At 63.7% G+C, this 56,054-nt stretch carries 54 protein-coding genes and 4 tRNA genes (2 of these 58 cut by a window edge); 15 read left to right on the forward strand and 43 right to left on the reverse strand.

The genetic code is table 11. The features are described 5' to 3' along the window. The 5 genes from carB to gloB all read right to left on the reverse strand — a co-directional run. Window positions 1-693 carry the beginning of a carbamoyl-phosphate synthase large subunit gene (gene carB / locus NCS67_RS08790; RefSeq protein WP_008342048.1) on the reverse strand. The gene continues 2,562 nt to the left of window position 1, outside the view, so 693 of the gene's 3,255 nt are visible here — the first part of the coding sequence; its start codon is at window positions 691-693; its stop codon lies off the left edge, out of view. Window positions 694-726: 33 nt separating this feature from the next. Then, window positions 727-1,869, reverse strand: coding sequence for a glutamine-hydrolyzing carbamoyl-phosphate synthase small subunit (carA, locus tag NCS67_RS08795; RefSeq protein WP_034473546.1), 1,143 nt, complete (start codon window positions 1,867-1,869; stop codon window positions 727-729). A gap of 338 nt (window positions 1,870-2,207) precedes the next feature. After that, a complete protein-coding gene (locus NCS67_RS08800; RefSeq protein ID WP_250434947.1) occupies window positions 2,208-3,452 on the reverse strand; it encodes an MFS transporter in 1,245 nt (414 codons plus the stop codon). Window positions 3,453-3,566: 114 nt separating this feature from the next. Continuing rightward, complete coding sequence (locus tag NCS67_RS08805; protein WP_033537087.1) at window positions 3,567-5,213, reverse strand: transglycosylase SLT domain-containing protein; 1,647 nt, start codon at window positions 5,211-5,213, stop codon at window positions 3,567-3,569. Between the two features lie 164 nt (window positions 5,214-5,377). Further along, entirely contained in the window at window positions 5,378-6,229 is an 852-nt protein-coding gene (gene gloB, locus NCS67_RS08810) for a hydroxyacylglutathione hydrolase (RefSeq protein ID WP_250434948.1), read from the reverse strand. An 18-nt stretch (window positions 6,230-6,247) separates the two neighbouring features. On the opposite strand from gloB, the gene NCS67_RS08815 reads away from it, so the two are divergent. The 4 genes from NCS67_RS08815 to NCS67_RS08830 all read left to right on the forward strand — a co-directional run bounded on the left by NCS67_RS08815 (window position 6,248) and on the right by NCS67_RS08830 (window position 8,443). Further along, entirely contained in the window at window positions 6,248-7,081 is an 834-nt protein-coding gene (locus tag NCS67_RS08815; protein WP_008342053.1) for a class I SAM-dependent methyltransferase, read from the forward strand. Further along, window positions 7,081-7,542 (forward strand): ribonuclease HI, encoded by a 462-nt coding sequence (gene rnhA / locus NCS67_RS08820; protein WP_008342054.1) that lies wholly within the window; start codon window positions 7,081-7,083, stop codon window positions 7,540-7,542. The genes NCS67_RS08815 and rnhA overlap by 1 nt, the downstream gene beginning before the upstream one ends. A gap of 19 nt (window positions 7,543-7,561) precedes the next feature. Next, complete coding sequence (gene dnaQ, locus NCS67_RS08825) at window positions 7,562-8,299, forward strand: DNA polymerase III subunit epsilon (RefSeq protein ID WP_250434949.1); 738 nt, start codon at window positions 7,562-7,564, stop codon at window positions 8,297-8,299. 69 nt (window positions 8,300-8,368) lie between these two features. Beyond that, a tRNA-Val gene (locus NCS67_RS08830) sits at window positions 8,369-8,443 on the forward strand. A gap of 93 nt (window positions 8,444-8,536) precedes the next feature. Here NCS67_RS08830 and NCS67_RS08835 read toward each other — a convergent pair. From NCS67_RS08835 to NCS67_RS08845, 3 genes are all read right to left on the reverse strand, one after another. Then, window positions 8,537-9,010, reverse strand: coding sequence for a DUF2214 family protein (locus tag NCS67_RS08835; RefSeq protein ID WP_250434950.1), 474 nt, complete (start codon window positions 9,008-9,010; stop codon window positions 8,537-8,539). A 51-nt stretch (window positions 9,011-9,061) separates the two neighbouring features. Then, window positions 9,062-9,889: a hypothetical protein gene (locus NCS67_RS08840; protein WP_008342060.1), complete on the reverse strand. Its 828-nt coding sequence runs from the start codon at window positions 9,887-9,889 to the stop codon at window positions 9,062-9,064. Between the two features lie 221 nt (window positions 9,890-10,110). Next, window positions 10,111-11,175, reverse strand: coding sequence for a glycosyltransferase family 4 protein (locus NCS67_RS08845; RefSeq protein WP_008342061.1), 1,065 nt, complete (start codon window positions 11,173-11,175; stop codon window positions 10,111-10,113). 833 nt (window positions 11,176-12,008) lie between these two features. Between NCS67_RS08845 and NCS67_RS08850 the strand changes: the two genes are divergently transcribed. Further along, window positions 12,009-13,889: an ABC transporter ATP-binding protein gene (locus tag NCS67_RS08850; protein WP_235366332.1), complete on the forward strand. Its 1,881-nt coding sequence runs from the start codon at window positions 12,009-12,011 to the stop codon at window positions 13,887-13,889. Window positions 13,890-13,938: 49 nt separating this feature from the next. On the opposite strand, the gene otsA is transcribed toward NCS67_RS08850, so the two are convergent. Beyond that, window positions 13,939-15,318 carry an alpha,alpha-trehalose-phosphate synthase (UDP-forming) gene (gene otsA, locus NCS67_RS08855; RefSeq protein ID WP_008342063.1) on the reverse strand — a complete coding sequence of 460 codons (1,380 nt, stop codon included), beginning with the start codon at window positions 15,316-15,318 and terminating at the stop codon, window positions 13,939-13,941. Continuing rightward, entirely contained in the window at window positions 15,315-16,067 is a 753-nt protein-coding gene (gene otsB, locus NCS67_RS08860; protein ID WP_008342064.1) for a trehalose-phosphatase, read from the reverse strand. The genes otsA and otsB overlap by 4 nt, the downstream gene beginning before the upstream one ends. 264 nt (window positions 16,068-16,331) lie before the next feature. Here otsB and NCS67_RS08865 point away from each other — a divergent pair, with 264 nt between their 5' ends. Together NCS67_RS08865 and NCS67_RS08870 are read left to right on the forward strand one after the other, a co-directional pair. Beyond that, complete coding sequence (locus tag NCS67_RS08865; protein WP_175980488.1) at window positions 16,332-16,946, forward strand: SCO family protein; 615 nt, start codon at window positions 16,332-16,334, stop codon at window positions 16,944-16,946. 2 nt (window positions 16,947-16,948) lie between these two features. Beyond that, window positions 16,949-17,815, forward strand: a complete 867-nt coding sequence (locus NCS67_RS08870; protein WP_250434951.1) for a cytochrome c oxidase assembly protein — start codon at window positions 16,949-16,951, stop codon at window positions 17,813-17,815. Here the strand turns inward: NCS67_RS08870 and NCS67_RS08875 are convergent. The 6 genes from NCS67_RS08875 to uvrC all read right to left on the reverse strand — a co-directional run bounded on the left by NCS67_RS08875 (window position 17,810) and on the right by uvrC (window position 21,705). Then, window positions 17,810-18,304: a GNAT family N-acetyltransferase gene (locus NCS67_RS08875; RefSeq protein WP_008342069.1), complete on the reverse strand. Its 495-nt coding sequence runs from the start codon at window positions 18,302-18,304 to the stop codon at window positions 17,810-17,812. The genes NCS67_RS08870 and NCS67_RS08875 overlap by 6 nt on opposite strands. 114 nt (window positions 18,305-18,418) lie before the next feature. Next, window positions 18,419-18,492: transfer RNA gene (locus NCS67_RS08880), tRNA-Cys, on the reverse strand. Window positions 18,493-18,569: 77 nt separating this feature from the next. Further along, window positions 18,570-18,645: transfer RNA gene (locus NCS67_RS08885), tRNA-Gly, on the reverse strand. Window positions 18,646-18,732: 87 nt separating this feature from the next. Then, a tRNA-Gly gene (locus NCS67_RS08890) sits at window positions 18,733-18,808 on the reverse strand. A gap of 154 nt (window positions 18,809-18,962) precedes the next feature. Next, window positions 18,963-19,559: a CDP-diacylglycerol--glycerol-3-phosphate 3-phosphatidyltransferase gene (gene pgsA, locus NCS67_RS08895; RefSeq protein ID WP_008342071.1), complete on the reverse strand. Its 597-nt coding sequence runs from the start codon at window positions 19,557-19,559 to the stop codon at window positions 18,963-18,965. A gap of 109 nt (window positions 19,560-19,668) precedes the next feature. Next, window positions 19,669-21,705: an excinuclease ABC subunit UvrC gene (gene uvrC / locus NCS67_RS08900; RefSeq protein WP_008342073.1), complete on the reverse strand. Its 2,037-nt coding sequence runs from the start codon at window positions 21,703-21,705 to the stop codon at window positions 19,669-19,671. Window positions 21,706-21,806: 101 nt separating this feature from the next. Between uvrC and earP the strand changes: the two genes are divergently transcribed. From earP to NCS67_RS08920, 4 genes are all read left to right on the forward strand, one after another. Continuing rightward, window positions 21,807-22,964, forward strand: a complete 1,158-nt coding sequence (gene earP / locus NCS67_RS08905; RefSeq protein ID WP_250434952.1) for an elongation factor P maturation arginine rhamnosyltransferase EarP — start codon at window positions 21,807-21,809, stop codon at window positions 22,962-22,964. A gap of 267 nt (window positions 22,965-23,231) precedes the next feature. Then, a complete protein-coding gene (gene efp, locus NCS67_RS08910) occupies window positions 23,232-23,789 on the forward strand; it encodes an elongation factor P (protein ID WP_008342076.1) in 558 nt (185 codons plus the stop codon). 265 nt (window positions 23,790-24,054) lie between these two features. Continuing rightward, the gene (locus NCS67_RS08915) at window positions 24,055-24,405 is read left to right on the forward strand and encodes a BON domain-containing protein (protein WP_250434994.1); all 351 of its coding nucleotides are present in this window, start codon (window positions 24,055-24,057) and stop codon (window positions 24,403-24,405) included. A gap of 160 nt (window positions 24,406-24,565) precedes the next feature. After that, window positions 24,566-25,963 (forward strand): sigma-54-dependent transcriptional regulator, encoded by a 1,398-nt coding sequence (locus NCS67_RS08920; protein ID WP_008342079.1) that lies wholly within the window; start codon window positions 24,566-24,568, stop codon window positions 25,961-25,963. A gap of 47 nt (window positions 25,964-26,010) precedes the next feature. Here NCS67_RS08920 and nagZ read toward each other — a convergent pair whose 3' ends face one another. The 22 genes from nagZ to NCS67_RS09030 all read right to left on the reverse strand — a co-directional run bounded on the left by nagZ (window position 26,011) and on the right by NCS67_RS09030 (window position 45,912). After that, window positions 26,011-27,039, reverse strand: a complete 1,029-nt coding sequence (gene nagZ / locus NCS67_RS08925) for a beta-N-acetylhexosaminidase (RefSeq protein ID WP_008342081.1) — start codon at window positions 27,037-27,039, stop codon at window positions 26,011-26,013. Window positions 27,040-27,076: 37 nt separating this feature from the next. Next, on the reverse strand, window positions 27,077-27,493 hold the full coding sequence (acpS, locus tag NCS67_RS08930) for a holo-ACP synthase (protein WP_250434953.1): 417 nt from the start codon (window positions 27,491-27,493) through the stop codon (window positions 27,077-27,079). An 11-nt stretch (window positions 27,494-27,504) separates the two neighbouring features. Beyond that, on the reverse strand, window positions 27,505-28,278 hold the full coding sequence (gene pdxJ / locus NCS67_RS08935; protein WP_175980375.1) for a pyridoxine 5'-phosphate synthase: 774 nt from the start codon (window positions 28,276-28,278) through the stop codon (window positions 27,505-27,507). Further along, a complete protein-coding gene (gene recO / locus NCS67_RS08940; RefSeq protein WP_250434955.1) occupies window positions 28,275-29,156 on the reverse strand; it encodes a DNA repair protein RecO in 882 nt (293 codons plus the stop codon). Before recO ends, pdxJ begins: the two co-directional genes overlap by 4 nt. Before the next feature lie 3 nt (window positions 29,157-29,159). Continuing rightward, window positions 29,160-30,059 (reverse strand): GTPase Era, encoded by a 900-nt coding sequence (gene era / locus NCS67_RS08945; protein ID WP_008342088.1) that lies wholly within the window; start codon window positions 30,057-30,059, stop codon window positions 29,160-29,162. Between the two features lie 60 nt (window positions 30,060-30,119). Then, a complete protein-coding gene (gene rnc / locus NCS67_RS08950; RefSeq protein WP_033537089.1) occupies window positions 30,120-31,232 on the reverse strand; it encodes a ribonuclease III in 1,113 nt (370 codons plus the stop codon). 163 nt (window positions 31,233-31,395) lie between these two features. Then, entirely contained in the window at window positions 31,396-32,289 is an 894-nt protein-coding gene (gene lepB, locus NCS67_RS08955; protein ID WP_008342091.1) for a signal peptidase I, read from the reverse strand. A 45-nt stretch (window positions 32,290-32,334) separates the two neighbouring features. Beyond that, window positions 32,335-34,125 carry a translation elongation factor 4 gene (lepA, locus tag NCS67_RS08960; RefSeq protein ID WP_008342093.1) on the reverse strand — a complete coding sequence of 597 codons (1,791 nt, stop codon included), beginning with the start codon at window positions 34,123-34,125 and terminating at the stop codon, window positions 32,335-32,337. A 135-nt stretch (window positions 34,126-34,260) separates the two neighbouring features. After that, a complete protein-coding gene (locus NCS67_RS08965; RefSeq protein ID WP_008342094.1) occupies window positions 34,261-34,521 on the reverse strand; it encodes a glutaredoxin family protein in 261 nt (86 codons plus the stop codon). 5 nt (window positions 34,522-34,526) lie between these two features. Next, the gene (locus tag NCS67_RS08970) at window positions 34,527-36,062 is read right to left on the reverse strand and encodes a DegQ family serine endoprotease (RefSeq protein WP_034473529.1); all 1,536 of its coding nucleotides are present in this window, start codon (window positions 36,060-36,062) and stop codon (window positions 34,527-34,529) included. A 22-nt stretch (window positions 36,063-36,084) separates the two neighbouring features. Further along, entirely contained in the window at window positions 36,085-37,128 is a 1,044-nt protein-coding gene (locus NCS67_RS08975; protein WP_008342097.1) for a MucB/RseB C-terminal domain-containing protein, read from the reverse strand. Window positions 37,129-37,132: 4 nt separating this feature from the next. Next, window positions 37,133-37,771 (reverse strand): sigma-E factor negative regulatory protein, encoded by a 639-nt coding sequence (locus tag NCS67_RS08980; RefSeq protein ID WP_008342099.1) that lies wholly within the window; start codon window positions 37,769-37,771, stop codon window positions 37,133-37,135. Window positions 37,772-37,852: 81 nt separating this feature from the next. Then, entirely contained in the window at window positions 37,853-38,452 is a 600-nt protein-coding gene (rpoE, locus tag NCS67_RS08985) for an RNA polymerase sigma factor RpoE (RefSeq protein ID WP_008342103.1), read from the reverse strand. A 96-nt stretch (window positions 38,453-38,548) separates the two neighbouring features. After that, window positions 38,549-39,004 carry a protein YgfX gene (locus NCS67_RS08990; RefSeq protein WP_008342105.1) on the reverse strand — a complete coding sequence of 152 codons (456 nt, stop codon included), beginning with the start codon at window positions 39,002-39,004 and terminating at the stop codon, window positions 38,549-38,551. Window positions 39,005-39,035: 31 nt separating this feature from the next. Further along, a complete protein-coding gene (gene fabF / locus NCS67_RS08995) occupies window positions 39,036-40,274 on the reverse strand; it encodes a beta-ketoacyl-ACP synthase II (protein WP_008342106.1) in 1,239 nt (412 codons plus the stop codon). Between the two features lie 143 nt (window positions 40,275-40,417). After that, window positions 40,418-40,657, reverse strand: a complete 240-nt coding sequence (acpP, locus tag NCS67_RS09000) for an acyl carrier protein (protein WP_004197638.1) — start codon at window positions 40,655-40,657, stop codon at window positions 40,418-40,420. A 250-nt stretch (window positions 40,658-40,907) separates the two neighbouring features. Beyond that, window positions 40,908-41,648, reverse strand: coding sequence for a 3-oxoacyl-ACP reductase FabG (gene fabG / locus NCS67_RS09005; RefSeq protein ID WP_034473531.1), 741 nt, complete (start codon window positions 41,646-41,648; stop codon window positions 40,908-40,910). A gap of 11 nt (window positions 41,649-41,659) precedes the next feature. Beyond that, the gene (gene fabD / locus NCS67_RS09010; RefSeq protein ID WP_034473532.1) at window positions 41,660-42,592 is read right to left on the reverse strand and encodes an ACP S-malonyltransferase; all 933 of its coding nucleotides are present in this window, start codon (window positions 42,590-42,592) and stop codon (window positions 41,660-41,662) included. A gap of 121 nt (window positions 42,593-42,713) precedes the next feature. Further along, window positions 42,714-43,703 carry a beta-ketoacyl-ACP synthase III gene (locus tag NCS67_RS09015; RefSeq protein ID WP_008342249.1) on the reverse strand — a complete coding sequence of 330 codons (990 nt, stop codon included), beginning with the start codon at window positions 43,701-43,703 and terminating at the stop codon, window positions 42,714-42,716. After that, window positions 43,703-44,854 (reverse strand): phosphate acyltransferase PlsX, encoded by a 1,152-nt coding sequence (plsX, locus tag NCS67_RS09020; RefSeq protein WP_250434957.1) that lies wholly within the window; start codon window positions 44,852-44,854, stop codon window positions 43,703-43,705. Before plsX ends, NCS67_RS09015 begins: the two co-directional genes overlap by 1 nt. A 138-nt stretch (window positions 44,855-44,992) precedes the next feature. After that, complete coding sequence (rpmF, locus tag NCS67_RS09025; RefSeq protein WP_008342254.1) at window positions 44,993-45,172, reverse strand: 50S ribosomal protein L32; 180 nt, start codon at window positions 45,170-45,172, stop codon at window positions 44,993-44,995. A 119-nt stretch (window positions 45,173-45,291) separates the two neighbouring features. Then, window positions 45,292-45,912 carry a DUF177 domain-containing protein gene (locus NCS67_RS09030; RefSeq protein WP_034473538.1) on the reverse strand — a complete coding sequence of 207 codons (621 nt, stop codon included), beginning with the start codon at window positions 45,910-45,912 and terminating at the stop codon, window positions 45,292-45,294. A gap of 322 nt (window positions 45,913-46,234) precedes the next feature. On the opposite strand from NCS67_RS09030, the gene NCS67_RS09035 reads away from it, so the two are divergent. Both NCS67_RS09035 and NCS67_RS09040 read left to right on the forward strand, forming a co-directional pair. After that, on the forward strand, window positions 46,235-46,852 hold the full coding sequence (locus tag NCS67_RS09035; RefSeq protein WP_250434959.1) for a Maf-like protein: 618 nt from the start codon (window positions 46,235-46,237) through the stop codon (window positions 46,850-46,852). Beyond that, window positions 46,849-47,568, forward strand: coding sequence for an SAM-dependent methyltransferase (locus tag NCS67_RS09040; protein WP_008342260.1), 720 nt, complete (start codon window positions 46,849-46,851; stop codon window positions 47,566-47,568). Before NCS67_RS09035 ends, NCS67_RS09040 begins: the two co-directional genes overlap by 4 nt. A gap of 3 nt (window positions 47,569-47,571) precedes the next feature. Here the strand turns inward: NCS67_RS09040 and NCS67_RS09045 are convergent, their stop codons facing one another. The 5 genes from NCS67_RS09045 to NCS67_RS09065 are packed head-to-tail and all read right to left on the reverse strand — an operon-like array spanning window position 47,572 to window position 50,991. Next, entirely contained in the window at window positions 47,572-48,534 is a 963-nt protein-coding gene (locus tag NCS67_RS09045; RefSeq protein WP_008342262.1) for a S49 family peptidase, read from the reverse strand. Between the two features lie 25 nt (window positions 48,535-48,559). Then, window positions 48,560-48,934 carry a Rieske (2Fe-2S) protein gene (locus NCS67_RS09050; RefSeq protein ID WP_008342264.1) on the reverse strand — a complete coding sequence of 125 codons (375 nt, stop codon included), beginning with the start codon at window positions 48,932-48,934 and terminating at the stop codon, window positions 48,560-48,562. After that, on the reverse strand, window positions 48,931-49,590 hold the full coding sequence (locus NCS67_RS09055) for an HAD-IA family hydrolase (RefSeq protein WP_008342265.1): 660 nt from the start codon (window positions 49,588-49,590) through the stop codon (window positions 48,931-48,933). Before NCS67_RS09055 ends, NCS67_RS09050 begins: the two co-directional genes overlap by 4 nt. Beyond that, window positions 49,591-50,589: an RluA family pseudouridine synthase gene (locus NCS67_RS09060; protein ID WP_034473545.1), complete on the reverse strand. Its 999-nt coding sequence runs from the start codon at window positions 50,587-50,589 to the stop codon at window positions 49,591-49,593. A 45-nt stretch (window positions 50,590-50,634) separates the two neighbouring features. After that, a complete protein-coding gene (locus NCS67_RS09065; protein WP_144403826.1) occupies window positions 50,635-50,991 on the reverse strand; it encodes a hypothetical protein in 357 nt (118 codons plus the stop codon). Between the two features lie 495 nt (window positions 50,992-51,486). Between NCS67_RS09065 and NCS67_RS09070 the strand changes: the two genes are divergently transcribed. Together NCS67_RS09070 and moaA are read left to right on the forward strand one after the other, a co-directional pair. Further along, entirely contained in the window at window positions 51,487-54,765 is a 3,279-nt protein-coding gene (locus tag NCS67_RS09070) for an Rne/Rng family ribonuclease (protein ID WP_250434961.1), read from the forward strand. 214 nt (window positions 54,766-54,979) lie between these two features. After that, a protein-coding gene (moaA, locus tag NCS67_RS09075; protein ID WP_250434962.1) for a GTP 3',8-cyclase MoaA crosses the window boundary here: on the forward strand, window positions 54,980-56,054 show its 5' portion. The gene runs 32 nt beyond the window's last position; 1,075 of the gene's 1,107 nt are visible here — the first part of the coding sequence; it begins with the start codon at window positions 54,980-54,982; its stop codon lies beyond the right edge, outside the window.

Consider the following 56,054-nt stretch of genomic DNA (forward strand, 5'->3'; position numbering starts at 1 on the left):
TTTATCGCGGACGACTTCCATCTCGTACTCTTTCCAGCCGAGCAGCGATTCTTCGATGAGCAGCTCGCGCGTCGGCGAGAGATCTAGACCGCGACGGCAAATCTCTTCGAACTCTTCCTTGTTGTACGCGATGCCGCCGCCCGAGCCGCCCAGCGTGAACGACGGACGAATCACGGTCGGATAGCCGCCGCTGCCGGTCGCTTCGGCGATCTGCTGCTGCACGGCGAGCGCTTCTTCCATCGAATGCGCGATGCCCGACTTGGCCGAACCGAGGCCGATCTTCGTCATCGCGTCCTTGAACTTCTGGCGGTCTTCCGCCTTGTCGATCGCTTCCGGCGACGCACCGATCAGCTCGACCTTGTACTTTTCCAGCACGCCGTGATGGAACAGGTCGAGCGCGCAGTTGAGCGCGGTCTGTCCGCCCATGGTCGGCAGGATCGCGTCCGGGCGCTCTTTCGCGATGATGCGTTCGACCACTTCCCACGAAATCGGCTCGATATACGTGACGTCGGCCGTGTTCGGATCCGTCATGATCGTCGCCGGATTGCTGTTGACGAGGATGACCTTGTAGCCTTCCTCACGCAGCGCCTTGCATGCTTGCGCGCCCGAATAATCGAACTCGCACGCCTGGCCGATGATGATCGGACCCGCGCCGATGATGAGGATGCTCTTGATGTCTGTGCGCTTCGGCATAACTGTGCTCTGTATATTTGCGATGTTCTGTTCTTAGGCTGCGACCTTCTGTGCTTCCATCAGCTTGATGAAGCGGTCGAACAGATACGCGATGTCGTGCGGGCCGGGCGACGCTTCCGGATGGCCCTGGAAGCAGAAGGCGGGCTTGTCGGTGAGCGCGAAGCCTTGCAGCGTGCCGTCGAAAAGCGAGACGTGCGTGACTTTCGCGTTGGCGGGCAGCGTCGACGCATCGACCGCGAAACCGTGGTTCTGCGACGTGATGACCACGCGGCCGTCGTCCATGTCCTTCACCGGATGGTTCGCGCCGTGGTGGCCGGTCTTCATCTTCATCGTCTTCGCGCCGACGGCGAGACCCATGATCTGATGGCCGAGGCAGATGCCGAACGTCGGAATGCCGCGCTCGATGAATTCCCTGGTGGCCGCGATGGCGTAATCGCACGGCTCCGGATCGCCGGGGCCGTTCGACAGGAAGATGCCGTCCGGATTGAGCGCGAGCGCATCGGCGGCGGTCGATTTCGCGGGCAGCACGGTCACGTGGCAACCGCGCTCCGCCAGCATGCGCAGGATGTTGTACTTCACGCCATAGTCGAACGCGACGACGCGAAACTTCGGCGCTTCCTGCTTGCCGTAGCCGCTGCCCAGACGCCATTCGGTCTGCGTCCATTCGTAGGGCTGGTCCGTCGACACGACCTTCGCGAGGTCCATGCCCGCGAGGCCCGGGAACGAGCGTGCGAGCTCGAGCGCTTTCGCTTCGTCATCGGAACCGGCGAGAATGCAGCCGTTCTGCGCGCCCTTCTCGCGCAGGATACGCGTGAGCTTGCGCGTGTCGATGCCGGCGATCGCGACGACGCCTTGCGCCTTGAGATAGTCGGAGAGCGTCTGCTCGGAACGGAAGTTGGATGCGAGCACCGGCAGGTCGCGAATGATGAGGCCGGCGGCATGGACTTTGGTGGCTTCGACGTCTTCGGCGTTCACGCCGTAGTTGCCGATGTGCGGATAGGTCAGCGTGACGATCTGGCGGGCATAGCTCGGATCGGTCAGGATTTCCTGATAACCGGTGATGGCGGTGTTGAACACCACTTCGCCGATCGTCGAACCGGGCGCGCCGATCGATTGACCACGAAAGACCGTGCCGTCGGCAAGTGCGAGAAGTGCGGGGGAAAATGACGGCAACACGGGAAGCTCCTTGGGGAACACCCTGTTACCGACCTGTCTGTCCGAAATTCAGGCTTGGCTTCCCGTCGCTCGAAGAACGAGGGGTTTCCTTCGCGCAGTGTGGCGGCGGCTCGCGAGGCGCGCGTCGCGGTTCGGTTCAGCTCGCTTGCATGGGGCAAACGCAGTGACGAAGCAGGCGACTGGCGGCGTGCGGCGCGCGCCGACTGGCGCAGCGAACGACGGTGTGTGGGAGGTAGGCGCTAGGGTGCGGGTTGATGTGCTCAAACCTTCGAATTATAGCGTTAAATTGACACATCTGCCAAATTTGGGAGCGCTCTGCTTGCCTCCCGCCGCCCCGATCACGACGCCGCGTTTTCCACTTCCGCCTCGCGTTCGTGCAGCGCGCGGCCCGGCAACATGTACCAGATCGCGCTCGCCACTTGCAGCGCAATCAGTGCCGCCCACACCGAAATATGCGCCGATGCCGGATAGCGCCCCGCTTCCGCAGGCCAAAGCGACAACATAGTGCCGACCCCGACCTGAAAGCCGAAGATCAGCAGGAAGATGACGAGCGTGAGCGTCGTATTCACGCGTCCCGCCATGTGCGACGGGAAATACTTCGCCGCGACCGCATAACTCAGGATGCCCGTGCCGCCGAATACGCCATACGCGGCGATGAGCGTCGCGGGCGGCAGCGGCACGCGCAGCACCATGAGCAACTGCGTGGCGACGAAAAGCACCATGCCCGCGCCGCAGAACGCGTACACCGACACGCCGCGCCGCTCCAGACTGCGCGCCGCCGCGCCGAAGCCCACCGAGCCGAACATCATCGCGAAACCGAGCACGGAGACGATCGCCGACGAATGCGCGGGCGTGAGATTCATCACGTCGATGAGATAGGGACGGATCCAGAGCGACTGCATCGCGAAGAAGACGCCCTGCGTGACGACCGGAAACGACGCGATCTTCCAGAACGCGGCGCTTCTCATGATGTGCCACGTGCCCTTGAACTGCGTGACGATGTCCGCCTGATGATGCGTATCCGCCTTGCGCGGCGCGAAGAGCGCAATCGCCGCCGCGACGACGAGCGTGAACACCGCGAGCCCGAAGCACACCTGACGCCACGTTGCGAATTGCAGCAGCGCCGACAGCGGCGATCCGACGACGACGCCGCCCAATCCGCCGACGGCCATCGTGAATCCGTTGATGAGCGGCAGGCGCCAGATCGGGAAATGCTGCGCCGACGCCTTGAACGCCGCCGCCAGACACACCGACACGCCCACGCCGATGAGCAGGCGCCCGGCCATCAGCCCTGCCAGGCTATTCGATGCCCCAAACACGCCAATGCCCGCCGCGGCGAACACGAGCATGCCGGCCGTCACACGCGCCGGCCCGAAGTGATCGAGCAGTACGCCGACAGGAATCTGCGCGGCAGCGAAGCCGATGAAGTACAGCGCCGTCAGCAGGCCGAGATCGGCGGCCGACAAGCCGAGTTCGTGCGTGATGAGCGGCGCGAAGCCGAGATTGACGCCGCGGAACACGTACGAGACGAAGTAGCCGGCGGCAAAGAGGATGAAAACGCGGAGACGAACGGTGGACGACATATGAAACGGACGCTTCATCGATTCTTTCGGATCGACAGTTTAGCGGCGTCCGCAAAAGAACACGCCGTCACCTTGGTGACGGCGTGGGTTATCGCGCCGGCAAAACCGAGTGCGTTATTTCTTCTTGCTGCTCTTCGACGTGGCAGCCGGCTTCGCGGTCTTGGCCGCGGCAGCAGGCTTTGCAGCATGCGATGCCGAAGAAGACGACACCTTCGTTACCTTCCCCGACGTATGGGCACTCGTCTTGCCGCCGCGCGATGTCTTCGGCTCAGGTACGCGCGTGCCGATCTTCGACACGCCGCCCGATGAACGGCTCGACGCCGCCACCGTCTCCACACGCGCCGGACCCGGCTCGGCCGGAACCGGTCGGCCATACGGCACATGCAGCACGACCACCTGCCCCGGCATGAACATGTCTCCGCGCGTGCGGTTCCATGCGCGCAACTGTGCCGGCGAAACGTTGTAGCGGTCTGCCAGCGTGCCGATCGACTGCTTGCGGCGCACGCGGATGACGAGCCGGCGCGTGTCGGGCACGTCGCGCTCGATTGCGAGCATCGCATTGGCCGCGACGTCGGCGCTGATGTCTTCGTCGTCATCGTCCGTGCGGGGCACGACGATCGTCGAGCCCGGCTTGAGGCGCATGCCCGCCGGAATGCGGTTGACGGACATCAGCGTGTCAGCGTCCACGCCGATTTTTTCGGCGATCGCCGCCGGACGCGCGCGCTCGGTGACGGTGTACGTCGTCCACGACGACAACGCGCCCGAGTACGACGATAGGTTGCGCTGAAACGAAGCAGCGTTATCGAACGGCAGCAGAATCTGCGGATTGGTCGCGCCGAGAATCACCGGCTTCGAGAACGACGGATTCAGCGAGCGAAATTCTTCCACGCTCATGCCGGCAAGCTTCGCGGCCATCGTCACGTCGATGTCGCGCGCGGTCGTGACCGTCACGAAATACGGGTGATTCGGGATGTCCGGCAACGTGAGACCGTACATCTGCGGATTGCTCACGATGTTCTTCACGGCCTGCAGCTTCGGCACGTAGTTGCGCGTCTCGTTGGGCATGCGCAGGCTTTCGTAGTCGGTCGGCAAGCCCGCCGCTTCGTTGCGCGCGATCGCGCGCTGCACGTTGCCCTCGCCCCAGTTGTATGCGGCGAGCGCGAGATGCCAGTCGCCGAACATGTCGTGCAGACGCGAAAGGTAGTCGAGCGCGGCAGACGTCGACGCGAGCACGTCGCGGCGCTCGTCCTGCCACATGTTCTGCTTGAGGTTGTAATCGCGGCCGGTGCCCGGCATGAACTGCCACATGCCCGCGGCCTTCGCGACCGATAGCGCCTGCGGGCTGTAAGCCGATTCGATGAACGGCAGGAGCGCGAGCTCGGTCGGCATATGCCGCTGCTCGAGTTCCTCGACGATGTGATACAGATACTTCTGCGAGCGCGTGGTCATGCGCTCGACGTAATCCGGGCGTTGCGCGTACCAGTTGACCTGCATGTCGACGAGGTCGCTTTGCAGATCGGGAATCTGGAAGCCGCCGCGGATGCGGTTCCAGAGATCGGACGAACCCGCGAGCGAAGTCACGGGCGTCTTGTCGACGTTAATGGTTTCCTTGGCTGCTGCGGTGCGGCGAATCGTGTCGGCGACTTGTTGCGGCGAAGCGTTGGAGTTGGCTGTTGCTGTAATTGGATCTGACGCCGTAGGTCCTTGGCTCGCGCACGCGGCGAGCATCAGGACGGACAGCGCGCTAAGGGTTAGTCGCATGGAGAACGTCTCTGCTTCCAAAAGATGATGCTTGGAAATTTGCAGCCGATAGTACGGAACAGCACTTAAGACGTCAATAAGAATGCGCGCAAAACCCCTGCAAAATCCTGCATCTAACGTCGATTCCAACGTTTCGGTTGAAGTTAGCCCCAAATAGGTTCGGGTTAGCGGAACTTATCCTTCCAGCCGCGCATCATTCGAAACGCTTCGAGCCGGTCCGAAACGGGCGCGCCGAATTGCGACGCAAGCGTTGCGTGGATCGCCGGGACGTCCGCACGCAGGAACGGATTCACCGTTTTTTCGTGGCCGATGGTCGTCGGCAAAGTCGGCTTGCCGGCGGCGCGCAACGCCTGCGCGTCCTCGCTCCAGCGCAGCAGCGCGGTGTTGTCCGGCTCGCACGCGCGTGCGAACTTGATGTTCGACAGCGTGTACTCGTGCGCGCAGTGAACCTGGGTGTTGTCCGGCAGCGCGGCGAGCGCGTCGAGCGAACTGAGCATCTGCTGCGGCGTGCCTTCGAAAAGACGGCCGCAGCCGCTCGCGAAAAGCGTGTCGCCGCAGAAAAGATGCGGCGTGCCGTTCGGATCGCCCGCCTGGAAATAGGCGATGTGTCCGGCCGTGTGACCCGGCACGTCGATCACGGAGAGTTCGAGCGCCGGCTTGTCGATGCGCACCCTGTCGCCGCCGGTGACGCGCTGCGTCAGATGCTCGATGCGCTCGCCAGCCGGGCCGTAGACGGAAATCCCACCCTCTGCCGTTCGGCTATCGATGAGTGCTTTCACGCCGCCGACGTGGTCGTGGTGATGGTGCGTGAGTAAAATAGCGGTCAGCCGCCAACCACGTTTGGCCAGATAGGCCTCGACGGGCGCGGCGTCGCCGGGGTCGATCACGACCGCATCGCGCGAGTCCGACACGAGCCAGATGTAGTTGTCCTCGAATGCCGGGACCGGCACGTATTCGAGTGCATCGAGTGCATCCTGGGCAGGCGATTTCTTGGCAAGCGAATTCATGGCGATCATCTATGCGGCAATCCGAACATGTCTGACCGATCGATTATAGACTGGCCCACCTGGACGAGCTCGGCGCCCGGGCGCTACGTGCTCGAATGGGAGCAGGCGCAGCTCGATCACGTCGTGTCCGACATCTTCGGCTATCACGCGCTGCAGCTCGGCATGCCGCAGCTCGACGCGCTGCGCGAAAATCGCATGACCGGGCGCGCGCTCGTGCTCGACGCCGAAAGCGCATCGAGCGCACCGTACACGCCGCCGCGCGCGACGACGCCCGGCGTGAGCGCGCTTCCCGCGGCGAGCGCGCCCGACGGCCGCAGCACCGTGTGGTGCGATCTGCTCGACCTGCCTTTCGAAGCGCAGAGCGTCGATTTGCTCGTGCTGCCGCACACACTCGAATTCTCGCCCGATCCGCACCGCCTGCTGCGCGAAGCCGAGCGCGTGCTGGTGCCCGAAGGCCAGTTGATCATCCTCGGCTTCAATTCGCTGAGTTTGTGGGGCGCGCGGCAGTCGCTCGGCAAGGTCGCGGGACGGCCGTTCGTGCCATCGGCGCACGAGATGATCGCGTTCACGCGCATCAAGGACTGGATCAAGCTGCTCGGATTCGACCTTGAACGCGGGCGCTTCGGCTGCTATCGTCCGCCGCTTGTCACGGACAAATGGCTGCAACGCTATCAATTCATGGAAGCCGCCGGCGATCGCTGGTGGCCCATCTTCGGCGCGGCGTACATGATCACGGCGGTCAAACGCGTGCGCGGCATGCGCGTCATCGGTCCGCGCAAGCTCAAAAAACCCGCGCTCGCGCCTGGCCTCGCTCCGGTCGCCGCTCCGCACACGCGCAACGAGACTCGCAAAGAGCATTGATGACTCAAGAATCCGCATCGAACAAGGTAATCGACATCTACACGGACGGCGCCTGCAAAGGCAATCCGGGACCCGGCGGCTGGGGCGCGCTGCTGCGTTTCGGCTCGCTGGAGAAGGAGCTGTTCGGCGGCGAAGCCGCGACCACCAACAACCGCATGGAACTGATGGCCGTGATCTCCGCGCTCGAGGCGTTGAAACGTCCGTGTCACGCGATCATCCACACCGATTCGCAATACGTGCAGAAAGGCATCAGCGAATGGATTCACGGCTGGAAGAAAAAGAACTGGATGACGGCCGCGAAGACGCCCGTCAAGAACGCCGATCTATGGAAACGCCTCGACGAACTCGTCGCGCGGCATGAGATCGAATGGCGCTGGGTCAAGGGCCACGCCGGACATCCCGAAAACGAACGCGCCGATGCGCTCGCCAATCGCGGCGTGACATCGCTTGCGGACAACTGAACGAAACGCACGCCAACTTATGCGCCAACTGATACTGGACACCGAAACCACCGGCCTGAACGCGAGGACGGGCGACCGGATCATTGAAATCGGCTGCGTCGAGCTGGTCAACCGCCGGCTGACGGGCAACAACCTGCACCTCTACGTGAACCCGGAGCGCGACAGCGATCCCGGCGCGCTCGCCGTGCACGGCCTCACCACCGAATTCCTGAGCGACAAGCCGAAGTTCGCGGAGATCGCCGCGCAACTTCGCGACTTCATCGCGGGCGCGGAGTTGATCATCCACAACGCGCCCTTCGACGTCGGCTTTCTCGATATGGAATTCGCGCTGCTCGGGCTGCCGAAAATCGCCGAGACGTGCGCGGGCGTGATCGACTCGCTCGCGCAAGCCAAGCAGATGTTCCCCGGCAAGCGCAACTCGCTGGATGCGCTGTGCGATCGTTTCGGCATCAGCAACGCGCATCGCACGCTGCATGGCGCGCTGCTCGACTCGGAGCTGCTCGCCGAGGTCTATCTCGCGATGACGCGCGGCCAGGAAAGCCTCGTGATCGACATGCTCGGCGATCAGCCCGCGTCGGGCTCCGTTTCGACGTCGCGCATCGCGTTCGACGATCTCGATCTGCCGGTTATCGCCGCGAGCGCCGACGAACTCGCCGCGCACGAAGCCCTGCTGAACGATCTCGACAAGGCGATGAAAGGCACGAGCGTCTGGCGCACGGAACCGGCTCCCGCCGAAGGAGAAGCCGTTCCTGCGTAATTTTTTCGAATTTGCTTAACGAAGCACTAGACGAAACCAAAAACGCCTGACATAATCTCGTCTCTCTTCGGGTGGTTAGCTCAGCGGTAGAGCACTGCCTTCACACGGCAGGGGTCACTGGTTCGATCCCAGTACTACCCACCAGAATTCTGGTGTTGGTAAAGACAAGCACCGAAGATCAAAAGGCCCAAGTCTCACGACTTGGGCCTTTTTCATTTTCAGCCGGTGAAACGGGCATCACGACGCCCACACGCCGCGCGCCATGCCGCTCGCGGCGATCACCATCAACATGACGAGTCCGGCTTCGAGATCGCTCAGCCATGCGAAGCGTCGCGCCCGCGTGAGATCGATCGGCCCGCCCTGCGCGAGCGCGATGCGCCAGCGGATCAGCGTGAGCATCGGTGAGACTTCGATCAGCAAAATCACGACGAGCGCCGTCATCTTCAGATGGAAAAGCGGCTCGTGCAGATAGAACGCGCCGCCCTTTTCGAATCCGCCGAACGCGCGCGTCACGCCCGTGACGATCAGCACGATCGCCGTGACGCCCCACACGGAATCCGAACGAAAGACGTCACGCAGGCGCAGTTCGTTCGCCTGAATGGATTCCGCGGGATCGAGACGCCGCAACGCGCGGGCGCGCGCGAGCACCGAGCCGAGCGCGAAACCGAAAGCAAGAAGATGAAGCGCGGCCAGCAACCAACGTATCAGCATCCTTTCCTCCCTGAAGAGACAGGAACGACGTGTACGGCAATTTCGGCTAGATCAGACCTGACGCAGCGTCGCATCGAGCGCGCGCGCCGCGTTGCGGTCGCCTTCGCTCGCGAGCGGCGCGCGGAACACGGTGGTGCGATTGTGCCCGGCCGCGGCCGGCGAGTCCCACAACAATTCGACTTTCGGCCGGCGCGCGAACAGGCCGTGCCGCACTTCCCCGCTCGCGCGGATAGCAGGCGCGGCGGGCTCGGTCGCCGGCGCGAGCATGCTCGTCGACGGCGACGTCTCCGCCGGCTCCGGCCATTTCACCGACAGCTCGCGCGCGTCGTACTGGCCGAGCTTGCGGCTTTCCGCCCATACGACGGCGGTACGCGTGACGGGATCGAGCGAGAGCGCATAGCGCCCGATCGCGAAGCGCCGCGCCGCGATATTCGTGCGCCAGAGCGCGCGCGGACGGCAGATCCACATGACGATGGCATAAAGCGCCGGCCCGACGAGCAGCCAGCCGTTGGTCTCGGCGAGCGCCTGCGTGAAGCGCCGCCATCCGGAACTCCAGACGAACGCGCCGACGGAAAACATCGCGAAGCCGAAAGCCAGCAGCGCAATGAAGCGCAACGCCTGCCGCAGCCATTGCGGCAGCGGATGCAGCGGCCGCTCCGTGCGCGCCTTCGCGCCCGGCAGCACGATCAGAAGAAAGATCAGGACGAGGTTCACGCACGCCCACGGCGACGACGTCATCGCGCGCAGCGAGGACAGATAGCCCATCTCGGACATCGAGAACGCCCAGCGCGCCGCGAGCACCAGCCCGATGGCGCGCAATGCGAACACAGTGCCGGCGCCCGGCGCCGGGTTCGCGCTGATTTGCTTGGGTCTCGCCAAAAGAAACGCTCCTGTCCACGTGCGATGCATGCCGCTCCGCGCATCGCGAAGCCCGGTCATTATAGGGAGATTACGGATGTCGTCAGAGGTTTCACATCCGCAGCGCGGTCTGTCGCGCGAAAGGCATGCCTGAATGTGCTATTACGACAACGCCCCGCGTGCCTTGAGGCACGCGGGGCGTCGTTTTTCAACTCATGCCGCGGCGAAGCGGCAAGACTTGCTTAGCTCGCGTTGACTTCGCGCAGAACCGTGCGGCGCTTCTGGCGCAGCAGTTCTTCATACACGTTGACGTAGTTCGCGGCCATGACCTTCGACGAGAAACGCTGCTCGAACGCGGCGCGAACCTTTTCGCGGGGCAGTTGATCCAGGCGCTTCACGGCGGCAATCGCCGAAAGTTCATCTTCGACGACGAAGCCCGACACGCCGTTCTCGATCACTTCCGGCACCGAGCCGCGGTTGAACGCGATCACCGGCGTACCGCAGGCCATTGCTTCGATCATCACGAGGCCGAAGGGCTCCGGCCAGTCGATCGGGAACAGCAGCGCGTGGGCGTTGCCGAGGAACTCGGTCTTCTCCGCTTCGCTGATTTCGCCGATGTACTCGACGTGCGGCAGCGCGAAGAGCGGCTTGATCTCTTCTTCGTAGTAGGCGCGGTCGGCCTTGTCGAGCTTCGCCGCGATCTTGATCTTCATGCCCGCCGCCTGCGCGATGCGGATCGCGCGGTCGACGCGCTTTTCCGGCGAGATGCGGCCGAGGAACGCGAGATAGCCGGGCTTGACGTTCGGGATCGGCTTCAACAGGTTTTCCGGCAGACCGTGATACACCGTCGAGAGCCAGTGCGCCTGCGGCAGCGGCTGACGCTGGTTGTCCGAGATCGAGATGACCGGCACGTCGTTGAACGTGTTGAAGATCGGCTGCAGTTCGGGCAGATCGAGACGGCCGTGCATCGTCGTCAGGAACGGCACCGGCTGGCGCGCGAACAGCGAGAACGGGTAATAGTCGATGTGGAAATGCAGCACGTCGAACTCGTCGGCGCGGCGGCGGACTTCTTCGAGCAGCAGCATATGCGGCGCCATCGTGTCGCGGATCGTCGGGTCGAGGCGCAGCGCCTGCGGCCAGAACGCCTCGAGCTTCGCGGACGTCTGCGAATCGCCGCTCGCGAAGAGCGTGACGTCGTGTCCAGCATCCACGAGTGCCTCGGTCAGATAAGACACCACGCGTTCCGTGCCGCCATACAGCTTCGGCGGAACAGCCTCGTGGAGGGGCGCGATTTGAGCGATTCGCATGTCGTGAAACTCCTAATAAAGAATCAGGCAAGTACTGCTGTCATGTTGACGTTGGAAAGCGAATCGCTCGGCTCGGGCGAAGCTTTCCGCGGCGCGGCGGCCGCGGCGCAAAGGCTGATGCTCGAGTGAAAAAGCGGGGTCGCTGATCACCGGTTCGTCGCGCAGGCGATTCGATCTAGCAATTGCGGTTCCATATCTCAAAATCGCCGCGCGCCAGCAATTAACGCGTATCTGCTGCGGCGGTTGACGCGAACTTGCAAAAACCTGTCGATGGCCTAAGGGCAAACCCGGATCGGATTATGGAGTTTTTTCCAGAGCGGCGCCGGCAGTCATTTCAACTTATTTACCTTGTTACAAGGGGGATACACTTTGCAAACCACTGTTTATTAAGGTTGTTCTACATTTGAGCACGGGCTTTGACGATGCCCGGGCGGCAGCACGCACTCCGCGCCGTCTGACCCGCTGCGTAGGCCGGATTGCGGCATCGGTTCCGTTATCGGGCGCGACACGTGCTTTTGTGTTCGCTGGCGCGATTGGCGCAGATCCTTCAGACGAGCGTTCCATCGCAAAAAGTCGTGCAATGTGCTTACAATGCGCGCCCATGCCGTCAGCCGCGCTCGGCGGCCGAAAGGCTGAGGCGACGCCCGATTTTTGCCGTGGATGATGTTCGGATGGCCACACGCGCCGAGCGTCACATGCCCGAAGTCGCGATGCCGCAGCGCGATACTGGCTACAATCCAGTGATGGAGACGGCGCAGCGTCGCCTCGCTTGACGTCAGTCGCGCCGGATCGGGCGACGCATCGCATGCCGGCAGTCGCATCTCGTACCGCGCATGGCACTGCCCGAAGGCGCAACACACGCTCAACCGCTCTACGACCAAAAAAGACCATTGGACCAACTCACCGTTTCCCAGCGTAACGCGCACAACGCGAAGCTTTCGAGCTACGCGCATCGGCCGCTCGCGTTCCTGATGCGCTACATCCGCCGTCACCCCGTCGCGCATGCCATCGTGCTCTTCAGCGTGTTCGCCGCGGTGGGTTGCGCCCTCGCCTCGCAGTACGCGATCAAGCATCTGATCGACGTCCTCGGACAAGGCCGCGGGCATCCCGGCCCGCTGTGGGGCGCGTTCATGATCCTGGTCGGGCTGATCGCCGCCGACAACCTGCTGTGGCGGGTCGGCGGCTGGGTCGGCGCGCACGTCTTCGTGATCGTTACCGGCGACTTGCGCAAGGACCTCTTCTCGTATCTGTCCGGCCACTCGCCGACGTACTTCTCCGAGAAGCAGCCAGGCATGCTCGCGAGCCGGATCACGGCGACGTCGAACGCGATCTACACCTCCGAGAACGTGATGGCGTGGAACGTCCTGCCGCCGTGCATCGCGGTGCTGGGCGCGATCGTGATGATCGTCTCCGTCAATCCGCTGATGGCGGCCGGTCTCATGACCGCATCGCTGATCCTCGCGCTGATCCTGTACCGGCTCGCGAAGCGCGGCTCGGCGCGGCATCACAGTTTCGCGTCGAAGGCGGCGTCGGTGGATGGCGAGCTCGTCGACGTGATCGGCAACATGGCGCTCGTGCGCGCGTTCGGCATGACGTTCCGCGAGCAGAAGCGTTTCGGCTCGACCGTCAAGGCCGAAATGGTCGCGCGTCAGCAGAGTCTGCTGTACCTCGAAAAGCTGCGCCTGTTCCACGCGGTCGTCACGGCGATCCTTTCCGCAGGCCTGCTCGGCTGGGCGCTGTGGCTGTGGTCGCAAGGCCGCGCGACGTCGGGCGATATCGTGCTCGTCAGCTCGCTCGGTTTCACGATCCTGCACGGCACGCGCGACTTGGCCGTGGCGCTCGTCGATGTGACGCAACACGTCGCGCGTCTCGCCGAAGCCGTACAGACGCTGCTGGAGCCGCACGGCATGCCGGACCGCTCGGACGCGACGGAACTCGTGCCGCAAGGCGGGCGCGTCGATTTCGAGGGCGTGACGTTCGCCTATCCGCGCCGCCGTCCGATTCTCGACAATTTTTATCTGCATATCGAGCCGGGACAGCGCGTCGGGCTGATCGGCAAGTCGGGCGCGGGCAAATCGACCGTGCTCGCGCTGCTGCAACGCTTCTACGAGCCGCAAAAGGGCAGCATCAAGATCGACGGCCAGGATATCAGCGCGATCACGCAGGACAGCCTGCGCCACGCGATCGCGCTCGTGCCGCAGGATATTTCGCTGTTCCATCGCACCGTGTTCGAGAACATCGCGTACGGACGTCCGGATGCGAGCCGCGAGGAAGTGCTCGCCGCCGCCCGCGAGGCGCGCTGCACGGACTTCATCGAGGCGATGCCGGAAGGATTCGACACGATCGTCGGCGACCGCGGCGTGAAGCTGTCGGGCGGTCAACGTCAGCGCATCGCGATCGCGCGCGCGATTCTGAAGAACGCGCCGATTCTGCTGCTCGACGAAGCGACGTCGGCGCTCGACAGCGCATCGGAAGAAGCGATTCAGCAGGCGCTCGACCGGCTGATGGTCGGCCGCACCGTGATCGCGATCGCGCACCGTCTGTCGACGCTGCAGAATTTCGACCGCATCATCGTGATGAGCGCGGGCAAGGTCATCGACGACGGCCCGCCGCAAGAATTGCGCGAGCGGCCGGGGCTGTATCGCGAGTTGCTGGCGAAGCAGCACGGCAAGGTGCCGTCGATCGTCGCGACGCCGCACAAGCAGCCGGCGTAAGCGTCATCAAGCAAAAAGGCCGCGTTTTCCGCAAGGAACGCGGCCTTTTTCACGTCTTGAGGTCGCGCAGAAAGTTGTCGCGCCACACCGAGACATTGTTGTCGCGCAATTGCGCCATCATCTCTTCGTAGCGCGCTTTTCGCTCGTTCAAAGGCATGCTGAGCGCGATGGCGAGTGCATCGGCCATGCCATCGATATCGAGCGGATTGACGATGAGCGCGGCCGTCAGCTCGCGCGCCGCGCCCGCGAATTGCGACAGCACGAGCACGCCGGGATCGTCCGGATTCTGCGCCGACACATATTCCTTCGCGACGAGATTCATGCCGTCGCGCAACGGCGTGACGAGACCCACGTGCGCCTCGCGGAACAGCGCGGCGAGCACCGGCCGCTCGTACTGACGATGGATATAGCGAATCGGCGTCCAGTCGAGTTCGGCGTATCGGCCGTTGATGCGGCCCGATTCCGCTTCGAGCTGCAAGCGGATGTCGCGATAGGCATCGACATCGGAGCGGGTCGGCGGCGCGATCTGCAGGAACGACACGTTGTTGCGCTGCTGCGGATCGTGTTCGATCAGCCGCTCGAACGCGCGAAAACGCTCGACGAGCCCTTTCGAATAATCGAGACGATCGACGCTCATCACGAGCTTGCGATGATGCAGCGTCGACTTGACGATTTCCACGTCGCGTCCGCGCTCGCCGTCTTTCGCGAGCGCGGCGATTTCATCCGGATAGACGCCGATCGGATACGCCGCCGCACGCAGCGTCTGACCGAACGCGCGAATCGCGACCGGCTTCGCGCCGTCGCGCTGCAACGCGCCGCCCGCTTCTGTTTCGATGTAATCGCAGAACGCGCGCAGGTCCGGCTCCGTCTGAAAACCGAGCAAATCGAACGCGCACAGCGCCTCGACCAGTTCGCGATGACGCGGCACGCTCAACAGAATCTGCGACGCCGGAAACGGAATGTGCAGAAAGAAGCCGATGCGATTCTTCACGCCCAATGCGCGCAGCGCCTGCGCGAACGGAATCAGGTGATAGTCGTGCACCCAGATCACGTCGTCGGGCTTGAGCAGCGGCGCGAGCTGCGCCGCGAGCCAGCGATTCACGCGGCAATAGCCGTCGTATTCGTGCCGGTCGAACTCGATCAGGTCCGGCCGATAGTGAAACGCGGGCCAGAGCGTCGCATTCGAGAAGCCGCGATAGTACTGGTCGTAATCGCGCCGCACGAGTCCTATGGTCGCGAACGTCACCGGTCCGTGCTCTTCGAGCTTGATGTCGTCAGGTGCGGACGTGAGCACGTCCCCGCTCCAGCCGAACCACATGCCGCCGGTTTCCTTGAGCGCGTCGTAGACGCCGACCGCAAGCCCGCCCGCCGCGGGCCCGCCTTCGGAAATCGGCGCGACGCGATTCGAAACGATGATCAGCCGGCTCACGCGTGCTTCCCCGCCGTGCCCGCGATTACTTGCAGCCAGTCGAGCAGCAACTCGACCGATTCGATGCGCGCGCGCGCAACCGTATCGCCGGGGCCGACCTTGATCGACAGGCCATCGAACTCGTTCACGACCGCGAAACCTTTTTCATCGGTGAGATCGTCGCCGATAAACACCGGCTTGCGCCCCGTGAACGGCGGCTCGCCCATGTACGCGCGCACCGCGCGGCCCTTGTCGACGTCCTTCGGCTTGATCTCGTAGACCATCTTGCCCGGCTGCAGCACGTAGGCATCGGCATATTCCGCGACGAGCTTTTGCGTCGCCGCGCGCGCCGCCGGCTCGCGGTCGGGCGCATTGCGGTAATGCAGCGCGAGCGCCGCGCCCTTGATTTCGAGCAGCATGCCCGGATTCGCGCTGACGACTTTCTCGAGCGCGTGCTCCATGCGCAGGAGCCGCTCGTCGTTGAAGCCGATGCGCTGCACATCGCCGTTCGAATCGCGCCGTTCCGCGCCGTGCATGCCCGCGACGGGCAGATCGTCCATCTGCAGGAACGAATCGATATTGTCGATGCCGCGCCCCGATACGACCGCGACCGCGCCGTTGGTCGCGCGTCTCAACGCGGCGAGGATGTCGGGCACCGAGCGCGGCACGAAGATGCCATCGGGCGTCGAGGCGAGTTCGACGAGCGTGCCGTCGAAATCGAAGAAAAAGGCGGTCTCGGCAAGAGACAGGGAATCGGGAAGAATTTGCATCGATCTTTGGCCTGTGGTTTGCCTGTGATGTGGCGCGCGGTCCGTTTTGGACGACGCAATGCGTGCGAATCTTACCGCGCGAATGCTTTCAATTCAGAAAGCTCCGAACTTTCAGCTTTCGACGTGCGGCCTTTCAGCGCGCTTGAACCATGCGGCAAATCGTCTCAAAAATAGTCCGATAGCGACATGATGCGCTGGAGACGCGTGAAAGGCGTGTATTTTGCGACGAAGTTCAAATCGAATCATCCTGCAACGCCATTCCCGATGCACGCTTCGTTCCTCGAATTTCCCGCGCGGCGCCTCGTCGCCCTTCTCTCGCTGTGCGCCCTCGCCGCCTGTTCGAAGCCCGCCGAGCCGTGGCATCTGACGGATGTATCGGGCCATCTGCCGGATCTCGATTTCTCGCTCATCGACGATGGCGGCGCGAGCGTCACCGGACGATCCTTCGCCGGGAAGACGACGCTCGTCTACTTCGGCTACACGCATTGCCCCGATGTCTGCCCGGAAACGATGGCGCGCCTGATGCAAGTGCTGCAACGCGTTGGGCCGGATGCGGACGAGACGCGCATCGTCTTCGTTTCGGTCGACCCGGCGCGCGACACGCCCGCGCTTTTGCGCTCCTACGTGCGCGCCTTCGACGACAAACACGCGGTCGGCCTGACCGGCACGGATCGCGCGATCGAGAAAGTCGCGCAGCGTTATCGCGTCGCGTATCAGATGGAAAAGCGCGATCCGGACGGCGCGTATGAAGTCACGCACAGTTCGGCCGTCTATATCTTCGATGCCGCCGGTCACGCGCGCCTGCTCGCGACCGATCACGATTCGATCGACGCCATCGCGGCCGATCTGAAGCGCGTGATCCACGCAAAGGACGCCTGACGATGAGCACGCTGCTTTACTGGCTCGATCCGTGGGAGCCGTCGCCGACGGTCGTGATCGCGGTGCTCGTCGCGGGGATTCTGTTCGCGCGCGGGGCGCGGCATGCGCGCGTGTCGGTGTCGCGGCGCATCGCGTTCTGGTTCGGCCTCGTCGCGCTTTACGTGGCGCTGCACACGCGGCTCGATTACTTCTTCGAGCACGAATTCTTCATGCATCGATTGCAGCATCTCGTGCTGCATCATCTCGGTCCGTTTCTGATCGCGCTGTCGTATCCGGGCGCGGCGCTGCGTGCGGGCATTCCGTTCGGATGGCGGCAGCGCTGGTTGCGTCCGGCCGCGCAAACGCGCATTGCGCGCGTCTTTTGCGATGTCGTGTTCAATCCCGTGATCGCCGTCGCGCTGTTCGTCGGGCTGATCTATTTCTGGCTGCTGTCGCCGATCCACTTCAAGGCGATGCTCGATTACCGGCTCTATCGCGTAATGAACTGGAGCATGGTGATCGACGGCCTGTTGTTCTGGTGGCTCATTCTCGACCCGCGGCCCGCGCCGCCCGCGCGCCTCGCGCCCGGCAGACGGATTCTCGTCGTGATCGCCGCGATTCCGCCGCAGATCATTCTCGGCGCGTACATCTTCTTCACGCCGCACGAGCTGTATCCGATCTATTCGATTTGCGGCCGCGCGTTCACCTGGATCACGCCGATGCGCGATCAGCAGATCGGCGGCCTGTTGCTGTGGATTCCCGGATCGATGATGAGCGTGATCGGCGCGCTGATTGCGCTGCGTCACTGGCTGCGGCTGTCGGCGCGCTCGCGGCTCATCAAGGAACGCAGCGTCGCGATCGCGGCGCCCGTCAACGTCAGCGCGTCATGAAGGAAAACCAGGACGGCGCATCCAGACGTGCGGAATGCCGTCTTCGTCATGCACACCCGACGACGGCACGAAGCCGAACGCGCCGTAGAAGCGCTGCAAGTGCGCCTGTGCGTGAAGGCTGACCGGCTGATCGGGCCATTGCTTCAGGATCTGCTCGAGCGCGCGTTCGAGCATCGCGTTGCCGAGCTTCAGGCCGCGAAACTTCGCGGTCGTCAGCACGCGGCCGATGCGCACGTCCTTCTCGCCCTCGTCCGGATGACCCGGCAACAGCACGCGCAGATAACCCGCGAGCGCCGGGCGCTTCTCGCCTTCGCCATATGCGAGAAGATGCCACGCGTCGACATCGAGGCCGTCGATATCGCCATACACGCAATTCTGCTCGACGACGAACACGGCGCTACGGGCCGCGAGCATGTCGTAGACCTCGGTCGTCGACAGATCGTCGAAGCGCTTCCAGCGCCATTCGAGTTGGGAGAGTGAGTCGGTCATTGGAGTAGGTGTGGCAGAAACGTTGCAATTATGCCGTGCCGCCACGGGACGCAGAATCGGTGGCTACCGGCGTTCCGAAAAAGAAAAAGCCCTGACGGATCAGGGCTTTTCAAGTGGAGGCGCGGACCGGAGTCGAACCGGTCTAAACGGCTTTGCAGGCCGCTGCATAACCGCTTTGCTACCGCGCCACAAGCGGTTCTGGTGCCACCGGCAATTGACCGGCTGAGCCACCAAACAAAAAGGGAAGCTTGGCTTCCCCTTTGACTGGAGCGGGAGACGAGTCTCGAACTCGCGACCTCAACCTTGGCAAGGTTGCGCTCTACCAACTGAGCTACTCCCGCAATATCCTGCGATACAACTACTGCCGGTACTGCTGCCGCGTTGCGCTTTGCCAATTCAGCGCCGACGACCTCAGAACCTTCAAAATCTGGAGCGGGAGACGAGTCTCGAACTCGCGACCTCAACCTTGGCAAGGTTGCGCTCTACCAACTGAGCTACTCCCGCGTGTTACTGCTTTCTTTTACTCTTGCTTCGCTTGCTGCGTCGCGTCGTGCATCAGAGAAACGAGATTATGTAGAAGCCAAAGAAGGCTGTCAACTGTTTTGTGAGAGGATTTTTTCGCTTCGACGCAATTTTTGCAATGAGCGCCTTTTCCGCCTCAAAGCATGCCGCCGCGCTCGCGAATCTGCGGCCACGCGAGCTTCATGTAGTAGAGCATCGACCAGACGGTGAGGAACGCGGCGACGTAGATGAGCCACAGGCCCCACACGCGCGTGTCGATGATCCATTGCGTGCCGGCGATCTTCAGCGGCCCGTAGAACAGCAGCATCGGGATCGCGACCATCTGGCACACGGTCTTGAACTTGCCGAGCTGATTCACCGCGACGCTCTTCGATGCGCCGATCTGCGCCATCCATTCGCGCAGCGCGGAAATCGTGATTTCCCGTCCAACGATGATGAGCGCGATCACCGCATTGAGCCGCGACAGTTGCACGAGCACGAGCAGCGCGGCGGTGACCATCAGCTTGTCGGCAACGGGATCGAGGAACGCGCCGAACGACGACGTCTGATTGAGCTTGCGCGCGAGAAAGCCGTCGAACCAATCGGTGAGTGCGGCGAGCACGAAGATGACCATCCCGAGCAGGTTGCGATGCTCCGGGCTCATCATCATGTCCGGCAGATAGAACACGCCCACGACGAGCGGAATCAGCACGATTCGCAGCCACGTCAGGAAGATCGGTAGATTGAACGGCATGGGCGAAAGCGGTTGAGGGACATGTAAGGAAGCCGCCATTGTGCCGCGTCGATCCGGCGCTCACAAGGCGGCGCACCGCTGTGGCGCGCCGCGCGGCCGGCTTTGCGGCTCAATGCAACTGACGATAAATCTGCTGCGCGAGCGCGAGCGAAATGCCTTCGACGCTCGCCAGGTCCTCGACGCTCGCCGCCTGCACGCCGCGCAATCCGCCAAAACGCGACAGGAGCCGCTGACGCCGTTTCGCGCCGACGCCTTCCAGTTCCTCCAGCCGCGAAGTCTGGCGCGCCTTTGCCCGCTTCGCGCGCATCCCGGTGATGGCGAAGCGGTGCGCCTCGTCGCGGATCTGCGCGACGAGCATCAGCGCCGCGCTTTCCTTGCCGAGTTCGAGCGCGGCGCGGCCGTCGGCGAACACGAGCGTCTCCAGGCCGACCTTGCGCCCTTCTCCTTTCGCTACGCCTACCAGCATGCCGTGATCCAGACCGAGCTCGGAGAACACCTGCCGCGCGATTTCCACCTGGCCCTTGCCGCCGTCGATCAGCACGATGTTCGGCAGCGTGCCGCCCGCCGCGACCGGTTCGGCGCCATCGGGCGTGACGTTGGGATCGGCGGCGTCGTCGGGTTGCAGGGTCGCGGCTTCATCGTTGGCGTTCGCGGCGGCCTGCGCGACCATCTTCTCGTATCGGCGCGTGAGCACCTGCCGCATCGCGGCGTAATCGTCGCCCGGCGTGATGCCGGTGATGTTGTAGCGCCGGTATTCGCCCGACTGCATCTTGTGATGGTGATACACGACGCACGATGCCTGCGTCGCCTCGCCCATCGTATGGCTGATGTCGAAGCACTCGATGCGCAGTTGCGCGAGATCGTCCATCTCCATGGACAGCGTGTCCGCGAGCGCGCGCGTGCGCGCCTGCTGCGAACCCTGTTCCGACAATAGGCGCGCGAGTGCGAGCTTGGCGTTGTTCTCGGCCATCGAGAGCCACGCGCGCTTTTGCCCTTGCGGCTGACGCAGCAGCGTGACCTTGTGCCCCGCCTGCTCGATCAGCAGATCGACGAGCTCGCGGCTCGACGGCGCATGACTCACGACGAGCACCGGCGGCACGCGATTGCCGATGTAATGCTGCGCCATGAAGGCTTCCAGCACTTCGGATTCCAGCGAGCTTTCGCGTGGCTCTTCGGACTCGGTTTCGGTTTCCGTTTCGGTGGGCGCATCTACCGTTTCGTTGGCATCCGCAAGCTCGTCTTCGTCGCCGAGCGCCATCGCGCTTTCGACGTGCGCCGGGAAATACGCCTTGTCGCCCAGATGCCGGCCGCCGCGCACCATCGCGAGATTCACGCATACCTTGCCCCCGAGCGCGACGACCGCGAGGATATCGACATCGCTCTCGCCACCGACTTCGATCGCCTGCTGATGCAGCACGGTCGACAGCGAGCTCATCTGATTGCGCACCGCCGCGGCCTGTTCGAACTTGAGATCCGCGGCAAACGCGTGCATCTTCTGCTCGAGCTCCTTCATCACCTCGCCCTGACGCCCGAGCAAAAAGCGCGACGCATTCGACACGTCGCGCGCGTAATCCTCTTCGTTGATCAAGCCGGTGCACGGCGCGGTGCAGCGCCCGATCTGATGCAGCAAACACGGCCGCGTGCGGTTGTTGAACACCGAGTCCTCGCAGGTGCGCAACTGGAAGACGCGCTGCAGGATCTGGATGCTCTCGCGCACCGCCCACGCGCTCGGAAACGGGCCGAAATACTGGTTCTTCTTGTCGACCGCGCCGCGGTAATACGCCATGCGCGGAAACTTGTGGCCGGTGAGCTTGAGAAACGGATACGACTTGTCGTCGCGAAAAAGGATGTTGTAGCGCGGCGCGAGCGCCTTGATCAGATTGTTTTCGAGCAGCAGCGCTTCGGCTTCCGAGCGCGTGACGGTCGTCTCGATCTTGCGGATGCGCGTGACCATCATCGCGATGCGCGGCGAATGCAGCGTCTTCGTGAAGTAGCTCGACACGCGTTTCTTCAGATTGCGCGCCTTGCCGACGTAGAGCACGTTGCCGTCGCCGTCGTAGTAGCGGTACACGCCGGGCAGATGCGGCAATTGCGCGAGCGTCGTTTTCGGGTCGAAATCCGGTTGGAGGGCGTCGGTGTCAGTCATGCAGCAAGGGGACGAAAGGCATCGGCACGACGGTGAGCCGTGCCTGGAGCGTTATCTTAGAATCGCCAGTTTAGAACATTAAACCGCGCGCCTTCGTCCTCATGACTACGCTTGCCGCCAATCAGGAACTCGCCTGCGACATCTTCTGCGCGGTCGTCGACAATTTCGGCGACATCGGCGTGTGCTGGCGTCTCGCGCGGCAGTTGCACGCGGAGCACGGCTGGCGCGTGCGTCTTTTCGTCGACGATCTGACGGTCTTTCACGCGCTCTGCCCCGACGTCGATGCGACGCTGCCGCGCCAGGAGGCGATGGGCATCGCGATCGAGCACTGGCGCGAGCCTGCGCATGCGGGCGACACGCTTGCCATCGCCGATGTCGTGATCGAGGCGTTCGCGTGCGAATTGCCGCATGCGTACATCGCCGCGATGGCACGCCGCGATCCGAAGCCGGTCTGGATCAATCTCGAATATCTGAGCGGCGAGGATTGGGTCGCCGATTTCCACATGCGCCCGTCGCCGCATCCGCGCTATCCGCTCGACAAGAGCTTCTTCTTTCCCGGGCTCGGCAAGGGCACGGGCGGCGTGCTGAAGGAACGCGATCTCGACGCGCGCCGCGAGCGCTACGATGCGAACGCGTGGTGGCGCGAGCGCGTCGGGATCGAGCGGCCGGGCGGCGAACATACGGTCGTGTCGCTGTTCGCATATGAGAATCCGGCTGTCGACGCGCTCCTCGCGCAATGGCGCGACGGCGATGCGCCCGTCGTGCTGCTCGTTCCCGAAGGCCGCATCTCGGGCGCGGTCGCACGCTTTTTCGACGTGCCGAACTTCATCGCCGGCACGACGGCGCGCGCCGGCGCGCTGGAGGCGCACGCGCTCGGCTTCGTCGAGCAAACGCGTTTCGACGAACTGCTCTGGGCCGCCGACATCAACTTCGTGCGCGGCGAGGATTCGTTCGTGCGCGCGCAATGGGCGATGAAGCCCTTCGTCTGGCACATCTACCCGCAAGCCGACGACGCCCATCTGCCCAAGCTCGACGCCGCGCTCGCGCATTACACGCGCACGCTCGATCCGTCCGCGCGCGAGGCGGCCGCACGCTTCTGGCACGCGTGGAATGGCGTGGGCGTTCCCGACTGGGCGGACTTTTGGGCGCATCGGCGAGAATGGGAGCGCCGCGCCGTGAAGTGGGCGAAGGAACTCGCGGGCATCGGCGATCTGGCCGGCAATCTCGCCGCGCATGTGGCCTCGCGAATCAGCAGATGAAACTCGCGCTGACGCGTTTCAGGAGCGCCAATCGACTGGCCAAACAAGCAAAAAGTCAGTTAAAATAAGCGGTTATCCGAGGAAGCAAGGCGCAGTTCGTCCAGTTTTGCGCCGCGAAGATCAAGCCATTTGCTCAAGCCGTTCGCGGCAGATCCCTCGTTAGCCCGAACACTCGCACGGCGGCGGCATAAAACCGAGGCACCGCCGCCGCCGGATCGATTCATTTCAGGCATTCAAGCCAAATCCATTCGTACAGGACCCAGTTTTATGAAGACCGCACAAGAACTCCGCGTCGGCAACGTCGTCATGATCGGCAACGATGCCATGGTCGTGCAGCGCGCCGAGTACAACAAGTCGGGCCGCAACGCCGCGGTCGTGAAGATGAAGTTCAAGAACCTGCTGACAGCAGCGGGCATGGAAACCGTCTACAAGGCTGACGACAAGTTCGACGTCGTCGTGCTCGATCGCAAGGAAGTGACGTACTCGTACTTCGCCGATCCGATGTACGTCTTCATGGACGCCGACTACAACCAGTTCGAAGTCGAAGCCGAAATGATGGGCGACGCGCTCAACTACCTCGAAGACGGCATGGCGTGCGAAGTCGTGTTCTACAACGAAAAGGCCATCTCGGTCGAACTGCCGACCACGCTGGTTCGGGAGATCGTCTACACGGAACCGGCCGTCAAGGGCGATACGTCGTCGGGCAAGGTGCTGAAGACCGCCAAGCTGAACACCGGCTTCGAACTGCAAGTGCCGCTCTTCTGCAACATCGGCGACAAGATCGAAATCGACACCCGCACGAATGAATATCGCAGCCGCGCGTAAGCCTTACACCGCTGCGTCGTAAGCCGAACGGCCGGTGCAGCGCACCGCCCGATCGGTCCAAAAAAGCGCCCCATCGCGGGCGCTTTTTCTTTTGCATGAATTTTTTGACAATTTCAGGCAAACTTTACCGGTCGCGCCCCGACACGCTCCACCGCCGATTCCCCCAGCCGCCCGCGCTGGCCCCGCGTGCGCGACGCACATCGGAAAAATTAACTGCCTGGCACGGTTTCTGCTCGGTCAACCAGATCAAGATTTCCAAGCCGACATGCAAAGCACGCCTTTCATCCGGAGCAGGTTTCTGATCGTCGCGGCGCTCGCATTGCCCGCCTTTGCTCTCATCGCCGGCTGCAAGTCGGGTCCGGCAACATCGGCGAATGCGAACACCGGCGGCGAAATCGCAACCGACGACGCTGCGCTCGCCGCTCGCGTGAAAGCCGCGCTCGCCGCCGATCCGCAGTTGAAGCCATTGCCGGTGAGCGTCGCGACGTATCGCGGCGTCGTGCAGTTGTCGGGATACGCAGATTCGGAGGTGCAGATTCAGAAAGCGCTGGCCGTGGCGCGCAGTGTCCCGGGCGTGCAGTCGGTCAGCAACGAACTGCATCTCAGACCGCAATGACGCGCTTGCAGCACAACGATGCCGAACGAGTAACGCAGGACAAAAAACCGCAGCGGGGTACGCGCCGAACGCCGGAAAGCGGCGCGGTATTCCGCCCACGACACGCCCGATCCCATGCGGAAACGGCGCATTACAGTCCACTTTGATACGTTGGTCCGCCATGCCACACGCACTGATTGTCGAAGACGATCCCAATAGCCTCTCCGGCCTGTCCGCGATCCTCACGGCAGACGGCTTTTCCGTCGATACCGCGACGACGCTCGCCGAGGCGCGCTCCGCGCTGACCCGCTTCATCCCCGATGTCGTGCTGATCGACCTGAATCTGCCGGACGGCAGCGGTCTCGACTTGTTGCCGAGCCTGCCCTCGCAACCGCCCGATGGCGCGCTGCCGGTCATCGTGATGACAGGGAATGCGACGGTGGAAAGCGCGATCGAAGGCTTGCGACACGGCATCTGGGACTATCTGCTGAAGCCCGTGAACATCCCGCGCTTGCGCAGCTTGCTTGCGCGCATTCCGCGGCCGTACGAGCTCACCGAGGAAGTCCAGTCGCTGCGAACGACGCTGCGCGATCTCGGCCATTTCGGCGACATGATCGGCCGCAGCGCAGCGATGCAGCACGTCTACGATCTGATCGAGCACACCGCGCCGACCGAAGCCGCTGTGCTGATCTGCGGCGATCCGGGCACGGGCAAGAAGATCGCGGCGCGCACGATCCATCAATTGAGCCGCCGTCGCAAAGGCCCGTTCGTCACGTTCGATTGTTCCGCGAGCCGCCAGGCGCCCGACGGCACGCAGCGCTCGATGGAAAGCATTCTCTTCGGCCATGAGCGCAACGCCTTCGCGGGCGCCGAGAACCGCGAGCCGGGTCTGCTCGAACAGGCGGGCGGCGGCACGCTGTTCCTCGACCAGATCGATCTGCTGCCCGCCGCGCAACAGGAAGCGCTCCTGCGCGCGCTCGATTCGCAGACGTTCATGCGCGTCGGCGGCAGCAATCGAATCATGACGGACTTCCGCCTGATCGCCGCGTCCCGCACGCCGATGCGCGAAGCCGTCGCGAGCGGCGCGATGCGCGAGGATCTGTTTCAGCGTCTGTCGGCGTCGTCGATCATGCTGCCGCCGCTCGCCGATCGCGACGACGACATCGCGCTGATCGCCGAAACGCTCGTCGACGAATTAAACCGCGAGAATCACATCGCCGGGATCACGAGCGGCTCGCCGAAGCGTATCAGCCCGGCGTTTATCCGCGAGTGCATCGCGACCGAATGGCCCGGCAATGTGCGCGAGTTGCGTGAGCGCGTGCGGCGCGCGTATCATGCGTCGGGCGAGACGATCGAGACATTGCGCGTCGATGAGCCGGGCGGCCTCGGCGGTCGCGGTCTCAACGGCAGCAGCGTGCAGGTGACGGTCGGCACCGCGCTCGCGGACGTCGAGGACATGCTGATTCGCGCGACGCTCGAAGCGGTCGGTGGCACGCGTCACCGCGCGGCGACGCTGCTCGGCATCAGCCCGAAGACGCTCTACAACAAGCTGCAGCGGATGAAGCTGGAATCGTCCTGATTTCACCTGCCACAAAAAAACGCCACGAGATCCGTGGCGTTTTTCGTTTACCCGAGCATCTCTTTGACGAGCGCGCGCGCCGCCTGATATTCGGCCTGCGCCTGCAGCTTGCTCCAGCGCAGCGCCTTGCCGCGCGGACGCATCTGCTTGAGACGCTGCGCCGACGCCTTCGGCGGCGTATAGCGCAACTGCTCCAGCACCTTGCCCGCCTCTTCCGGCTGATTGCAGATCAGCGCCATGTCGCAGCCCGCCGTGAGCGCGGCCGTCGCGGCCTCGGTGAGCGTGCCGCCCGCGCGCGCGGCTTCCATCGACAGATCGTCGCTGAAGATCGCCCCGTTGAAGCCGAGCCTGCCGCGCAGGATGTCCTGCAGCCAGATGCGCGAGAATCCCGCCGGTTTGTCGTCGACCTTCGTGTAAATCACATGCGCCGGAATCACCGACGCCAGCGACATGCCGAGCCAGTCGTACGGGCGCACATCGGCGGCGAGGATTTCGTCGAGCGTGCGATCGTCGGTCGGCAGCGCGACGTGCGAATCGGCTTCGGCGAAACCGTGACCCGGAAAATGCTTGCCGCAGTTCGCCATGCCCGCGAGCGCGAGGCCGTGATTCAGGCTCTTCGCGAGCATTGTCACGACGCGCGGATCGGCGTGAAAGGCGCGATCGCCGACCACTTTCGACTGTCCGTAGTTCAGATCGAGCACGGGCGTGAAGCTCATGTCGATGCCGCACGCGCGCAACTCCGACGCGAGCACGTAGCCGAACGCGGTCGCCGCCTTCGTCGCGGCGAGCACGTCCTTGTCCCACAGCTCGCCGAGCTTGCCCGGCGCGGGCAGCACGGTGAAGCCGTCGGTGCGAAAACGCTGCACGCGGCCACCTTCGTGATCGACGGCGATGAGGATGTCATCGCGTACCGCGCGGATCGCATCGGTCAGCGCGACGAGTTGCGCGCGGTCGGTGAAATGCCGCGCGAAGAGAATGATGCCGCCCGTCATCGGATGCGTGATGCGTTCGATATCCGCGTCGGAGAGCGTCGTGCCGGCGACGTCGAACATGACGGGGCCGGGAGTGCGTTTCATCGGATTCAATTGGCTTTTAGTCTTGGTTGGATTGAATTCAGGATTGGCCGGGCGCGCTGTCGGTCACTTCCGCGATCACGAACGACACCGCGTAATCGCGCTCGTCGCTGACCGTGACTTTCGCCGTGATGCCGCGTTGCTCGAGCCATTGCGCGAGTTCGCCGGAGGCCGCGATCATCGGCTTGCCGCTCGGCTCGTTGAGCGTCTGCAGCGCGCGCCACGTCATCGGCCAGCGCATGCCGAGGCCGATCGCCTTCGAGAACGCTTCCTTGGCCGAAAAGCGCGTCGCGAGAAACGCGAGACCGCGCACTTCCGAACGCGCGTTGCGCGCGTGGTAGACGCGCAGTTCATCGGGGCCGAGCACCTTTTCGGCGAAGCGGCCCTTGGTGCGTCTCATGACCGCCGCGACGCGGCTCACCTGCACGACATCCGTGCCAATGCCGTAGATCGTCATGATGTGCCCGCTCAGCGCGCGTTGGCCGACGCGAGACGCGACGCGACCATGATCGCCTTCATCTCGCGCACGGCGTTGTCCCAGCCCGCGAAGATCGAATGCGCGACGATCGCATGTCCGATGTTCAGCTCGACGATGCCCGGCAGCGCCGCGATCGCCTGCACGTTGGTGTAGTGCAGGCCGTGGCCCGCGTTCACCTTCAGCCCGAGCGCGTTGCCGACATCGACGCTCGCCGCGACGCGCTCGAATTCGCGTTGCTGTTCGGCTTCGTCGTGCGCTTCGGCATATCGGCCCGTGTGCAGTTCGATGACGGGCGCGCCCGCCTCTTTCGCGGCGCGAATCTGCGTCTCGTCAGGATCGATGAAAAGCGACACGCGCGCGCCCGCGTCGGCGAGTTGCCTGCACGCGGCCTTGACCTCTTCGAAGCGGCCGGCGACATCGAGGCCGCCTTCAGTCGTCACTTCCTGACGCTTTTCCGGCACGAGACAGACGTCGTGCGGCTTGATCTCGCACGCGATGTCGAGCATCTCGCGCGTCACCGCGCATTCGAGGTTCATGCGCGTTTTGAGGAGCGGACGCAGCGTGCGCACATCGGCATCGACGATATGACGGCGATCCTCGCGCAGATGCAGCGTGATGGCGTCCGCGCCCGCTTCCTCGGCGGCGAGCGCCGCGCGGATCGGATCGGGATACGACGTGCCGCGCGCGTTGCGCAACGTGGCGACGTGATCGATGTTCACGCCCAGATCGATCACATTCGCAGGCGATGTGAGAAAGAAGCTCATAGTTTTTGCAGGTCGATCAATATCTGACGGGTGGCGAGCGGCGTGCCGCCCAGGTAGTGATTCAGCAGAAAGCGCATCAGCGTCTTGCTCTGCGCGGCGGTCTGCGGATTCGTGTAGTCGTCGCGCTCCATGTCGATGAGCGTTTGCCCCGAAATCATCGGCCATTGCGCCGGAAGATCGTCCGACGCCTCGCGCACGCCGCGGTCTGGATCGAAGACATAGCGGGCGTCGGCGAGGACCGGCTGGCGTGTCACCGTGCGCACGAGATTCATCGCGTAGCCGGTTTCGCGCAGCAGCACGCATTCGAATGAACGCAACACCTGAGCGGCGGGTTCGTCGTGCGCGAGGCGCGAGAGCGTCAGCACGTAATGGTTGAAGAGCGCCGGATGCGCGTCCTCGCGGGCGCAGAACTTCACCAGCAATTCATTGACGTAGAAGCCGCATAGCAACGCGTCGCCGGCGAGCGGCAACATGCCGCCGACCCATTCGGCGGTCGTCAGCGTGCGGACTTCGCCCTTGCCGGTCCACGAAAGTCCCAGCGGCTGAAACGTCTGCAATACGCCGCGCAGCGCGGAATGCGGACGCTTCGCGCCCTTCGCGACGAGCGCGACGCGCCCGTGATCGCGCGAGAACACGTCGATGATCAGACTCGTCTCGCGATACGGATAACTATGCAGCACGAATCCCGGCTGCTCGGCGACGCGAAAATCCGAACGCGGCTTTCTCGGCGCAGACTCGGCATCGGATGTCGATGACGGCGCCGCGCGCCGCCGCTTTGGCACGGCGCGCGCGGCCGGGCGCTCTTCCGCGTCGAAATCGTCGTCGGGACGATCATCGGCGGGCGGAATCATCCGGGCGTCGTTCGGGCCGTCGTCCATGCATCACTCGTAGCCGTACGCGCGCAGGCCCGCTTCGTTGTCCGCCCAGCCGCTCTTCACCTTGACGAAGGTTTCGAGATACACGGGACCGTCGAAGAGCTTCTCCATGTCGAGCCGCGCCTCGGTGCTGATCTGCTTCAGCTTCGCGCCCTTCTGGCCGATGATCATCGCCTTGTGCATGTCGCGATCGACGAGAATCGTCGCGAACACGCGGCGCAGACGCCCTTCGGTCTCGAACTTGTCGATGAGCACCGTGCTCGTGTACGGCAGTTCGTCGCCGGTCCAGCGGAACACCTTCTCGCGCAGGATTTCGGCGGCGAGGAAGCGTTCGCTGCGATCGGTCAGATCGTCCTCGCCGTAGATCGGCTCGCCTTCCGGCAGATACGGCTTCACGACCGACAAGAGGCGCTTGATGTCGTCGACGTTTTTCGCCGACAGCGGCACGATCTCGCGGAAGTCCCGCAAGGCCGACATCTGCTGCATGAAGGGAAAGAGCGAACTCTTGTCGCCGACGCGATCCAGCTTGTTTGCGATCAGCAAAGTCGGCGTGCCGGTCGGGATCAGATCGAGCACCTTCTGGTCGTCCGGACCGAAGCGGCCCGCTTCGATCACGAAGAGAATCGCATCGACGGACGTGAGCGTCGACGTCACCGCGCGGTTCAGCGAGCGATTCAGCGCGCCGCTGTGACGTGTCTGGAAACCGGGCGTGTCGACGAAAATGTACTGCGCGTCGTCGAACGTGTTGATGCCGGTGATGCGGTGGCGCGTCGTCTGCGCCTTGCGCGAGGTGATGCTCACCTTCTGGCCGACGAGCGCGTTCATCAGCGTCGACTTGCCGACGTTGGGACGGCCGACGATCGCGACCATGCCGCAGCGGAAACCGGAAGAAGTAGGAGCGTTCATAGATGTGTGCGGCAAGAAGTCGTTGGGGCGCGGGGGCGCGATGTGCGCTCGATGCGCGCGTCAGTGACCGGCGTCGGCGGCGCGCACGACGCGGCCCGCGGGCGCATCCGCGGCGGCGCTGTTGCGCGTGCCGGCGTCGTCGTCGCGTTCGTCGGACGGCGCGGGCTTGTCCGCATTCGCGCTGCGTTCGGACGTTTGCGTCGCATCGCTTTTCGCCGCTTTCTCCGGCCGGTGAATGACGGCGCGTTCGGGCTTGTCGGCGGCTGCGTAAGCGCCCGCCGACGGCTCGACGTGCGTCGCGCGAATCACGGCGAGCGGCGCGGTGGCCGGGCGTTCCTGCGGCGCCTGCTGCGTGCCGTGCGGTGCATGTTGACGCTCGCGACGATCGGGCGACCGCAGATCGAGCGCCGCCTGAATGCCGGTGACGCCGGGCACCACTTCGGGCTCGACCTGCTTCGCCGCGCGCGCGCCCTTGCGCTTCGGCTTCATGCCGAGCGTCGGTGCAGCGGCCATCACTTCGTCGAGCGCCTTCTTCGCGGCAGCCTGCTCGGCGGCGCGGCGGCTCGCGCCGGAACCGGACACTTTCACGTCGAGTTTCGGCACCGTGCATTCGACTTCGAACTGCTGATTGTGCGCGGCGCCGTGCGTTGCGATAACGGTGTAAGTCGGCAACGCGATCTTGTGGCCCTGGAGATATTCCTGCAGAAGCGTCTTCGCATCCTTGCCGATGGTGCGCGGATCGATGTGATCGAGCACCGGCGTGTACAGCCGCTTGATGACTGTGAAGGCGGCGTCGAAACCGCCGTCGAGGAAGATGGCGCCGAAGATTGCTTCGAGCGTGTCGGCGAGAATCGACGGACGGCGAAAGCCGCCGCTGCGCAATTCGCCTTCGCCGAGCCGCAGGCCTTCGGACACGTTCAACGCCTGCGCGATTTCGTAAAGCGACTGCTGTTTGACCAGATTCGCGCGCACGCGCGACAGGTCGCCTTCGTCGAGTTTGCTGAATCGTTGGAACAAAAGCGCGGCCACCACGCAATTTAGAACGGAATCGCCGAGAAATTCGAGCCGTTCATTGTGCGTGGCGCTGTGACTGCGGTGGGTCATCGCCTGGCGCAGCAATTCCGCATTGCGAAATTCGTACCGCAGCCGGCTTTCCAACGGAGAAGATGGCATGGAGAGAGTATAACGCGGGCGCGCGGGCGGACGATTCCGCCGGACCGCGCCGGAAAACGCGTGGCGAGACGGTGTTAGCCGCGCTTCTTCACGCCGTTTCGAAGCTTGTTTTAAGAATGAGCAACGCCGGCTGTCTCAGGAGACGAGCCGGCGTGATGTGTGTTCACTGGAAAGCGCCGATGCGCTTGAGATTGCTGAAGTTCATCCAGATGAAGAAGGCGCGCCCGACGATGTTCTTGTCCGGCACGAAGCCCCAGTAGCGGCTATCCGCGCTGTTGTCGCGGTTGTCGCCCATCATGAAGTAGTTGCCCGGCGGGACTTTGCACGTCACGCCCTGAGCGTTGTAATTGCAGTTGTCGCGGAACGGGAAATCGTCCGCGCCGACGATGAACGGCGGCACTTGCGGATTGTTCAGGATCGCGTTCTTGCGGCCGTCGAGATCTTCCTCGAACTGCTTCGCGTAACCGATGCGCTCGTCGTCGAAATAATCGGGCAGCGGCGTCTCCGGCACCGGCTTGCCGTTGATCGTGAGCTTCTTGTCTTCGTACGCGACGGTATCGCCCGGCAGGCCGATCACGCGCTTGATGTAGTCGACCGATTCGTCCTTCGGATAGCGGAACACGACGACATCGCCGCGCTTGAGCGGGCTGCCGTTGGTCATCTTCGTGTTCGTGATCGGCATGCGCAGGCCGTATTCGTACTTGTTCACGAGGATGAAGTCGCCGACGAGCAGCGTCGGCACCATCGAGCCGGACGGAATCTTGAACGGCTCGATGATGAACGAGCGCACGACGAATACCGCGAGAATCACCGGGAAGAAGCTCGCCGTGTATTCGAGCCACCACGGCTGGCGCAGCTTGTCGTCGTGCAGGCGGGCGCGCGTCTGCGGGGCGTTTTCATCGGCGAAACGCTCGCCGACGCGCTCCTGCTGGCGATCGAACTCGGCCACCGCGGCGTCGGCGGCGCGGCGCCGTTGCGGCAGAAACACCAGCTTGTCGAGCACCCAGGCAATACCCGTCAATACGACGAGGATCAAAAGAATCAATGCGAAATTCATCAATCGCTTCCGGTTGTTATCGTTGTTTGCTTCGCCGTGCGCGCGTTACTCGTCGACGCGCAGAATCGCCAGGAAAGCCTCTTGCGGGATTTCGACAGAGCCGACCTGCTTCATGCGCTTCTTGCCGGCCTTCTGCTTCTCGAGCAGCTTCTTCTTGCGCGAGATGTCGCCGCCGTAGCACTTCGCGAGCACGTTCTTGCGCAGCGCCTTGATGTTCTCGCGCGCGATGATGTTCGAGCCGATGGTCGCCTGGATCGCCACGTCGTACATCTGACGCGGAATCAGTTCGCGCATCTTCGACGCCACTTCGCGGCCGCGATGCTGGCTCTGCGAACGGTGCACGATGACCGACAGCGCATCGACCTTGTCGCCGTTGATGAGCATGTCGACCTTGACGACATCCGCCGCGCGATATTCCTTGAACTCGTAGTCCATCGACGCATAGCCGCGCGACGTCGACTTCAGGCGGTCGAAGAAGTCGAGCACGATTTCCGCCATCGGGATTTCGTAGGTCAGCTGCACCTGACGGCCGTGATACTGCATGTTGATCTGCGAGCCGCGCTTGGCCGTACACAGCGTGATGACCGAGCCGACATATTCCTGCGGCATATACAGATTCACGGTGACGATCGGCTCGCGCACTTCCTCGATCTTCTGCGGCTCCGGCATTTTCGCCGGATTCTCGACCATGATGGTCGTGCCGTCGCGCTGCTCGACCTCGTAGATCACCGTCGGCGCGGTGGTGATGAGGTCCATGTCGAATTCGCGCTCGAGACGCTCCTGCACGATTTCCATGTGCAGAAGGCCGAGGAAGCCGCAACGGAAACCGAAGCCGAGCGCCTGCGACACTTCCGGCTCGAACTGCAGCGACGCGTCGTTGAGCTTCAGCTTTTCGAGCGATTCGCGCAGCGCGTCGTACTGATTCGCCTCGACCGGATAAAGCCCCGCGAACACCTGCGGCTTCACTTCCTTGAAGCCCGGCAGCGGCTCGGTGGCCGGACGGCTCGCGACCGTGACGGTATCGCCCACTTTCGCGGCCGTCAGTTCCTTGATGCCCGCGATCACGAAGCCCACCTGCCCCGCCGACAATTGCGCGAGATTCGTGGACTTCGGCGCGAACACGCCGACATGCTCGACCGGGTATTGCGCGCCGGTCGCCATCATCTTGATCTTGTCCTTCGGCTTGAGCGTGCCGTTGACGATACGCACCAGCATCACGACGCCGACGTAGTTGTCGAACCACGAGTCGATGATGAGCGCCTGCAGCGGCGCGTCCGGATCGCCCTCGGGCGGCGGCACTTTCGCGATCAGCGATTCGAGCACGTCCTCGACGCCGAGACCCGTCTTCGCGCTGCAATGGACGGCGTCCGCGGCCTGAATGCCGATCACGTCCTCGATTTCCGCGATCGCGTTTTCGGGATTCGCGGCCGGCAGATCGATCTTGTTGAGCACCGGCACGACTTCGACGCCGAGTTCGATGGCCGTGTAGCAGTTCGCCACCGTCTGCGCTTCGACGCCCTGCGACGCATCGACGACGAGCAGCGCGCCTTCGCACGCGGAGAGCGAGCGGCTGACTTCGTAGGAGAAGTCGACGTGCCCCGGCGTATCGATCAGGTTGAGGTTGTAGACGCGGCCGTCGCGCGCCTTATAGGTCAGCGCCGCGGTCTGCGCCTTGATCGTGATGCCACGTTCGCGCTCGAGGTCCATCGAATCGAGCACCTGCGCTTCCATCTCACGGTCGGACAGGCCGCCGCACAACTGGATGATGCGGTCAGCGAGCGTCGACTTGCCGTGGTCGATGTGCGCGATGATCGAGAAGTTACGAATATGATCCATTCAGTGCCGATCGTGCCAAAAAAAGCGAAAAAGGCGCGCCCTCACCAACGCGGAGCACGCCTTGAAAATTTGGGGAAAACTTGAGCATTTTAGCCGAAAACGGGGGTGCCCCGGCGGATTTCGCCTGCGCCGCCCTCACCGACCGCGCGCGAGCAGCGCTGCGTGTACCGCGTCGGCGTCGAGCCGGTACTGGCACAGCTCGACGCCATCGAGCGCCAGAACCGGCACGCGTTCGTCGTAGCGCGCTTCGAGCAGCGGATCTTCGTCGATGTCGATCCATTCGATCGGAATGCCGTGTTGCGCGGCGATTGGCTCGAGTTCGGCCCGCATGTCCTCGCACAGATGACACCAGGCGCGCCCGTACAGAATGAAGGCCGCGCCTGGCTTCGACGTCATCGCGCTTATTTCTGCGCCGGCACGCGCGGGCGCACCGGCACGAACTGCGTGTTGTCGCCGCGACGCACGAGAATCGCGACCATCTTGCTCGCGTCGAGGCCCTGCGCGACTTCCTGGAACTGCTTGGCGCTCGTGATATCCGTATCGCCGATACGCATGATGATGTCGCCCTTCTGGAAGCCCGCGCGTGCCGCCGGTCCCTCGACGGCATCGACCTGAACGCCGCTCGACAGCTTGAGCGCCTTCTTTTGATCTGCCGGAATGTCGCTCACCGCCATGCCGAGCGAATTGCTCGCGCGCTCCTTCGGCTGCGGCGGTTTCTTCTGCTCGGTCTTCGCGACCTTGTCCGGCTGCATTTCGGCGACCGTGATCGACAGATCGCGCGTCTGGCCCTTGCGCCAGATCGTGAGCGTGGTCTTCGTGCCGGGCTTCGTATCGCCGACCATGCGCGGGAGATCGGTCGCGGTCTCGACGTTCTGACCGTTGAACTTGAGGATGATGTCGCCCGGTTGCACGCCGGCCTTGTCGGCCGGCCCGCCCGATTCGACGCTCGACACGAGCGCGCCCTGCGCTTTCGGCAAGCCCAGCGAATCCGCGACGTCCTTCGTCACTTCGCCGATCGCCACCGCGATGCGCCCGCGCACCACCTTGCCCGACGTCTTAAGCTGATCGGCGACGCGCATGGCTTCGTCGATCGGAATCGCGAACGAGATGCCCATGAAACCGCCCGTGCGGCTGTAAATCTGCGAATTGATACCGATCACCTCGCCCGCCATGTTGATGAGCGGACCGCCCGAGTTGCCCGGATTCACGGCGACATCGGTCTGGATGAACGGAAGGTAATCGCCCGTATCGCGCCCCTTCGCGCTGACGATGCCCGCGGTCACGGTGTTGTCGAGGCCGAACGGCGAACCGATTGCGAGCACCCACTCGCCGACGCGCACCTTGTTCGAATCGCCGATGGTGATCGCCGGCAGGTTCGATGCGCTGATCTTCACGACGGCGACGTCCGTGCGCTCGTCGACGCCGACGAGACGCGCCTTGAATTCGCGCTTGTCCGTGAGTGTGACGTAGATGGTGTCGGCATCGTCGACGACGTGTGCGTTGGTCATCACGTAGCCATCGGTCGACAGGATGAAGCCGGAGCCGACGCCGCTGCTCTGCTCCGAGTTGTCCTGGTTGTCGTCGGGCGCGTTGCGGCTGCCGCCCTTGCCCTGATCGCCCTGACTTCCGCCGCCGTTATTTCCGCCGCCGCCACCTCCACGAGGCGGCTGACCCGGCATCGGAATGCCGAAGAAGCGTCGGAAGAATTCCGACATGTCGCCTTCATCGAGACCGGGCGGCAGGCCGCGCAGATCGCTGCCCGAACCGACGCGCGAGGTCGTGCGAATGTTCACGACCGAGGGCCCCACCTTGTCGACGAGCGTCGTGAAGTCCGGCAGGTTCACCGTGGGCACCGCTGACGCAGATTGCGATACGAACGGCAGGCACACGGCGAGCGCCGCGGCCGCGATGAACTTGCGCAGCGAGAAGTTGCTCATAGGTTGGAGGCCGGGATCTGGATTACTTGGAAGGCTTGTATTCTATGGTAGAAGCAAATTGCTGCAATGTGGCTTGCGGCACTTCACCCAGCAAGGTGATCCAGAAATCTCCGCGGCGCTTCACCAGAACGTGCGTCGCTCCGCTATTGCCCGCGCCTTCCTTGCGCGTATTTTTCTCCACCGGCTCGACGAAAACCGAGATCGTCGCGAGGCCATCGGAGAACACGGCCTGATCGACCGGAATCGGCGGCTGGCCTTGCTGGCTCGACGCCATCGGACGGCGCAACTCGCGAATCTTGCGAAAGCCCGCGATAGTCGGCGTCAGTTGCCAGCCCTGCGCTTCCATGTCGACCGGCTGCACGGGCGGCCGCACGACGGTCCAGCCCGACGTGTTGCGAATGCCGTTCGCGATCGGCGCCTTGTCGATCGGCCCGCCAATACGCACCTGAGAGAAAGAAAGCTGCTCGAGGACTTGCCCGTCCGGATCGAGCGTTTGCGCGCGCAGCAGCAAGCCGGTTTTCGCATCGGCCCACAGCTTGTAGGCAAAACGATAGGAATCTTTCGGATCGAGCTCCAGCACCTGGCTTTCGATACCCGCGACGCGGTCCGTGCCCAACAGCTTCGGATCGTAGACGGAAAGCACCTGATCGCCACTCGTCGACAACAGCGCCGGGAACGAATCCCGGTTCTGCCGATGCTCGACCACGAGCAGATGACGCTCCGGCACGAAGGTGAACATGTCGTCGTCGTGACGCAGCATCTTGCGCGGCGCGCCGTCGAGACTTTCGAGCGATTCGTATTCGCCGTCACCGCGCGTGGCGACGTGCGTAATGCGCGACGACTGCACCGTCGCGCCACGCTGGTAGACGAACGTGCCCTCGTAATTCTGCTGCTGGGCCGCTTCGTGGATGCGGTTGAGCAGAGTGGCGGCTGTCTTGCGGGCGGTGGCGGGATCGTCTCCCTGAGCGAACGAGCTCGTTGCCGCCGTCAACAGCGCGGCTGCGCAGAGCATCAATGCCGGCAGCCGCCCCCAATATCTTGTTTTATTCAACCGCACACTCAGCATCAAATTATTGGCCTTGCGTTATAGCCGCCGCGCGAATCAGGGGCATCGAACCGGGCATCGCGGGCTGCTGGGAGAACTGCTGATGCGCTTCGAGATACTGATCGAGATTCGCGTCGCGGATGATGTTCGCTTCGACGATCGGCGTACGCGTGGTCACCGCGGGCACCGACGCGAGCGCCACCCGCTGCATCGACGAATCCGCCGGCGCGACGCTCGCCACCTGCGCGCCCGAGTTGCGATCGACGCCTTGCAGCTGCGGCACGACGATCCATGTCAGCGTAGCGGCCGCCGCGGCAACCGCGAAGGCCGGCATCACGCGACGGCGCAACATGCCGCCCCGCGCTTTCGTCGTCACGCCCGGCAATGCAGCCGGCGCGAGTACGTGCGCCTCAGCTTCGAAACGTTCGGAGAATGCGGCCATGAACGCGCTGCTGCGCGCCGGGCTGACCGCGAGATCGTCGGAGCGCAAGGCGTCGCCGATCAGGTGATATTCCGACCACGCCGCGCGTTCGTCGCCTTTCAGATCCGCGAGAAACTGGCTGATGCTGCCAATTTCGCCGAGCGCTTCGCCGTCGACGAAAGCCGACATGCGCTCGCCGCGCGAACCCGCCTGTGTTTGATTCTGCACCGAGACCGACCCCATGATGCTCCCCATCTTTGACCACACCCCGTTGTGACACCACCAACCCAGATATCGCGTCCCTGCCCCGAGGGTTTTCGCCGCCTACCAGCGTTTGCCTTCGGGAGTGTCCAACAACGGACGCAATTTTGCCGCAATGGCTTCGCGAGCACGAAAAATTCTCGATCTGACGGTGCCGATCGGGCAATCCATCATTTCGGCGATTTCCTCGTAGCTCAGTCCTTCAATCTCCCGAAGCGTGATGGCGGTGCGCAATTCCTCGGGCAGCAACGCCATCGCGGCGTTGACAGTCTGAGCGATCTGCTTGCTCATCAACATCGACTCGGGCGTGTTGATATCCCTTAGTTGGTCCGCGTCGGAGAAAGTTTCCGCTTCTTCTGCATCGGCTTCGGTAGAAGTGGGAGCGCGGCGGCCCTGAGTTGCAAGATAGTTTTTTGCCGTATTGACAGCAATGCGGTATAGCCAGGTGTAAAACGCCGATTCGCCGCGAAATTGCGGCAGCGCGCGGTAGGCCTTGATGAAGGCGTCCTGGGCGACGTCCTCGACCTCGGCGGGGTCGCGCACGAGGCGCGAGATCAGTCGAATGATCTTGCGGTGGTATTTGGCGACCAGCAGTTCGAACGCGGCCTTGTCACCCTTCTGGACACGTTCGACCAGCAATTGGTCGATTTCTTTTTCACTCACCTGGGAAATCCGATTAGCTTGGGGAAGTTGCGCGGACGGCTATTGTAGCGTTACCGCCTGTAAGGCTACCGGAACGCTCATGCGCCGTTACAGTCGTTACAGGTGGGACGCTGCGGCGCGGCGAGCCTGGACCGAGAGCTGGCGGAAGGTGTCGGCATCGACGGAATCGGCCGCGACGACGAGCGTTTCGCGCCGCCCGCGCGTATCGCAAAGCGTCAACGCGATGAGGCGTCCGCTCCATTGCGCGCACCCAGCGATGCTCGTGTGGCGCATCTCGCCGCTTCGGTTCCAGATCGTGATGCCGTCGGAAAGAAGGCCAATCGCCGATGGCTGGGCGTTCATCCACCGGTACGACGCCAGCCCGAGCACCGCCAGCGCCGCCGCGCAAGCCACGGCGGCGTGCCCCGCGTGCTCCGCATGCGCGAAAACGCACTGGAACACCGACGCTCCCGCAACGGCTACGAAGCCGAGCATTGCGCCCCGCAAGAAACGCGACGGCCGCATCGCGACGCCTGCGTCACGATGCGGCCGATTCACACACACGCTCGCCATATGGATCCCCGCGATGACGAGCGCGCCGTGCTCAGTGGCGCTTGAAGACGAGCGAGCCGTTCGTGCCGCCGAAGCCGAACGAGTTCTTGACCGCCACGTCGATCTTCATCTCCCGCGCGGTGTTCGCGCAGTAGTCCAGGTCGCACTTCGGATCCTGATTGAAGATGTTGATGGTCGGCGGCGACACCTGATTGTGGATCGCCAGCACGGTGAACACCGACTCCAGGCCGCCCGCGCCGCCCAGCAGGTGGCCGGTCATCGACTTGGTGGAGTTCACGACGACCTTCTTCGCCTGATCGCCGAGCGCACGCGTGATGCCGATCGTCTCCGCGATGTCGCCGAGCGGCGTCGACGTGCCGTGCGCGTTGACGTAGTTCACTTCATCCGGATTGATGCGCGCGTTCTTCATTGCGTTGACCATCGCGCGGCGGCCGCCGTCGCCGTCTTCCGGCGGCGCGGTCATGTGATACGCGTCGCCGCTCATGCCGTAGCCGAGCACTTCCGCGTAGATCTTCGCGCCGCGCTTCTTCGCGTGCTCGTACTCTTCGAGCACCATCACGCCCGCGCCTTCGCCGAGAACGAAGCCGTCGCGGTCGGTGTCCCACGGACGGCTCGCCGTCGCGGGATCGTCATTGCGCTGCGAGAGCGCGCGCGCTGCCGCGAAACCGCCGATGCCGAGCGGGGAAACCGTGGCTTCCGCGCCGCCCGCGATCATGACGTCCGCGTCGCCGTATTCGATCAGTCGCGACGCCTCGCCGATGCAGTGCAGGCCGGTGGTGCAGGCCGTGACCATCGACAGATTCGGGCCTTTCAGACCGAAGCGGATCGAAAGATGGCCGGAGATCATGTTGATGATCGACGCCGGCACGAAGAACGGCGAAATGCGGCGCGGGCCGCGATTGAGCAGTTCGGTTTGCGTGACTTCGATCATCGGCAGACCGCCGATGCCCGAGCCGACCACGACGCCCACGCGCTCCGAGTTTTCATCGGTGATTTCGAGGCCGCTGTCCTGCATGGCCTGCACGCCCGCGGCGAAACCATAATGGATGAACGTATCCATATGGCGCGCCTCTTTGGCGGGCATGTAGTCTTCGATATTGAAGCCCTTCACCTCACCGGCGAAACGCGTGGAAAAGTTCGTCGCGTCGAACTTCGTGATATTGGCGATGCCCGACTTGCCCGCGACCAGATTGGCCCAGCCGTCGGCAACAGTATTGCCGACAGGCGATACGAGCCCAAGGCCTGTAACAACAACTCGACGACGGCTCACGGTAACCCCTTATCCATAAAATGACGAAAAACAAAAGCCACAGCGGCCACAGGAAACCGCCCTGTGTGCCCTGTGGCTGTCAAATCGGTTTGCAGCGACGATGCATCGAGCTGATTGACGATGAGTCGCTGGCGCGTCCGGCCTTAGGCCTTGACGTTGGCGCGCGCGTAGTCGATCGCTTGCTGAACCGTGGTGATCTTTTCGGCCTCTTCATCGGGAATTTCCATGCCGAATTCGTCTTCCAGCGCCATGACGAGTTCGACCGTATCGAGCGAGTCAGCGCCCAGATCGTTCACGAACGAAGCTTCGTTCTTGATTTCGGCTTCCGCCACGCCCAGTTGTTCGGCGACGATCTTCTTCACGCGCTGTTCGATGTTGTCCATGCAGCCCTCCGAGGGGAAAAAAGTTCAAAAATACAAGTGCGCGCATTTTATCAGGTTTGGACCCGCAAAATACGACGCGTCAGTTCCATGCTCCACCGTGTCCTGCCCTTCATCAAGAGGGCGGCGGCCGGCATTGCATCGTTTCTTCACTGCCGCGCGAAAGCGGTACGCACGTTGCTCCTTCGAGCATTTTGCGCGCCCGTTCCGGCGCGGATATTAAGCGAAATTCTGCGAAATGCCTATTAAGGCCTTACATGTACATGCCGCCGTTCACATGCAGCGTCGTGCCGGTGATGTAACCGGCGAACGGCGAGGCCAGGAATGCCACAGCATGCGCGATATCTTCGGGCGCGCCCAGTCGGCCAAGTGGGATAGACGCGGTGAGCGCGGTGCGCTGCTCTTCCGGCAGGACCTTGGTCATGTCGGTGTCGATGAAACCGGGCGCGATGCAGTTCACGGTGATGCCACGGCTGCCGATCTCACGCGCGAGCGCGCGCGTCATGCCGGCGACGCCAGCCTTTGCCGCCGCGTAGTTGGCCTGGCCAGGATTGCCCGACGAACCCACCACCGACGTGATGTTGATGATGCGGCCGCCGCGCGCCTTCATCATCGGGCGCAGCACCGCGCGCGAAAGACGGAACACCGCGCGCAGGTTCGTATCGATGACGGCGTCGAACTCGTCGTCCTTCATCCGCATCGCGAGCTGATCCTTCGTGATGCCCGCATTGTTGACGAGCACGTTCAGCCCGCCGAATTCCTTGACGATGCCGTCGATGAACGCATCCGCCGCGGCGGCGTCGTTCACGTTCAGCACCGCGCCACGGCCCTTTCCGCCCGCTTGCTGCAACGCTTCGCTGATGCCCGCAGCACCGCTTTCGCTCGTCGCCGTGCCGATGACCGTCGCGCCCTGCTTCGCGAGTTCGAGCGCGATCGCGCGTCCGATGCCACGCGACGCGCCCGTGACGATTGCTACCTGGTTTTGCAGATTCATGTTGTTCGTCCTTAGCCAGCGATCAGTTTGCGCGTTTCTTCGAGCGATGCCGGATCGAAGATCGAGCCGCCGACGAGATTACCGTCGATACGCTTCGTCAGGCCCGCGAGCACCTTGCCCGGACCGCATTCGATGACGTGCGTGATGCCGTCTTTCGCCATCGCCTGCACGCACTCGACCCAGCGCACCGGACCGGCGGCCTGACGCACCAGCGCGTCCTTGATCGCGGCCGGATCGGAGACGATCGCGACGTCGACGTTATTGATCAGCGGAATCTGCGGCGCCTTCACTTCGACGTTGGCGAGATAGTCGCGCAACTGATCCGATGCGGGCCTGAGCAGCGAAGAGTGGAACGGCGCGGAAACCGGCAGCGGCAGCGCACGCTTCGCGCCCTTCGCCTTCGCCAGCTCGCACGCTTTCTCGACGGCCGCCTTCGAACCGGCGATGACCACCTGCGCCGGCGCATTGAAGTTCACCGCTTCGACGACGCCCGCCGACGAGGCTTCAGCGCACACGGCGCGCACGGTGTCGTCGTCGAGGCCGAGGATCGCGGCCATGCCGCCTTCGCCGACCGGCACCGCGTTCTGCATCGCCTGCGCGCGAAAACGCACGAGCGGCACGGCGTCCGCGAACGCGAGCGCGCCCGCCGCGACGAGCGCGGTGTATTCACCGAGGCTGTGACCAGCGACGAGCGCAGGCTTCAGGCCCGTTTCCTTTTCCCACACGCGATAAATCGCATACGCGGCCGTCAGCATGACGGGCTGCGTGTTCGTCGTCAGGTTCAGCTCTTCTGCCGGGCCTTCGGCGATCAGCTTGCCGAGATCCTGGCCGAGCGCGTCGGAAGCCTGCTGCACGGTCTCGCGCACGATCGCGTGATCGGCGAATGCGTTGAGCATGCCGATGGACTGCGAGCCTTGTCCGGGGAAAACGAACGCAAATTTCATATCGTCCTCGTTGATTGGAATGATCCGCGATGTCCTCATGGACCGCGCGCTGGAGGAGCGCGCGGGGTCAGCGATGAAGAGGGATCAGTTACGAATTGGGTAGAGGGATCTGATCGGCGAATCAGTAGCGGATGACCGACGCGCCCCACGTGAAGCCGCCGCCCACGCCTTCGATGAGAATGTTGTCGCCGCGCTTGATGCGGCCGTCGCGCACCGCGACGTCGAGCGCGAGCGGAATCGATGCCGCCGACGTGTTGCCATGCTCGCCGACCGTCACGACCATGCGCTCCGGCGGCAGATGCAGCTTGCGCGCCGTGCTTTGCATGATGCGGATGTTGGCCTGATGCGGAATCAGCCAGTCGATGTCTTCAGGCGTGAGCTTCGCCTTGTCGAGCGCTTCGAGCGCGACCTTTTCGAGCACGTTGACCGCGAGCTTGAACACCGCTTGCCCGTCCATGTGCAGGAACGCGCTGCCCTGAACCACGCCGCCGTTCACGTTGCCCGGCGTGCAGAGAATGTCCGAATAGCTGCCGTCCGCGTGCAGCGCGCTCGACAGCACGCCCGGCTCATCGGACGCCTGGAGGATGACCGCGCCCGCGCCGTCGCCGAACAGCACGCATGTGGTGCGATCGTTGAAATCGAGAATGCGCGAGAACGTCTCCGCGCCGACGACGAGCGCCGTGCGGTTCAGGCCGCTGCGAATGAAGCTGTCCGCCGTCGCGACGCCGTAGGCGAAGCCGGAGCACACCGCCTGCACGTCGAAGGCCGCGCCGTTGTTCTTGATGCCGAGCTTGTTTTGCAACAGGCACGCCGTGCTCGGGAACACGAAGTCAGGCGTGGAAGTCGCGACGATGATCAGATCGATCGATTGCGGATCGATGCCCGCCGCCTCGATCGCCTTCTGCGAAGCGATCAGCGCGAGATCGCTCGTGGTTTGATCCGGTGCTGCGAAATGTCGCGCGTGAATGCCGGTGCGCGCGACGATCCATTCGTCATTGGTCTCGACGCCCTGCTTCGCGAGACGGTCCGCCAAGTCCTGATTCGTGACACGCTCGGACGGCAGATAGCTGCCGGTGCCCAGCACGCGAGAGTAAAGATTGGATTGAGCCATTATGCCTTCGAATGTAGCGCAGTACCGGACTCGCCCGGCGGGTTCGGCTGCGAGTTTGGCTGTGGGTTCGGCTGTGAAGCGGCCTGCTGGATCGATTGATCCGCGGCCGCCGACGCGGGACCCTTCGCGTCCGCCTCGCGCGCGGCGGGAGCGTTTTCTTCCATCGCGCGCACCAGGCGTTCGAGCACGCCATTTTTGACGGCATCATACCCGCGTTTGATGGCCCACTCAAACCCGAAGGCCTCGGCCGAACCGTGACTTTTGATTACAAGCCCGCGCAGGCCGAGCAAGGCCGCGCCGTTATATTGCGCCGGATCGACACGCCTCTTGAAACGCTTCAGCACGGGCAGCGCGACGAGCGCCATCAACTTCGAGGCGAAGTTGCGGCTGAACTCTTCCTTGATCATGTCGGCGAGCATTTTCGCGAGACCTTCGGAGGTCTTCAGCGCGACATTGCCGACGAAGCCGTCGCACACGACGACATCGGTCGTACCTTTATAGATGTCGTTGCCTTCCACGTTGCCGTAGAAGTTCAGCGTGCTCGCGCGCAGCAGTTCGCCCGCGCGCTTGATCGTTTCGTTGCCCTTGATGACTTCTTCGCCGATGTTGAGCAGACCGATCGTGGGCCGTTCGCGCCCTTCGATCGCCGATACGAGCGCGTGGCCCATCTCCGCGAACTGCAGCAGATGCTCGGGTTCGCAATCCACGTTGGCGCCCAGGTCGAGCACCGTGGTGTAGCCCTTCTGGCTCGGCATCGCGAACGCAATGGCAGGCCGCTCGATACCGGCGAGCGTCTTCAGCACATAGCGCGACACCGCCATGAGCGCGCCGGTGTTGCCGGCGGAAATGCAGGTCTGCGCCTCGCCCTCTTTCACGAGATTGAGCGCGACGCGCATCGACGAATCTTTCTTCTTGCGCAGCGCGACTTCGACCGGGTCGTCCATCGCGACGACTTCGCTGGCGGGAACGACGGTCAGACGCGGCTCGTCGGAAGCCTTGTACTTCTTGAGCTGAGCGCGGATGGGCTGCTCGAGACCGACGAGCATCAGGTGCGCGTCGGGATGCGAGCGCACGAAATTGACGGCAGCGGGAACGGTCACGGCCGGACCGTGGTCGCCTCCCATGCAGTCGATGGTTATCTTTACAGTCATGGAACGCGACGAATTTCGGACACAAAAAAGCGGCAGTGAAATGCCGCCTTCTCGTCGTACCGGGAAAGTGTCAAGAGCGAGTTGCGCCCGCGCGCCCGTGCAATGATTCCGGCGGGCGCATCGAGCGTCGATGAACGCTTAGTCGTTCTTCGTCTTGATGACTTTCTTGCCACGATAGTAGCCGTTCGGGCTCACGTGGTGGCGCATATGCACCTCGCCCGTGCTCGGCTCGACAGCCAGCGGAGCCGTCGGGAGGAAGTCGTGGGAACGGTGCATGCCGCGCTTCGACGGCGACTTCTTGTTTTGCTGAACTGCCATGATTACTCCAGAAAAATTTTGCGAATTCTAACACAGCCCGATCCGCCGACAGCCCTCGGCCGTTCGGCCATCGGGTGCGCACATCGCGCTACCAGTTTGTTGCGTGCTACAAAACCATTTCAGTGCTTCTTGCCGTCGGAGCCGCCCTTGAGCTTCTCCAGCACGGCAAACGGATTCGGCTTTTCGTCCTCATCCGTCACACCGCTTTCATCCGGCTCGTCGTCCTCCGTGCCCGGAAGCAGACTTTCGTGCGTCTCGGGACATACGTTGTGCTTGGGCACGAGCGGCAAGGACAACAACAACTCCTCTTCGATCAAGTCGACGAGATCGAACTGGCGCGAGCCCACGATCACTTCGACTTCATCGTCGTCGAGCGGAAATTCGTCCGCTTCTTCTTCCGTCGCCACGATCCGATATGTCGCATCGACATCGAGATGCTGCGAATACGGCTGAAGGCAGCGCTGGCACGTGAGCCACACCGAACCGTGCACCGCAAGACGCAGATACGGCTGCGGCGCCTCCGTGCCGTCGTCCTGCAATTCCGGCTGGGTCGACCCCTCGCCTTGCCAGGTGAACACGGTATCGCCGTCTGGCACATCAGCCGGCACTTCGGCTAACATGCGCGGCATCTGCGACACACGCAGCGCGCCGGCCGATTGCCTGCCGCTCTTGGCGAATTCGTAAATGTCGAGCGCGCGCGGATCGGCGGGGCTCACAGGTTTGCCAGGATTCTGAGTCATGTGCGCTCCTGCTTGGCCTTACTTGGGTTAGTGCTACCGGTGAGTGCTCAGTATGCACCGCGGCTCGGCTTAAATGCAGCTTCGATGCAGGCCCGACTTGCCCGAATTTGCCCCAATTTGCATCTGGCCGGCATCATGCTGTCTGACCTCGTGCTTTCTGACTCTTCGGCTCGACCGGTTTCATCGATGACAGGAGAGCCTTCGCCCGCGCACGTACCGATGAAAAGCCCAAAATCATATCGGCTTTGTTCTTTCGAGTCAAATACTTAAGGGCTGAATCGCAGCCCGTCGTTTTTACACCCTTTTTTGTCCGGTTCGTCTCATGTCTGAAGCTTCGAAATCGCCGCCACGCCTGATTCTGGCGTCCAGTTCACCTTATCGGCGCGAATTGCTCGAACGCTTGCGCATTTCGTTCGACGTCGTGTCGCCCGATATCGACGAAACGCCGCTCGCCAACGAAACGCCCGAAGCGACCGCGGTTCGGCTCTCGATCGCCAAGGCGCGTGCGGCGGCCGGACGGAGCGACAACGACGCGAACGCCCTCGTGATCGGCTCCGATCAGGTGGCGACCTTCGACGGCAAGCAGATCGGCAAGCCCGGCACGCACGAGAAAGCCTTCGCCCAGCTCCAGGCGATGCGCGGACGCAGCGTCGAATTCCACAGCGCGCTTTGCCTGTTCGACAGCCGCACGGGCGACGCGCAATCCGCCGATATCGTCACGCGCGTGCGGTTTCGTCGCTATTCGGACGCCCAGATCGAGACGTACCTGCGCGCCGAAACGCCGTACGACTGCGCCGGCAGCGCCAAGGCGGAAGGCCTGGGCATCGCGTTGCTCGAAGCGATCGAATCCGACGATCCCACCGCGCTGATCGGCCTGCCGCTGATCGCGCTGACCGGAATGCTCGCGAACGCCGGCTATCCGGTGCTGGAGGCGGCATGAGCGGCGTTCTCTATCTGATTCCGAACACGCTCGGCGAAGGCGACGCCGACGCGCTCGCCCAAGTTCTGCCCGAACCGGTGCGCGGGCAGGCGGCCGCCCTCGCGTACTACATCGGCGAAAACGCCAAAACGACGCGCGCCTTTCTGAAGAAAGTGGGCACCGAACGTCCGATTCAGGAAATCGAGGTGCGCGAGCTGAATGTGAACACGCCGCCAGCGGAAATCGACAAGCTGCTCGCGCCGATCCTCGCCGGCACCGACGCCGGCCTCGTCTCCGAAGCGGGCTGTCCCGCCGTCGCCGATCCCGGTGCGTTGCTCGTGCGGCGCGCGCATCAGCGTGGCGTGAAGGTCGTGCCGTTCGTCGGACCGAGCTCGATCTTGCTCGCGCTGATGGCTTCCGGCATGAACGGCCAGAGCTTCGCGTTCAACGGCTATCTGCCGGTCGATGCCGGCGAACGCGCGAAACGGCTGCGCGAGCTGGAGCAACTGTCGCGCAAGGCCAATCAGACGCAGATTTTCATTGAGACGCCCTATCGCAATAAGGCGATGCTCGACGCGCTCATCGCTGGCTGCGCGCCGTCGACGCTCATTTGCGTCGCCGTCGATCTGACGCTGCCGGGCGAAAACATCGTCACGCGCACGGCGGCCGACTGGAAGAAGCAGGCCGCGCCGGACCTGCATAAGCGCCCGGCGATCTTCCTCTTGCTGGCTTCGTAAAACTCAGCGCAACTGGGGCTTGCCGCCGAGCGTGAGCGCGCGCATGGCGGCATCGCCCACGGATGCGCCGAAGCGCCGCACCACACGCTCGCTAATGCTTTCCTTTTGCGTGTAATCGACGATATCCGGCTGCTTGATGACCTCGCGCGCGACATAGCTGGCGTCGCCGAAACCATCGGCGAGACCGAGTTCGACGCTCTTTTCGCCGGTCCAGAACATGCCCGAGAACAGCTCCGGATCGTCCTTCAGACGCTTGCCGCGCCCGAGCTTCACGGCATCGATGAACTGCGTGTGGATCTGATCGAGCATTTCCTGCGCGTGCGCGTTCATCGCGGGCGTTTCCGGCGAGAACGGGTCGAACGCGCCCTTGTTCGCGCCCGACGTGTGCATGCGGCGCTGGATGCCGAGCTTGTCCATCAGGCCCGTGAAGCCGAAGCCGTCCATCAGCACGCCGATCGAGCCGACGATGCTCGCGCGGTCGACGTAAATCTTGTCCGCCGCCGCCGCGACGTAATAGCCGCCCGACGCGCACATGTCGTCGACGACCACGTACAGCGGCGTCTTCGGATACTTCGCGCGCAGCCGCCGGATTTCGCCGTTGATGATTCCTGCCTGCACCGGACTGCCGCCCGGACTGTTGATGCGCAGAATCACGCCCGCCGTGTTCTCGTCCTCGAACGCGCTCTGTAGCGCACCGTCGATGTTGTCGGCGCTGGCATCGCTGTTCGCGGAGATCTCGCCCTGCAGATCGATGAGCGCCGTGTGCTTGCCAGCCTTCGCGGCACGATCGCCGGTGAAATCGAACACGCCCCAGGCGATCAGCGCGATCACGCCGAGAAACAGGAAGCGAAAGAATATGCGCCAGCGACGCGCGGCGCGCTGCTCGCGAATCGCGGCGAGCGCGATGCGTTCGAGCGCTTCGCGCTCCCAGTTGTCGTTATTGCGCGGCGGAATGTTGTCGGACATGCGTCGTGGATGTGTAGAGATTGAATCAGGCGGGACGCACGGCGTCGTCGGGCAGCCAGAAGACCGCGCGCCCTTCCGGCGTGTCGCGCTCTTCGACCGTCACGGCCCGCAGGCGCGCGCCGCGGCAAGGACCGCCGACGCATTTGCCGGTATCGGGCTCGTAGATCGCCCCGTGCGTCGCGCACATCAAGTATAGGCCCGAGCTTTCGAAGAACTGGCCCTCGTTCCAGTCGAGCTCCATCGGCACGTGCGCGCACCGGTTCAGATAACCGAACGCTTCGCCGCCGTATCGGACGAAGAACACGACCGCGTCGCCGCTCGCTTCGGTCGCGTTGACGCGCACGCCCGCGCCGCCATCGACGAGTTCGTCGGACGCGCATACCCGCACCGGTTCGCTCATGCGTGCTCCCGCAGCCAGCCGGCGAGCGACGCGACGCTGTCGGCGCAGTACTGCGGCTTGAGCGCCGCGAGAGAATCGGCCGGATGCGCGCCATAACCGACGCCGACGCCCGCCGCGCCCGCGTTGATCGCCATCTGCAGATCGTGCGTCGTGTCGCCGATCATCACCGTGCGCCCGAGATCCTGCCCGAGCTCGCGCGTGAGTTCCTGCAACATTGCGGGATGCGGCTTCGAGAACGTTTCGTCCGCGCAGCGCGTGCTGTCGAAGAGGCTCGTGAGCCGCGATTCGTCGAGCGCGCGATTCAGCCCGACGCGGCTCTTGCCCGTCGCGACCGCGAGAAAATAGCCGAGATCGCGCAATTCCTGCAGCAGTTCGCGCACGCCGCCGAAGAGTTCGGTTTTCTGGCCCATCGTCAGGAAATGGAAGCGGTAACGCTCGGCCAGGCGCGGATAGTCGGACGGATCGAGCGTCGGCGCGCATATCTGCAGCGCGTCCTTCAGGCCGAGGCCGATCACATAGCTCGCGGATTCATCGGCGGGAACCGGCAGCCCGAGGTCGCGGCACGCGGCCTGAATGCTGCGCGTGATGTGGACGGTCGAATCCATCAGCGTGCCGTCCCAGTCGAAAACGATCAGATCGAATTGCTGCCGCGCCATTTACTCGGTCTCCCGGTTTTTCAGTTGTTCGATGAACCGTTTGCACTCGACGGGCAGCGGCGCTTCGAATTGCAGCGGCTCGCCCGTCGCCGGGTGCGTGATTTTCAGTCGATACGCGTGCAAAAACATGCGTTTCAGCGACGGCTTCGCGCTCGGGCGGGCCAATTCCTTGTTCAGCGCGAAATCGCCGTATTTGGCGTCGCCCGCGATCGGCAGGCCGATGCTCGCCATGTGCACGCGAATCTGGTGCGTGCGGCCGGTTTTCAGCTCTGCCTCGACCCACGCGTAGTCGCGCCAGCGCTCGATCAGATTGAAGACCGTATGCGACGGCAGCCCGTTCTCCTGGATTCGCACGCGCCGCTCGCCATCCGCTGCGACATATTTATGCAACGGCGCCTTGACGATGCGCCGGCGGCCCCAGTCGCTCTGCCAGTCGCCGTGACCGCACGCGTAATAGCGCTTGTCGACCCGATTTTCGCGAATCTGCTCGTGCAGCCCGACGAGCGCCTGGCGCTTCTTGGCGAGCATGAGCACGCCCGACGTCTCGCGATCCAGCCGATGCACCAGTTCGAGAAATTTTGCGTGCGGCCGCGCATTGCGCAACTGCTCGATGACGCCGAACGCGACGCCGCTGCCGCCATGCACCGCGACGCCGGACGGTTTATCGATGACGATCAGATGGTCGTCCTCGAAGAGAATCGGGAATTCGGCGGCGGGCGCGTTCGACGACACCGGCGCCGCGTCCTGCTGCGCGATGCGGATCGGCGGCACGCGCACGAGATCGCCCAGTTCGAGCCGGTAAGCCGCGTCGATGCGTCCCTTGTTCACGCGCACTTCGCCACTTCGGAGAATGCGGTAAATATGGCTCTTCGGGACGCCCTTGCAGACGCGCAGCAAAAAATTGTCGATCCGCTGACCGGCGGCCGTTTCGTCGACTTCGATCATCGACACTTGTTCGCTTGCGACCTGTTTATGGGATGTTTTGCCTAACTCATTCATTCTGAATATAATTTGCGAGCAGCCTGAAAAGGTCGACGCTTAGGATCAAGCAGCGGCCGAATTATTCAGACTGTATCGGTGCAAGCGATAAACCATCATTTTACTTGCGCCCAAGGTCGGTTGCTCACCCGGAAAATCGAGAGCGACGAGTTGCACGCACGGCGATATCACCGGCAAGGACGGAGCCCACAGGCGCGTTCGGTCGAGTCGATCGCCGACGGTAACGGATTTTTGGTCAAAAAGAATTTTATCGGCGAGAAGCGACGGCGCCCGGCAAAACCGGATGCCAGCCCGGATCGACCCTGCCGTCGAGCGGGAGAAAAAGGCAAATCGACGCTCGCCGATTTTGCGAACAACTGACGGCGAAATCGCTGCTGCGCTGATTTCTGCGAAGCGCGACAACGCCGCAAACGAGGCGAGACATGCGGCCGCGAGCCGACGGGAGCCGACAGAAACAAGTCGGGCCCGCGGCCGTGCCGGCGCGGCAAGGCAGCAAGGAGGATCGGTTACGAAGCATCGCGCCGGTTTGCGCGAGACCGCTCTTCCTCGCGGCCGCCGTTGGGAGGAATCAGGCTCTTTGCAAGAGCGCAGGCCGGTTCGGCGCGTCCATTTTGAGACGCGGAGCCGCAGCGCCGCCGTTCATCCTCGCCACGAGCCGAGCGATCTGTCGTACGTCTCGCAGTTGCTTCGCAATGCGCCCCACGGCGCGGCTGTCCGATGCGGAAGCCGCGGCCTGCTTTCGGCAATTCTCCCGCCAGAAGTCCCGCTCCAGCGTGCTTTGTGACAACACACAAAAAAGCGTGGCACGCCCACCTTCCCGCTTCGCGCGCGTGATGTATCAGTCACCGACGCCGATTCGCACGACGAGGGAGGACGGAGCCATTCTGGAGCCGTTTCATGAAACGAATGCTGTTTAACGCGACGCAGCAAGAGGAATTGCGCGTCGCCATCGTCGATGGGCAGAAGCTCATCGATATCGACATCGAAACCGCCGGGCGCGAACAGCGCAAAGGCAACATCTACAAGGGAGTCGTCACCCGCATCGAGCCGTCGCTCGAAGCCTGCTTCGTCAACTACGGCGAAGACCGCCACGGCTTCCTGCCGTTCAAGGAAGTCGCCCGCCAGTATTTCCGCGATGGCGTCGAGATGCGCTCCGCGCGCATTCAGGACGCGCTGCGCGAAGGCCAGGAACTCATCGTCCAGGTCGAGAAGGAAGAGCGCGGCAACAAGGGCGCCGCGCTGACCACGTTCATCTCGCTGGCCGGACGTTACCTCGTCCTGATGCCAAACAACCCGCGCGGCGGCGGCGTGTCGCGCCGCATCGAAGGCGACGAACGGCAGGAACTGCGCGAAACCATGGCGCAGCTCGAACTGCCGGAAGGCATGAGCATCATCGCGCGCACGGCGGGTATCGGCCGTTCGGCGGAAGAGCTCCAGTGGGACCTGAACTACCTGATGCAACTGTGGCGCGCGATCGAAGCCGCGTCGCAGAGCGGCGTCGCCGGCCAGCCGATGCTCATTTATCTCGAATCGAGCCTCGTCATCCGCGCGATTCGCGACTACTTCCAGCCGGATATCGGCGAAATTCTCATCGACACGACCGAAATCCATGACCAGGCGCGCGCCTTCATGGATATCGTGATGCCCGACAACCTCTCGAAGGTGAAGCGCTATCACGACGACGTGCCGCTCTTCTCGCGCTTCCAGATCGAGCATCAGATCGAAACCGCGTACTCGCGCACGGTGCCGCTGCCGTCGGGCGGCGCGATCGTGATCGATCACACCGAGGCGCTCGTCGCCATCGACGTGAACTCGGCGCGCGCGACCAAGGGCGCGGACATCGAGGAAACCGCGACGCGCACCAATCTCGAAGCCGCCGACGAAGTCGCGCGTCAGCTTCGTCTGCGCGATCTGGGCGGGCTGATCGTGATCGATTTCATCGACATGGAATCGGCCAAGAGCCAGCGCGAAGTCGAGCAGCGCCTGAAAGATGCGTTGAAGCACGACCGCGCCCGCGTACAAATGGGCAAGATTTCGCGCTTCGGCCTGATGGAACTGTCGCGTCAGCGCCTGCGTCCGGCGCTGTCGGAAGGCAGCCACGTGACGTGCCCGCGCTGCAACGGCACGGGTCACATCCGCGATACCGAATCGTCCGCGCTGCAAGTGCTGCGGATCATTCAGGAAGAAGCGATGAAGGAAAACACCGCGGCGATCCATTGCCAGGTGCCGGTCGAGGTGACCGCCTTCCTGCTCAACGAAAAGCGCTCGGAAATCAACAAGATCGAGTCGCGCTTCAAGGTCAATGTCGTCCTGATTCCGAACAAGCATCTCGAAACGCCGCACTACAAGCTGGAGCGTCTGCGTCACGACGATGCGCGTCTCGACGATCCGCGCGCGTCGTGGAAGATGGCCGTCGAAGCGGCGAGCGAGCTCGAATCGGAGACCGGCTACAGCAAGCGCACCGAAGAGGTGAAGCCGAAGCAGGAAGCCGCCGTGAAGGGCATCACGCCCGAGAAGCCCGCGCCGAGCGCACCGGTGAAGCCCGCGCCCGTCGAGGCCGCGCCCGCGCCGACGCCCGTTCCGGCGAGCGGCGGATTCATCGCGTGGATCAAGAATCTGTTCGGCATTCAGCCTGCGCCGCAACCCGCGCCGGCTCCGGTCGAAGCGCAACCGGCCACGCGCGCGCCGCGCGAACGCGGTGAACGCACCGGCGGCGGCGATCGCAACCGCAATCGCCGTAGCGGCGGCGCCGCGCGCGAAGGCGCTGCGGCAGGCACGGCGGCGGGCGCCAACGGCGCGGCGCGCCAGGGCGGCCGTCGCGAGGATCGCGAGGCGCGTGGCGGACGCGAAGGTCGTGAACTGCGCGAAGTCCGCGAGCCGCGTGAGGCTCGTGAACCGCGCGAGGCACGCGAAGCACGCGAGCCGCGTGAGGCACGCGAGGCACGCGAACCGCGTGAAGCGCGCGACCGCAACGCGGAACGCGCAGCGCGTCCGGAAGCAACCGAACGTCCGGAACGCCGCGAGCGTCCGGATCGTGGCGAACGCGCCGAGCGTGGCGACCGCGCTGAACGAACCGAGCGCGCGGAACGCGGCGAGCGTCGCAAGCCGCAACCGGAAGCCGCCGTCGAGGCGCTGACGCAAGGCGAAACGGTGCCGTCGGAAATCGTCGAAGCGGCGCAAGCCAATGCGGACGCGCAAGTGGCCGGCATCGATGCGGCATCCGACGCGGCGGCCGCACGTGACGGCGAAGAGCGTCGTCGCCGTCGCCGTGGGCGTCGTGGCGGTCGTCGCGAGCGCGAAGAAGACGGCATGACGGTGAATCACGCGGCGGACGTCGCCGAAGCAGAAGGCGCAGCAGAGAGCACCTCGGCGCAAGCCGGCGTGTTTGATGCGGAAGCCGCGCAGGAAGCGGCTGCACGTCGCGAACCCCGCCCGGCCGCGCCGCAACCGGTGGAAGCGTCGGTGCAGCAACCGGCCGCTCAGCCCCTCGAAGCGAAGCCGCAAGAGCAAGCGCCCGCCGCTGCGGAGGAAGCGCCGGTCGCCAAGACTGTTGAGGCCGAGCCTTTCGAACTGAAGGCGCAAACGCCCGAACCGACGAACTTCGATCTCTTCGCCAAGCCCGCTCCGGCACCGGAGGTCGAGAATCCGTTCGGTCCGGAGCCGAAGGTCGCCGAGACGAAATTGGCCGATCCGTTCGCACCCGCGTTCGCGCCGGTCGCATCCGAAGAGCCGAAGCCCGTGGAAACGGCGCCGACGCCCGTCGAGCCGGTCGCGGCCGAGCCTGCCGAAGTCGCCGAGCCGGTGAAGACCGCCGCTGTCGCATCGACGCCCGAAGCGACGGCCGTCGAGCCAGTGAAGCCGGTCGAGATCGCGCAAGCGCAGACGCAAGCGCCGGTCTTCGCGCCGGAGCCTGTCGCAGTCGTCGCCGAGCCGGTGAAGGTCGCTGCGCCCGCCGCGCCTGCAACGTCGACGCCGATCGCCGTCGACACCCTTCAGCCGATGCTGGAGCGTGCGGGCCTCGTCTGGGTGAACACCGACGAAGGCAAGCTGCGCGAAGCCAATGCCGCCGCCGCACGCGAGCCGGCTGCGGTGCGCGTGCCGCGCGAACGCAAGGCACTTCCGCCGGCCGACACCGCGCCGATGCAGCAAGTGGAAACCAGCAAGCAGGCCCACTAAGCGCGCGCGTCCCGTTCACTCCGGTGAACGGGCAAAAGCCAGAAACGCCATCGATCCCCGATCGATGGCGTTTTTTTGCGTCGTAAAACGGCTGAACCGAGGGAAAACCGCGACTCCGTGGCAGTGCGTCCCGATGTCCCGCTTCCGTTAGAATGGAACGATCCAACCATTATTCGAACAAGGCCGAAGCGGCCGAGCCGAGCCCCGAGTCATCATGCCCCGACGCATCATTCCTCTCGCCGATGTCAGCGCGATCCCGGATTTCTCCGGCGCCGCGACATCGCCGTCCGGGCTGCTCACGGACACGCTCGCGCGCCCATTGCGGGATTTGCGCATTTCCGTGACAGATCGCTGCAACTTTCGCTGCGTGTACTGCATGCCACGCGAAGTGTTCGATAAGGATTACCAGTTTCTCCCGCACGCCGCCCTGCTCTCGTTCGAGGAAATCGAGCGCCTCGCGCGCGTATTCGTCGCCCACGGCGTGGAAAAGATTCGCCTTACGGGCGGCGAGCCGCTTCTGCGCAAGAACATCGAATTCCTGATCGAGCGGCTCGCGCTGTTGCGCACGCCGGAAGGCCGCCCGCTCGATCTGACGCTCACGACAAACGGCTCGCTCCTCGCGCGCAAGGCGAAGTCGCTGAAGGACGCGGGTTTGTCGCGCGTCACAGTGAGCCTCGATGCGCTCGACGACGCCCTCTTTCGCCGCATGAACGATGCCGATTTCGCGGTCGCCGACGTGCTGAACGGCATCGAGACGGCGCAAGCCGCCGGGCTCGCTCCGATCAAGGTGAACATGGTCGTGAAGCGCGGCACGAACGATCAGGAAATCGTCCCGATGGCGCGCCATTTCAAAGGCAGCGGCGCGGTTCTGCGTTTCATCGAATATATGGATGTCGGCGCGTCGAACGGCTGGAACATGAGCGAAGTGCTGCCTTCGGCGCACGTGGTCGAACGCATCGACGCGCACTTTCCGCTGGAACCGCTCGAAGCCCACACGGCCGCGGAAACGGCGCAGCGCTGGGGCTATCGCGACGGCAGCGGTGAAATCGGCGTGATTTCGAGCGTCACACGCGCGTTTTGCGACTCGTGCACGCGTGCCCGGCTCTCGACGGAAGGCAAGCTGTATCTGTGTCTCTTCGCGGTTTCCGGCCACGACCTGCGCGGACTGATCCGCAGCGGCGCGGGCGACGACGAAGTCGCCACAGCCATCGCGCGAATCTGGGAGGCGCGCGGCGACCGGTATTCGCAATTGCGCGGCAGCGCATCGGCGCCATCTCGCGACGATGCAC

Origin of the sequence: Caballeronia sp. ATUFL_F2_KS9A, assembly GCF_023630765.1 — a bacterium.
Lineage (GTDB): Bacteria > Pseudomonadota > Gammaproteobacteria > Burkholderiales > Burkholderiaceae > Caballeronia > Caballeronia zhejiangensis.

Excerpts from the sequence above, each read along its gene's own strand:
- NCS67_RS08915 (WP_250434994.1), top strand. The coding sequence starts at position 24,055 with ATGCAAAGCACGCCTTTCATCCGGAGCAGGTTTCTGATCGTCGCGGCG.
- fabD (WP_034473532.1), bottom strand. The coding sequence starts at position 42,592 with ATGAAATTTGCGTTCGTTTTCCCCGGACAAGGCTCGCAGTCCATCGGC.
- lepB (WP_008342091.1), bottom strand. The coding sequence starts at position 32,289 with ATGAATTTCGCATTGATTCTTTTGATCCTCGTCGTATTGACGGGTATT.
- rnc (WP_033537089.1), bottom strand. The coding sequence starts at position 31,232 with ATGCCATCTTCTCCGTTGGAAAGCCGGCTGCGGTACGAATTTCGCAAT.
- NCS67_RS08965 (WP_008342094.1), bottom strand. The coding sequence starts at position 34,521 with ATGACGTCGAAGCCAGGCGCGGCCTTCATTCTGTACGGGCGCGCCTGG.
- NCS67_RS08980 (WP_008342099.1), bottom strand. The coding sequence starts at position 37,771 with ATGGGGTCGGTCTCGGTGCAGAATCAAACACAGGCGGGTTCGCGCGGC.
- NCS67_RS08815 (WP_008342053.1), top strand. The coding sequence starts at position 6,248 with ATGTCTGACCGATCGATTATAGACTGGCCCACCTGGACGAGCTCGGCG.
- NCS67_RS09070 (WP_250434961.1), top strand. The coding sequence starts at position 51,487 with ATGAAACGAATGCTGTTTAACGCGACGCAGCAAGAGGAATTGCGCGTC.
- NCS67_RS08850 (WP_235366332.1), top strand. The coding sequence starts at position 12,009 with ATGGCACTGCCCGAAGGCGCAACACACGCTCAACCGCTCTACGACCAA.
- plsX (WP_250434957.1), bottom strand. The coding sequence starts at position 44,854 with ATGACTGTAAAGATAACCATCGACTGCATGGGAGGCGACCACGGTCCG.
- NCS67_RS08865 (WP_175980488.1), top strand. The coding sequence starts at position 16,332 with ATGCACGCTTCGTTCCTCGAATTTCCCGCGCGGCGCCTCGTCGCCCTT.
- NCS67_RS09030 (WP_034473538.1), bottom strand. The coding sequence starts at position 45,912 with ATGACTCAGAATCCTGGCAAACCTGTGAGCCCCGCCGATCCGCGCGCG.
- acpP (WP_004197638.1), bottom strand. The coding sequence starts at position 40,657 with ATGGACAACATCGAACAGCGCGTGAAGAAGATCGTCGCCGAACAACTG.
- NCS67_RS08845 (WP_008342061.1), bottom strand. The coding sequence starts at position 11,175 with ATGCGAATCGCTCAAATCGCGCCCCTCCACGAGGCTGTTCCGCCGAAG.
- rpmF (WP_008342254.1), bottom strand. The coding sequence starts at position 45,172 with ATGGCAGTTCAGCAAAACAAGAAGTCGCCGTCGAAGCGCGGCATGCAC.
- NCS67_RS08800 (WP_250434947.1), bottom strand. The coding sequence starts at position 3,452 with ATGTCGTCCACCGTTCGTCTCCGCGTTTTCATCCTCTTTGCCGCCGGC.
- recO (WP_250434955.1), bottom strand. The coding sequence starts at position 29,156 with ATGGACGACGGCCCGAACGACGCCCGGATGATTCCGCCCGCCGATGAT.
- efp (WP_008342076.1), top strand. The coding sequence starts at position 23,232 with ATGAAGACCGCACAAGAACTCCGCGTCGGCAACGTCGTCATGATCGGC.
- rnhA (WP_008342054.1), top strand. The coding sequence starts at position 7,081 with ATGACTCAAGAATCCGCATCGAACAAGGTAATCGACATCTACACGGAC.
- NCS67_RS08875 (WP_008342069.1), bottom strand. The coding sequence starts at position 18,304 with ATGACCGACTCACTCTCCCAACTCGAATGGCGCTGGAAGCGCTTCGAC.
- NCS67_RS09045 (WP_008342262.1), bottom strand. The coding sequence starts at position 48,534 with ATGTCCGACAACATTCCGCCGCGCAATAACGACAACTGGGAGCGCGAA.
- gloB (WP_250434948.1), bottom strand. The coding sequence starts at position 6,229 with ATGATCGCCATGAATTCGCTTGCCAAGAAATCGCCTGCCCAGGATGCA.
- era (WP_008342088.1), bottom strand. The coding sequence starts at position 30,059 with ATGAACGCTCCTACTTCTTCCGGTTTCCGCTGCGGCATGGTCGCGATC.
- NCS67_RS08805 (WP_033537087.1), bottom strand. The coding sequence starts at position 5,213 with ATGCGACTAACCCTTAGCGCGCTGTCCGTCCTGATGCTCGCCGCGTGC.
- acpS (WP_250434953.1), bottom strand. The coding sequence starts at position 27,493 with ATGACGATCTACGGCATTGGCACGGATGTCGTGCAGGTGAGCCGCGTC.
- NCS67_RS08970 (WP_034473529.1), bottom strand. The coding sequence starts at position 36,062 with ATGAGCAACTTCTCGCTGCGCAAGTTCATCGCGGCCGCGGCGCTCGCC.
- otsB (WP_008342064.1), bottom strand. The coding sequence starts at position 16,067 with ATGCAAATTCTTCCCGATTCCCTGTCTCTTGCCGAGACCGCCTTTTTC.
- NCS67_RS08920 (WP_008342079.1), top strand. The coding sequence starts at position 24,566 with ATGCCACACGCACTGATTGTCGAAGACGATCCCAATAGCCTCTCCGGC.
- pdxJ (WP_175980375.1), bottom strand. The coding sequence starts at position 28,278 with ATGAGCTTCTTTCTCACATCGCCTGCGAATGTGATCGATCTGGGCGTG.
- NCS67_RS09055 (WP_008342265.1), bottom strand. The coding sequence starts at position 49,590 with ATGGCGCGGCAGCAATTCGATCTGATCGTTTTCGACTGGGACGGCACG.
- NCS67_RS09060 (WP_034473545.1), bottom strand. The coding sequence starts at position 50,589 with ATGAATGAGTTAGGCAAAACATCCCATAAACAGGTCGCAAGCGAACAA.
- NCS67_RS09040 (WP_008342260.1), top strand. The coding sequence starts at position 46,849 with ATGAGCGGCGTTCTCTATCTGATTCCGAACACGCTCGGCGAAGGCGAC.
- NCS67_RS09050 (WP_008342264.1), bottom strand. The coding sequence starts at position 48,934 with ATGAGCGAACCGGTGCGGGTATGCGCGTCCGACGAACTCGTCGATGGC.
- lepA (WP_008342093.1), bottom strand. The coding sequence starts at position 34,125 with ATGGATCATATTCGTAACTTCTCGATCATCGCGCACATCGACCACGGC.
- earP (WP_250434952.1), top strand. The coding sequence starts at position 21,807 with ATGACTACGCTTGCCGCCAATCAGGAACTCGCCTGCGACATCTTCTGC.
- pgsA (WP_008342071.1), bottom strand. The coding sequence starts at position 19,559 with ATGCCGTTCAATCTACCGATCTTCCTGACGTGGCTGCGAATCGTGCTG.
- NCS67_RS08990 (WP_008342105.1), bottom strand. The coding sequence starts at position 39,004 with ATGGCGAGCGTGTGTGTGAATCGGCCGCATCGTGACGCAGGCGTCGCG.
- uvrC (WP_008342073.1), bottom strand. The coding sequence starts at position 21,705 with ATGACTGACACCGACGCCCTCCAACCGGATTTCGACCCGAAAACGACG.
- NCS67_RS08870 (WP_250434951.1), top strand. The coding sequence starts at position 16,949 with ATGAGCACGCTGCTTTACTGGCTCGATCCGTGGGAGCCGTCGCCGACG.
- NCS67_RS09015 (WP_008342249.1), bottom strand. The coding sequence starts at position 43,703 with ATGGCTCAATCCAATCTTTACTCTCGCGTGCTGGGCACCGGCAGCTAT.
- NCS67_RS08975 (WP_008342097.1), bottom strand. The coding sequence starts at position 37,128 with ATGCTGAGTGTGCGGTTGAATAAAACAAGATATTGGGGGCGGCTGCCG.
- NCS67_RS08835 (WP_250434950.1), bottom strand. The coding sequence starts at position 9,010 with ATGCTGATACGTTGGTTGCTGGCCGCGCTTCATCTTCTTGCTTTCGGT.
- dnaQ (WP_250434949.1), top strand. The coding sequence starts at position 7,562 with ATGCGCCAACTGATACTGGACACCGAAACCACCGGCCTGAACGCGAGG.
- fabG (WP_034473531.1), bottom strand. The coding sequence starts at position 41,648 with ATGAATCTGCAAAACCAGGTAGCAATCGTCACGGGCGCGTCGCGTGGC.
- nagZ (WP_008342081.1), bottom strand. The coding sequence starts at position 27,039 with ATGAAACGCACTCCCGGCCCCGTCATGTTCGACGTCGCCGGCACGACG.
- NCS67_RS09035 (WP_250434959.1), top strand. The coding sequence starts at position 46,235 with ATGTCTGAAGCTTCGAAATCGCCGCCACGCCTGATTCTGGCGTCCAGT.